This window comes from Kribbella sp. NPDC004536 (assembly GCF_042873835.1).
Taxonomy (GTDB): Bacteria; Actinomycetota; Actinomycetes; order Propionibacteriales; family Kribbellaceae; genus Kribbella.
In genome coordinates this window covers 1,345,202-1,398,673 of the sequence record NZ_JBIALY010000003.1, presented here as the reverse complement: position 1 = coordinate 1,398,673, position 53,472 = coordinate 1,345,202, and the positions used below count along the sequence as shown (strand labels likewise).

65 protein-coding genes and 1 tRNA gene (2 of these 66 only partly in view) are annotated in these 53,472 nt (G+C 68.3%); 32 read left to right on the top strand and 34 right to left on the bottom strand.

Going from position 1 to position 53,472, the window contains the following annotated elements:
• The 7 genes from ACFYRU_RS32145 to ACFYRU_RS32115 form a co-directional block, all read left to right on the top strand.
• A protein-coding gene (locus ACFYRU_RS32145) for a sulfite exporter TauE/SafE family protein (protein ID WP_387665526.1) crosses the window boundary here: on the top strand, positions 1-182 show its 3' end. Its footprint begins 553 nt before the window's first position; only the last 182 of its 735 coding nucleotides appear in the window; its start codon lies beyond the left edge, outside the window; its stop codon occupies positions 180-182.
• A 34-nt stretch (positions 183-216) separates the two neighbouring features.
• On the top strand, positions 217-768 hold the full coding sequence (locus ACFYRU_RS32140) for a TetR/AcrR family transcriptional regulator (protein WP_387665523.1): 552 nt from the start codon (positions 217-219) through the stop codon (positions 766-768).
• Complete coding sequence (locus tag ACFYRU_RS32135) at positions 765-2,261, top strand: MFS transporter (protein WP_387665521.1); 1,497 nt, start codon at positions 765-767, stop codon at positions 2,259-2,261. Before ACFYRU_RS32140 ends, ACFYRU_RS32135 begins: the two co-directional genes overlap by 4 nt.
• Before the next feature lie 209 nt (positions 2,262-2,470).
• Positions 2,471-2,782, top strand: a complete 312-nt coding sequence (locus ACFYRU_RS32130; RefSeq protein ID WP_387665519.1) for a hypothetical protein — start codon at positions 2,471-2,473, stop codon at positions 2,780-2,782.
• Between the two features lie 12 nt (positions 2,783-2,794).
• Positions 2,795-3,397 carry a cell wall protein gene (locus tag ACFYRU_RS32125; protein ID WP_387665517.1) on the top strand — a complete coding sequence of 201 codons (603 nt, stop codon included), beginning with the start codon at positions 2,795-2,797 and terminating at the stop codon, positions 3,395-3,397.
• A gap of 1 nt (position 3,398) precedes the next feature.
• Positions 3,399-4,205, top strand: a complete 807-nt coding sequence (locus ACFYRU_RS32120; RefSeq protein ID WP_387665515.1) for a MauE/DoxX family redox-associated membrane protein — start codon at positions 3,399-3,401, stop codon at positions 4,203-4,205.
• Between the two features lie 181 nt (positions 4,206-4,386).
• Positions 4,387-6,441 (top strand): PQQ-dependent sugar dehydrogenase, encoded by a 2,055-nt coding sequence (locus ACFYRU_RS32115; protein WP_387665512.1) that lies wholly within the window; start codon positions 4,387-4,389, stop codon positions 6,439-6,441.
• Here ACFYRU_RS32115 and ACFYRU_RS32110 read toward each other — a convergent pair.
• Positions 6,428-6,589, bottom strand: coding sequence for a hypothetical protein (locus tag ACFYRU_RS32110; protein ID WP_387665509.1), 162 nt, complete (start codon positions 6,587-6,589; stop codon positions 6,428-6,430). The genes ACFYRU_RS32115 and ACFYRU_RS32110 overlap by 14 nt on opposite strands.
• Before the next feature lie 45 nt (positions 6,590-6,634).
• Complete coding sequence (locus ACFYRU_RS32105) at positions 6,635-7,222, bottom strand: TetR/AcrR family transcriptional regulator (RefSeq protein WP_387665507.1); 588 nt, start codon at positions 7,220-7,222, stop codon at positions 6,635-6,637.
• Positions 7,223-7,305: 83 nt separating this feature from the next.
• On the opposite strand from ACFYRU_RS32105, the gene ACFYRU_RS32100 reads away from it, so the two are divergent.
• Together ACFYRU_RS32100 and ACFYRU_RS32095 are read left to right on the top strand one after the other, a co-directional pair.
• Entirely contained in the window at positions 7,306-7,521 is a 216-nt protein-coding gene (locus tag ACFYRU_RS32100; RefSeq protein ID WP_387665504.1) for a hypothetical protein, read from the top strand.
• A complete protein-coding gene (locus tag ACFYRU_RS32095) occupies positions 7,518-9,194 on the top strand; it encodes a carboxylesterase/lipase family protein (protein ID WP_387665501.1) in 1,677 nt (558 codons plus the stop codon). Before ACFYRU_RS32100 ends, ACFYRU_RS32095 begins: the two co-directional genes overlap by 4 nt.
• On the opposite strand, the gene ACFYRU_RS32090 is transcribed toward ACFYRU_RS32095, so the two are convergent.
• Genes ACFYRU_RS32090 through ACFYRU_RS32075 form a run of 4 tightly spaced genes read right to left on the bottom strand, consistent with a single transcriptional unit; the run spans position 9,167 to position 11,642 of the window.
• Positions 9,167-9,676: an NUDIX domain-containing protein gene (locus tag ACFYRU_RS32090; protein WP_387665499.1), complete on the bottom strand. Its 510-nt coding sequence runs from the start codon at positions 9,674-9,676 to the stop codon at positions 9,167-9,169. The genes ACFYRU_RS32095 and ACFYRU_RS32090 overlap by 28 nt on opposite strands.
• A gap of 27 nt (positions 9,677-9,703) precedes the next feature.
• A complete protein-coding gene (locus ACFYRU_RS32085; RefSeq protein ID WP_387665497.1) occupies positions 9,704-10,243 on the bottom strand; it encodes a GNAT family N-acetyltransferase in 540 nt (179 codons plus the stop codon).
• A gap of 5 nt (positions 10,244-10,248) precedes the next feature.
• Positions 10,249-11,112, bottom strand: coding sequence for an RNA polymerase sigma factor SigJ (gene sigJ / locus ACFYRU_RS32080; RefSeq protein ID WP_387665494.1), 864 nt, complete (start codon positions 11,110-11,112; stop codon positions 10,249-10,251).
• 14 nt (positions 11,113-11,126) lie between these two features.
• The gene (locus tag ACFYRU_RS32075; RefSeq protein WP_387665491.1) at positions 11,127-11,642 is read right to left on the bottom strand and encodes a cupin domain-containing protein; all 516 of its coding nucleotides are present in this window, start codon (positions 11,640-11,642) and stop codon (positions 11,127-11,129) included.
• A gap of 152 nt (positions 11,643-11,794) precedes the next feature.
• Here ACFYRU_RS32075 and ACFYRU_RS32070 point away from each other — a divergent pair, with 152 nt between their 5' ends.
• Genes ACFYRU_RS32070 through ACFYRU_RS32060 form a run of 3 tightly spaced genes read left to right on the top strand, consistent with a single transcriptional unit; the run spans position 11,795 to position 16,281 of the window.
• Entirely contained in the window at positions 11,795-12,217 is a 423-nt protein-coding gene (locus ACFYRU_RS32070) for an iron chaperone (protein WP_387665488.1), read from the top strand.
• 2 nt (positions 12,218-12,219) lie between these two features.
• Positions 12,220-13,047: an alpha/beta fold hydrolase gene (locus ACFYRU_RS32065; protein WP_387665485.1), complete on the top strand. Its 828-nt coding sequence runs from the start codon at positions 12,220-12,222 to the stop codon at positions 13,045-13,047.
• A 21-nt stretch (positions 13,048-13,068) separates the two neighbouring features.
• Entirely contained in the window at positions 13,069-16,281 is a 3,213-nt protein-coding gene (locus tag ACFYRU_RS32060) for a BTAD domain-containing putative transcriptional regulator (protein WP_387665483.1), read from the top strand.
• Here the strand turns inward: ACFYRU_RS32060 and ACFYRU_RS32055 are convergent.
• Together ACFYRU_RS32055 and ACFYRU_RS32050 are read right to left on the bottom strand one after the other, a co-directional pair.
• Positions 16,265-17,008: an ABC transporter permease gene (locus ACFYRU_RS32055; RefSeq protein ID WP_387665480.1), complete on the bottom strand. Its 744-nt coding sequence runs from the start codon at positions 17,006-17,008 to the stop codon at positions 16,265-16,267. The genes ACFYRU_RS32060 and ACFYRU_RS32055 overlap by 17 nt on opposite strands.
• Positions 17,005-17,940, bottom strand: coding sequence for an ATP-binding cassette domain-containing protein (locus ACFYRU_RS32050; RefSeq protein WP_387665478.1), 936 nt, complete (start codon positions 17,938-17,940; stop codon positions 17,005-17,007). The genes ACFYRU_RS32055 and ACFYRU_RS32050 overlap by 4 nt, the downstream gene beginning before the upstream one ends.
• A gap of 128 nt (positions 17,941-18,068) precedes the next feature.
• Here ACFYRU_RS32050 and ACFYRU_RS32045 point away from each other — a divergent pair, with 128 nt between their 5' ends.
• Positions 18,069-18,770, top strand: a complete 702-nt coding sequence (locus ACFYRU_RS32045) for a DUF4097 domain-containing protein (protein WP_387665475.1) — start codon at positions 18,069-18,071, stop codon at positions 18,768-18,770.
• Positions 18,771-18,818: 48 nt separating this feature from the next.
• Here ACFYRU_RS32045 and ACFYRU_RS32040 read toward each other — a convergent pair whose 3' ends face one another.
• Positions 18,819-19,685 carry a helix-turn-helix transcriptional regulator gene (locus ACFYRU_RS32040; protein ID WP_387665473.1) on the bottom strand — a complete coding sequence of 289 codons (867 nt, stop codon included), beginning with the start codon at positions 19,683-19,685 and terminating at the stop codon, positions 18,819-18,821.
• 125 nt (positions 19,686-19,810) lie between these two features.
• Between ACFYRU_RS32040 and ACFYRU_RS32035 the strand changes: the two genes are divergently transcribed.
• The gene (locus ACFYRU_RS32035; protein WP_387665471.1) at positions 19,811-21,016 is read left to right on the top strand and encodes a multidrug effflux MFS transporter; all 1,206 of its coding nucleotides are present in this window, start codon (positions 19,811-19,813) and stop codon (positions 21,014-21,016) included.
• Entirely contained in the window at positions 21,001-22,023 is a 1,023-nt protein-coding gene (locus tag ACFYRU_RS32030) for a zinc-dependent alcohol dehydrogenase family protein (RefSeq protein ID WP_387665468.1), read from the top strand. The genes ACFYRU_RS32035 and ACFYRU_RS32030 overlap by 16 nt, the downstream gene beginning before the upstream one ends.
• Before the next feature lie 32 nt (positions 22,024-22,055).
• Here the strand turns inward: ACFYRU_RS32030 and ACFYRU_RS32025 are convergent, their stop codons facing one another.
• Positions 22,056-22,199 (bottom strand): hypothetical protein, encoded by a 144-nt coding sequence (locus tag ACFYRU_RS32025; RefSeq protein WP_387665466.1) that lies wholly within the window; start codon positions 22,197-22,199, stop codon positions 22,056-22,058.
• 28 nt (positions 22,200-22,227) lie between these two features.
• On the bottom strand, positions 22,228-22,737 hold the full coding sequence (locus ACFYRU_RS32020; protein ID WP_387665463.1) for a PadR family transcriptional regulator: 510 nt from the start codon (positions 22,735-22,737) through the stop codon (positions 22,228-22,230).
• Positions 22,738-22,825: 88 nt separating this feature from the next.
• Between ACFYRU_RS32020 and ACFYRU_RS32015 the strand changes: the two genes are divergently transcribed.
• Both ACFYRU_RS32015 and ACFYRU_RS32010 read left to right on the top strand, forming a co-directional pair.
• The gene (locus ACFYRU_RS32015; RefSeq protein ID WP_387665460.1) at positions 22,826-23,407 is read left to right on the top strand and encodes a hypothetical protein; all 582 of its coding nucleotides are present in this window, start codon (positions 22,826-22,828) and stop codon (positions 23,405-23,407) included.
• 24 nt (positions 23,408-23,431) lie between these two features.
• Entirely contained in the window at positions 23,432-23,998 is a 567-nt protein-coding gene (locus ACFYRU_RS32010; protein ID WP_387665457.1) for a dihydrofolate reductase family protein, read from the top strand.
• Here ACFYRU_RS32010 and ACFYRU_RS32005 read toward each other — a convergent pair.
• On the bottom strand, positions 23,988-24,500 hold the full coding sequence (locus ACFYRU_RS32005; protein WP_387665454.1) for a TetR/AcrR family transcriptional regulator: 513 nt from the start codon (positions 24,498-24,500) through the stop codon (positions 23,988-23,990). The genes ACFYRU_RS32010 and ACFYRU_RS32005 overlap by 11 nt on opposite strands.
• 95 nt (positions 24,501-24,595) lie before the next feature.
• On the opposite strand from ACFYRU_RS32005, the gene ACFYRU_RS32000 reads away from it, so the two are divergent.
• Positions 24,596-25,615: an aldo/keto reductase gene (locus ACFYRU_RS32000; protein WP_387665451.1), complete on the top strand. Its 1,020-nt coding sequence runs from the start codon at positions 24,596-24,598 to the stop codon at positions 25,613-25,615.
• Here the strand turns inward: ACFYRU_RS32000 and ACFYRU_RS31995 are convergent.
• Positions 25,496-26,998 (bottom strand): MFS transporter, encoded by a 1,503-nt coding sequence (locus tag ACFYRU_RS31995; RefSeq protein WP_387665448.1) that lies wholly within the window; start codon positions 26,996-26,998, stop codon positions 25,496-25,498. The genes ACFYRU_RS32000 and ACFYRU_RS31995 overlap by 120 nt on opposite strands.
• A 122-nt stretch (positions 26,999-27,120) precedes the next feature.
• Here ACFYRU_RS31995 and ACFYRU_RS31990 point away from each other — a divergent pair, with 122 nt between their 5' ends.
• Both ACFYRU_RS31990 and ACFYRU_RS31985 read left to right on the top strand, forming a co-directional pair.
• Entirely contained in the window at positions 27,121-27,435 is a 315-nt protein-coding gene (locus ACFYRU_RS31990; RefSeq protein WP_387665445.1) for an ArsR/SmtB family transcription factor, read from the top strand.
• A 44-nt stretch (positions 27,436-27,479) separates the two neighbouring features.
• A complete protein-coding gene (locus ACFYRU_RS31985; protein WP_387665443.1) occupies positions 27,480-28,226 on the top strand; it encodes a phosphotransferase in 747 nt (248 codons plus the stop codon).
• Here ACFYRU_RS31985 and ACFYRU_RS31980 read toward each other — a convergent pair.
• Complete coding sequence (locus ACFYRU_RS31980) at positions 28,211-28,525, bottom strand: hypothetical protein (protein WP_387665441.1); 315 nt, start codon at positions 28,523-28,525, stop codon at positions 28,211-28,213. The two genes, ACFYRU_RS31985 and ACFYRU_RS31980, sit on opposite strands and share 16 nt — an antisense overlap.
• A gap of 64 nt (positions 28,526-28,589) precedes the next feature.
• A complete protein-coding gene (locus ACFYRU_RS31975; RefSeq protein ID WP_387665439.1) occupies positions 28,590-29,387 on the bottom strand; it encodes a maleylpyruvate isomerase family mycothiol-dependent enzyme in 798 nt (265 codons plus the stop codon).
• A gap of 122 nt (positions 29,388-29,509) precedes the next feature.
• Here ACFYRU_RS31975 and ACFYRU_RS31970 point away from each other — a divergent pair, with 122 nt between their 5' ends.
• Positions 29,510-30,469: a GlxA family transcriptional regulator gene (locus ACFYRU_RS31970; RefSeq protein ID WP_387665437.1), complete on the top strand. Its 960-nt coding sequence runs from the start codon at positions 29,510-29,512 to the stop codon at positions 30,467-30,469.
• On the opposite strand, the gene ACFYRU_RS31965 is transcribed toward ACFYRU_RS31970, so the two are convergent.
• Positions 30,449-30,856: a hypothetical protein gene (locus tag ACFYRU_RS31965; protein WP_387665434.1), complete on the bottom strand. Its 408-nt coding sequence runs from the start codon at positions 30,854-30,856 to the stop codon at positions 30,449-30,451. The two genes, ACFYRU_RS31970 and ACFYRU_RS31965, sit on opposite strands and share 21 nt — an antisense overlap.
• 44 nt (positions 30,857-30,900) lie before the next feature.
• Between ACFYRU_RS31965 and ACFYRU_RS31960 the strand changes: the two genes are divergently transcribed.
• Both ACFYRU_RS31960 and ACFYRU_RS31955 read left to right on the top strand, forming a co-directional pair.
• Entirely contained in the window at positions 30,901-31,482 is a 582-nt protein-coding gene (locus tag ACFYRU_RS31960; RefSeq protein ID WP_387665431.1) for a macro domain-containing protein, read from the top strand.
• Positions 31,483-31,718: 236 nt separating this feature from the next.
• On the top strand, positions 31,719-32,270 hold the full coding sequence (locus tag ACFYRU_RS31955) for an AAA family ATPase (protein WP_387665429.1): 552 nt from the start codon (positions 31,719-31,721) through the stop codon (positions 32,268-32,270).
• 63 nt (positions 32,271-32,333) lie between these two features.
• On the opposite strand, the gene ACFYRU_RS31950 is transcribed toward ACFYRU_RS31955, so the two are convergent.
• Positions 32,334-33,080, bottom strand: coding sequence for an alpha/beta fold hydrolase (locus ACFYRU_RS31950; protein WP_387665426.1), 747 nt, complete (start codon positions 33,078-33,080; stop codon positions 32,334-32,336).
• A complete protein-coding gene (locus tag ACFYRU_RS31945) occupies positions 33,077-33,622 on the bottom strand; it encodes a dihydrofolate reductase family protein (RefSeq protein WP_387665424.1) in 546 nt (181 codons plus the stop codon). The genes ACFYRU_RS31950 and ACFYRU_RS31945 overlap by 4 nt, the downstream gene beginning before the upstream one ends.
• A 179-nt stretch (positions 33,623-33,801) precedes the next feature.
• On the opposite strand from ACFYRU_RS31945, the gene ACFYRU_RS31940 reads away from it, so the two are divergent.
• Positions 33,802-34,803: a sigma-70 family RNA polymerase sigma factor gene (locus ACFYRU_RS31940; RefSeq protein ID WP_387665421.1), complete on the top strand. Its 1,002-nt coding sequence runs from the start codon at positions 33,802-33,804 to the stop codon at positions 34,801-34,803.
• Positions 34,804-35,098: 295 nt separating this feature from the next.
• On the opposite strand, the gene ACFYRU_RS31935 is transcribed toward ACFYRU_RS31940, so the two are convergent.
• Positions 35,099-35,437 carry a hypothetical protein gene (locus tag ACFYRU_RS31935; RefSeq protein ID WP_387665419.1) on the bottom strand — a complete coding sequence of 113 codons (339 nt, stop codon included), beginning with the start codon at positions 35,435-35,437 and terminating at the stop codon, positions 35,099-35,101.
• Between the two features lie 233 nt (positions 35,438-35,670).
• On the bottom strand, positions 35,671-36,426 hold the full coding sequence (locus ACFYRU_RS31930; RefSeq protein ID WP_387665416.1) for a GntR family transcriptional regulator: 756 nt from the start codon (positions 36,424-36,426) through the stop codon (positions 35,671-35,673).
• 142 nt (positions 36,427-36,568) lie between these two features.
• On the opposite strand from ACFYRU_RS31930, the gene amcB reads away from it, so the two are divergent.
• From amcB to ACFYRU_RS31910, 4 genes are all read left to right on the top strand, one after another.
• Entirely contained in the window at positions 36,569-37,729 is a 1,161-nt protein-coding gene (gene amcB / locus ACFYRU_RS31925) for a cyclophane-forming radical SAM peptide maturase AmcB (protein ID WP_387665414.1), read from the top strand.
• The gene (locus tag ACFYRU_RS31920) at positions 37,726-37,854 is read left to right on the top strand and encodes a hypothetical protein (protein ID WP_387665412.1); all 129 of its coding nucleotides are present in this window, start codon (positions 37,726-37,728) and stop codon (positions 37,852-37,854) included. The genes amcB and ACFYRU_RS31920 overlap by 4 nt, the downstream gene beginning before the upstream one ends.
• 91 nt (positions 37,855-37,945) lie before the next feature.
• Positions 37,946-38,617: a pentapeptide repeat-containing protein gene (locus ACFYRU_RS31915; protein ID WP_387665409.1), complete on the top strand. Its 672-nt coding sequence runs from the start codon at positions 37,946-37,948 to the stop codon at positions 38,615-38,617.
• Positions 38,614-39,432, top strand: coding sequence for a hypothetical protein (locus tag ACFYRU_RS31910; RefSeq protein WP_387665407.1), 819 nt, complete (start codon positions 38,614-38,616; stop codon positions 39,430-39,432). The genes ACFYRU_RS31915 and ACFYRU_RS31910 overlap by 4 nt, the downstream gene beginning before the upstream one ends.
• 54 nt (positions 39,433-39,486) lie before the next feature.
• On the opposite strand, the gene ACFYRU_RS31905 is transcribed toward ACFYRU_RS31910, so the two are convergent.
• The 6 genes from ACFYRU_RS31905 to ACFYRU_RS31880 all read right to left on the bottom strand — a co-directional run bounded on the left by ACFYRU_RS31905 (position 39,487) and on the right by ACFYRU_RS31880 (position 42,686).
• Positions 39,487-39,559: transfer RNA gene (locus ACFYRU_RS31905), tRNA-Ala, on the bottom strand.
• Positions 39,560-40,586: 1,027 nt separating this feature from the next.
• A complete protein-coding gene (locus tag ACFYRU_RS31900; protein WP_387665405.1) occupies positions 40,587-41,231 on the bottom strand; it encodes a histidine phosphatase family protein in 645 nt (214 codons plus the stop codon).
• Positions 41,228-41,656 carry a ribosome silencing factor gene (gene rsfS, locus ACFYRU_RS31895; RefSeq protein ID WP_387665403.1) on the bottom strand — a complete coding sequence of 143 codons (429 nt, stop codon included), beginning with the start codon at positions 41,654-41,656 and terminating at the stop codon, positions 41,228-41,230. Before rsfS ends, ACFYRU_RS31900 begins: the two co-directional genes overlap by 4 nt.
• Before the next feature lie 7 nt (positions 41,657-41,663).
• Complete coding sequence (nadD, locus tag ACFYRU_RS31890; protein ID WP_387665400.1) at positions 41,664-42,275, bottom strand: nicotinate-nucleotide adenylyltransferase; 612 nt, start codon at positions 42,273-42,275, stop codon at positions 41,664-41,666.
• A 36-nt stretch (positions 42,276-42,311) separates the two neighbouring features.
• Positions 42,312-42,470, bottom strand: coding sequence for a hypothetical protein (locus ACFYRU_RS31885; RefSeq protein WP_387665397.1), 159 nt, complete (start codon positions 42,468-42,470; stop codon positions 42,312-42,314).
• Between the two features lie 87 nt (positions 42,471-42,557).
• The gene (locus ACFYRU_RS31880; protein WP_387665396.1) at positions 42,558-42,686 is read right to left on the bottom strand and encodes a hypothetical protein; all 129 of its coding nucleotides are present in this window, start codon (positions 42,684-42,686) and stop codon (positions 42,558-42,560) included.
• 143 nt (positions 42,687-42,829) lie between these two features.
• On the opposite strand from ACFYRU_RS31880, the gene ACFYRU_RS31875 reads away from it, so the two are divergent.
• On the top strand, positions 42,830-43,279 hold the full coding sequence (locus ACFYRU_RS31875) for an Lrp/AsnC family transcriptional regulator (protein WP_387665393.1): 450 nt from the start codon (positions 42,830-42,832) through the stop codon (positions 43,277-43,279).
• Here ACFYRU_RS31875 and ACFYRU_RS31870 read toward each other — a convergent pair.
• Positions 43,212-44,411 (bottom strand): MFS transporter, encoded by a 1,200-nt coding sequence (locus ACFYRU_RS31870; RefSeq protein ID WP_387665391.1) that lies wholly within the window; start codon positions 44,409-44,411, stop codon positions 43,212-43,214. The two genes, ACFYRU_RS31875 and ACFYRU_RS31870, sit on opposite strands and share 68 nt — an antisense overlap.
• Positions 44,412-44,499: 88 nt before the next feature.
• Here ACFYRU_RS31870 and ACFYRU_RS31865 point away from each other — a divergent pair, with 88 nt between their 5' ends.
• On the top strand, positions 44,500-45,567 hold the full coding sequence (locus tag ACFYRU_RS31865) for a winged helix-turn-helix transcriptional regulator (RefSeq protein ID WP_387665389.1): 1,068 nt from the start codon (positions 44,500-44,502) through the stop codon (positions 45,565-45,567).
• Here ACFYRU_RS31865 and ACFYRU_RS31860 read toward each other — a convergent pair.
• Positions 45,560-46,441, bottom strand: coding sequence for an alpha/beta fold hydrolase (locus ACFYRU_RS31860; protein ID WP_387665387.1), 882 nt, complete (start codon positions 46,439-46,441; stop codon positions 45,560-45,562). The two genes, ACFYRU_RS31865 and ACFYRU_RS31860, sit on opposite strands and share 8 nt — an antisense overlap.
• Positions 46,442-46,507: 66 nt before the next feature.
• On the opposite strand from ACFYRU_RS31860, the gene ACFYRU_RS31855 reads away from it, so the two are divergent.
• Together ACFYRU_RS31855 and ACFYRU_RS31850 are read left to right on the top strand one after the other, a co-directional pair.
• A complete protein-coding gene (locus ACFYRU_RS31855; protein WP_387665385.1) occupies positions 46,508-47,086 on the top strand; it encodes a PadR family transcriptional regulator in 579 nt (192 codons plus the stop codon).
• Between the two features lie 137 nt (positions 47,087-47,223).
• Positions 47,224-47,727 carry a 4'-phosphopantetheinyl transferase family protein gene (locus ACFYRU_RS31850; RefSeq protein ID WP_387665383.1) on the top strand — a complete coding sequence of 168 codons (504 nt, stop codon included), beginning with the start codon at positions 47,224-47,226 and terminating at the stop codon, positions 47,725-47,727.
• On the opposite strand, the gene ACFYRU_RS31845 is transcribed toward ACFYRU_RS31850, so the two are convergent.
• From ACFYRU_RS31845 to ACFYRU_RS31820, 6 genes are all read right to left on the bottom strand, one after another.
• Positions 47,717-48,961 carry a glutamate-5-semialdehyde dehydrogenase gene (locus ACFYRU_RS31845; protein WP_387665381.1) on the bottom strand — a complete coding sequence of 415 codons (1,245 nt, stop codon included), beginning with the start codon at positions 48,959-48,961 and terminating at the stop codon, positions 47,717-47,719. The two genes, ACFYRU_RS31850 and ACFYRU_RS31845, sit on opposite strands and share 11 nt — an antisense overlap.
• Positions 48,962-49,143: 182 nt before the next feature.
• Positions 49,144-50,271, bottom strand: a complete 1,128-nt coding sequence (gene proB, locus ACFYRU_RS31840) for a glutamate 5-kinase (RefSeq protein WP_387665378.1) — start codon at positions 50,269-50,271, stop codon at positions 49,144-49,146.
• A gap of 4 nt (positions 50,272-50,275) precedes the next feature.
• A complete protein-coding gene (gene obgE / locus ACFYRU_RS31835) occupies positions 50,276-51,859 on the bottom strand; it encodes a GTPase ObgE (RefSeq protein ID WP_387665375.1) in 1,584 nt (527 codons plus the stop codon).
• Positions 51,860-51,968: 109 nt separating this feature from the next.
• Positions 51,969-52,229, bottom strand: coding sequence for a 50S ribosomal protein L27 (gene rpmA / locus ACFYRU_RS31830; RefSeq protein WP_130381076.1), 261 nt, complete (start codon positions 52,227-52,229; stop codon positions 51,969-51,971).
• Between the two features lie 11 nt (positions 52,230-52,240).
• Positions 52,241-52,555, bottom strand: a complete 315-nt coding sequence (gene rplU / locus ACFYRU_RS31825; RefSeq protein WP_387666069.1) for a 50S ribosomal protein L21 — start codon at positions 52,553-52,555, stop codon at positions 52,241-52,243.
• Positions 52,556-52,721: 166 nt separating this feature from the next.
• A protein-coding gene (locus ACFYRU_RS31820; protein WP_387665371.1) for an Rne/Rng family ribonuclease crosses the window boundary here: on the bottom strand, positions 52,722-53,472 show its 3' end. It continues 2,816 nt past the right edge of the window; the window shows 751 of its 3,567 coding nt (coding positions 2,817-3,567); the start codon falls outside the window, past its right edge — the gene reads right to left on this strand; it ends in the stop codon at positions 52,722-52,724.

Sequence of the window (53,472 nt, the reverse complement as noted above, 5' to 3'; positions counted from 1 at the left end):
ACGGGGTGGGCGACCTCCTGACCCGGCAGGTCCTGCTGTACGGCGTCGCGCTGACGCCGGCCACGCTGGCCGGGACCTGGGTCGGCAAGCGGATCGTCGGCCGGATCAGCGACCGCGTCTTCGTCGTCCTGGTCGAAATCGGGCTGCTCGCGGCGGGAGTGCTCTTCATCATCGGCTTGTGAGACATTGATGTCTCATATGAGGTAGACTCGTCTCATGGCTGTCGATCGAGAGCAAGTACTGCGCGCTGCCGCGACCCTGCTGATGCGCAAGTCCACCGCGACCATGGACGAGGTCGCGCGGGCCGCCGGGATCAGCCGGGCGACGCTGAACCGGCAGTTCGCCGGACGCGACGCGCTGGTGCGGGCGCTCGAGGAGCTCGGGATCGCCGAGTGCGAGGCCGCCGCGGCGCGGGCCGCCGTCGACGACGGTCCGGCCGCGGACGCCGTGCGCCGCCTGATCCGTGAGCTCGAGCCGGCGGCCGGGCTGATCGCGTTCCTGTACTCCGAGAACCAACTCTTCGAGGGCGACGAGCAGAACGAGGGCTGGGCCCGGCTCGACGCCCGGCTGGTCGCCCTGTTCCGGCGCGGTCAGGAAGCGGGCGAGTTCCGGATCGACCTCAGCCCGGCCTGGCTGACCGAGGCGCTGTACGGGCTGCTGGTCTCCGCGGCCTGGGCGATCTGCGAGGGCCGGGTGGCCCCCAAGGACTTCACCACGAACATCACCGAGCTGTTGCTCGGTGGCGCAATCCGGAGAGAACAGAAATGAAGCAGCAAGCAGAGCGCTCGGGGCGCTGGCTGGCACTCGGGGTGCTGGTGCTGGCGGTCCTGCTCGTCGCGGTCGACGCCACGGTGCTCGGGCTCGCGACCCCTTTCCTGTCCGAGGATCTCAAGCCGTCGGGCACGCAGTTGCTGTGGATCGGCGACGCGTACTCGTTCGTGCTCGCGGGTCTGCTCGTGTCGATGGGCAGTCTCGGCGACCGGATCGGCCGCAAGCGGATCCTGCTGATCGGCGCGACCGCGTTCGGCGCGATCTCGGTCCTGAACGCGTACGCGAACTCGGCCGAGCTGATGATCGTCGCGCGCGCCCTGCTCGGGGTCGCCGGCGCGACGCTGATGCCGGCCACGCTGGCCCTGATCCGGAACCTGTTCCACAACCCGCGTGAGCGCAGCCTCGCGATCGGGATCTGGGGCGCGGCCGCGTCGGCCGGGATGGCGGTCGGCCCGATCGTCGGCGGGGTGCTGCTGGAGAACTTCTGGTGGGGTTCGGTCTTCCTGATCAACCTGCCGGTGATGACGGTACTGGTCATCGTCGGCGCCCGGCTGCTGCCGGAATCGCGGAATCCGCAGCCGGGTCCGTGGGACCTGATCAGCGTGCTCTTGTCGATGGTCGGCATGATCGGGATCGTCTACGCGATCAAGGAGTTCGCGGCCCACGGTTTCGCGTGGGCTCCGGTCGCGTCGGGCGTCGTGGGTGTGCTCGCGCTCTACGGTTTCGTACGGCGCCAGCGGCGGCTGCCGATTCCGCTGCTGGACCTGTCGTTGTTCCGCAGCCGTGGCTTCAGCAGCGCCGTACTGGCCGATCTGCTGACGATCCTCGGGCTGTCGGGGTTGATCTTCTTCCTCTCGCAGTACCTGCAGCTCGTGCAGGACCGGCGGCCGATCGAGGCAGGGCTGGCGGAGTTGCCGGCCGCGATCGGGTCGATCGTCGCAGGTCTGCTCGCGGGTCAGGTGGCGCGGCGGTTCTCCGTACGTGCAGTGGTGGCGGGCGGGCTGGCGGCGATCGGGCTGGCGTTGGCGGCGCTCACCACGATCAGCCAGGACACCGGGTACCCGTTGCTCGGCGCGGCGTTGCTCGTCGTCGGTGCGGGTGCCGGGTTCTCCTTCACGGTGACGGCCGACGTGATTCTGGCCGCCGTACCGAAGGAGCAGGCGGGCGCAGCGAGCGCGGTGTCGGAGACGGCGTACGAGCTCGGCGCGGCGCTCGGGATCGCGTTCCTCGGGTCGATCGTGACCGGGGTGTACCGGAACTTCGAGGGTCCCACTGGTACGCCGGACGCTGCGCACGAGTCGCTGGGTGGTGCCGTCGAGGCGGCCGCACAGCTACCGCCGGCGGCTGCGGGCGAACTGCTCTCCGCGGCGCGAGACGCCTTCGCGCACGGCGTTTCCATCGCCGCCGGCGTCGGCGCCGTCGTACTGCTCGCGACTGCGGTCGCGGCGTGGTTCCTGCTCCGCGGACAGCGGCTCAGCACCGAACGCTAGGCAAAAAGTTTCCATTTCCTCGATTACCCCTGGGAGATTCCGCCGGATCGGAGTACAAAAGGTTCCAGTAGGTCTTACCGCCCCTAGACCTGGAGGAATTTCTCATGGCTGGAATCACTGCCGAAGCATCATGGTTCTGTTGCGGGAACGCGTGGGGACCCTGCGGGACCGCCGGGCACGGCGCCTGCGGCACCTGCAACTCGGGAAACATGCAGCACGCGTGGCCGAACACCTCGGACGGGTGCTACGCGATCACCCATCCCGACACCTGCGGAATCACCGGAATGTCCCGGCGTACCTGCGGTTTCAGGCACGCCACCACGAGTCTCTGCACCGGGAACCGGATCGTCACGTCGATCGCCGACTGCGGTCCGCAGACCGACCTGTTCTGTGGTGAACGTACCTGCTGCGGCGGGAACTGCGCCTCGAACCGGGTCATCGACTTCACGCCGGCCGCGTTCACCGCGCTCGCCGGCAGCCTGAACAGCGGTTTGACACCCGTCAACATCGACGTGGCCTGAGAGGAGACCGAGATGCCGACCACCATGGACCGCCGTTCGCTGCTCGGCCGCGCCGCGCTCGGTGCGACCGGACTGATCGCCGCCACCGCGATGGGGTCACTGGCCCCCGAGACCGCGTTCGGCGCCGCCGCGCAGTACCCGGACCCGGGCCAGCCGGACCCGAACTTCGCCGAAGGCCTGATCACAGGCCGGAACCAGGATCTCCTGCAGGTCAAGGGATCCGACGGCCGCCTGCACCGCATCCAGCTCACCACCGGTACGAGTGTCTGGAAGCTCCGCCCGACCACGATCGACCAGGCGAAGATCGGCGACGGCCTGTACGCGCGCGGCGTACTGCTGCCGGACGGGATCCTCGCCGCCGAGTCGGTGTGGGTGAACATCGTCAACCTGACCGTCGCGATCACCTCGATCAGCCGCAGCGGTGTGCAGTTCGACCACCACGGGCAGAAGGTCGTCGGCCACGTACAACCCGGTACGTCGGCCGCCGTCTACAACGGCACGCCCGCGGTGACGGACATGTCGATGCTCAAGGTCGGCCGGCACGCCCAGGTGATCGGCGCCTGGCGCCCCGGCACGAACGAGATCGACATCGCCACCATCTACACGTCGCACTGACATGACCGACCTCGCGGCTGCCCAGCCTCTCCTCATCGGCCTGATCCTCCTCTGGACGGCCTACACCAAACTCAAGTCCCCCGACCAAGCCGACCGCACCGCCCTCCCACGCCTGGTAGGAGAATCCCGCGCACTCCCCACCTACCGAGCCGTAGCCGTGCTGGAAATCCTGACAGCCGTTCTGCTATTGGCTTCCCGGGCAATCGGAGCACTGGCGGCTGTCGCATTATCCGTAAGCTTCGTCTCCTTCCTGATCTACTCAAAGGTCGTGGTACCCGAAGCCTCCTGCGGCTGCGCAGGAAAGTCCGCACGACCGGTCGGCACCCGAGCGATCGCCCGCGCATTGTTGCTACTAGCAACTTCCACGACAGCGATCTTCGCAACCACCGCCTGGTGGTCGGCCGGCCCCGCCCTGCTGCTATTGGTTGCAGAGGCAGTGTTGTTCGCCATGCTGTCGACCGAACTCGACCGCTACTGGCTCCTCCCGATCCGGCGGTTCAAGCTCCGGCTCAGTCATCCGTACGCCGGCACCGCCTCCGACCACATCCCACTCGTCGCAACCCAGCGACGCGTGCTGCTCAGCCCGGCGTACCGCGCGGTCGACGGGTTGCTGCGTTCCGACATCCACGACTACTGGGACGAGGACGGCTGGCGGTTCGTCAGCTACGCCGCCCGGTACGACGGCCACCGCGCGACCGCGGTGTTCGCCGTACCGCACCAGGACTCCGCGCCGGAGTCCGTCCGGGTCGCCCTCGTCGACGACGACGGCCTGACCGTGTACCGCCCGACCGTCCTCGCGACCGCATAGGCGGACCGCCAGGCCACCACAATCGCAACCGCGCCGCTCCCGTCACGCTGACCGTGGCGGGAGCGGCGCCATTGTGATGGCCTGGCGGTCCGTGCTGTTGACAGACAGGATTATCGTTAGGAAGTTTTCCTAATAGTTAGTCCCCTGCACCTCCTCCGCCCCGGAAATCCAGGAGACCCGCATGAAATCCCGTCTGTTCGCGGCAGCGCTCGCGCTCGCCGCCGGCGCGCTCACGCTGACCGCGCTCCCGTCCGCCATCCCGTCCGCCGCAGCCGCGTCCACCGACTACCAGGCCGAGGACGCCACCATCTCCCAAGGCGTGGTCGAGTCCAACCACACCGGCTACACCGGCAGCGGTTTCGTCAACTACGACAACCTGGCCGGCAGTTACGTCGAATGGACCGTGACGGCCCCGGCCGGCCCGGCCGACGTCACGCTCCGGTACGCGAACGGTACGGCGGCCACCCGGCCGATGGACTTCACCGTCAACGGCCAGCCCGGTGCGGTCGGCATCACGTTCCCGGGTACCGGCGCGTGGACGACCTGGCAGACGAAGACCGTCCGCCTCCAGCTCACGGCCGGTACGAACAAGATCCGCGCCCGCGCGACCAGCGCCGACGGCGGCCCGAACGCGGACAAGCTCACCGTCACCCCGACCACCGACGACAGCACTCCCCCGTCGGCGCCCGCCAACCTGACCGTCAGCGACATCAAATCGAACGCCGCGACGTTCAAGTGGACCGCTGCAACCGACAACGTGGGCGTCGTCCGGTACGAGATCAACCGTGGCGGCAATGTCCTGAAGGTTGTCGACGGCAACACCTTGTCCGCGACCGTGGACACGTTGACCGCGAACACCTCGTACGACATCTCGGTCGGCGCGTTCGATGCCGCGGGCAACGCTTCGCAGCAGAGCAACGTGGTCACCTTCACGACTCCGGGCAGTGGCGACACGCAACCACCGACCGTCCCGGGGAACCTGCACTCGACGGGTGTCACCGCGAGCAGCGTTTCGCTCACCTGGAACGCGTCCACCGACAACAGCGGCAGCATCGCCGGGTACGACGTGTACCAGGCTTCGACCAAGGTGGCGACGACCGATTCACTGACGGCGACGGCGACCGGGCTGACCGCGAACACGGAGTACACCTTCACGGTCAAGGCACGTGATCCCGACGGCAATGCGTCGGCCGCGAGCAACGCGGTGACGGTGAAGACGTCGGCGACCGGCACCGGCGGGATCCCCTCGTACGACAAGGACATCGCGAAGGTCGATCTCGGCTGGAGCGTGGCGTTCCTGCCGGACGGATCCGCGCTCGTCACCGAGCGGGACCGGTTCGAGGTACTGCGGGTGACGCCGAGCGGCCAGAAGACGACGCTCGGGAAGGTGCCTGGGGTGGTCACGACCAGCGGTGAAGGCGGTCTGCTCGGGGTAGCGCTGTCCCCGAACTTCGACAGCGACCACTGGGTGTACTTCTACCACACGGCCTCCGGCGACAACCGGATCGTGCGGATGAAGTACGAGAACGGGAAGCTCGCCACGACGTCCTCCCCGGTACTCACGGGACTCGCGAAGAACCGGTACCACAACGGCGGGCGGATCGCGTTCGGTCCGGACGGGAAGCTGTACGCGACCGTTGGTGACGCCAAGAATTCCGGCAACGCGCAGAACAAGAACTCGCTGAACGGCAAGATCCTGCGGATGAACCCCGACGGTACGCCGCCGGGGGACAACCCGTTCTACAGCAGCGGCGGCAACGCGCGGTACGTTTGGAGCTGGGGACACCGAAACCCGCAGGGACTGGCGTGGGACTCGCGCGGGCAACTGTGGGCGTCGGAGTTCGGCGAGAACAGCCAGGACGAACTGAACCTGATCCAGAAGGGTGGCAACTACGGCTGGCCGTCCTGCGAGGGCACGATCGGCGACTGTGGCGGGTACATCGCGCCGAAGCGGACGTGGTCGACCTCCCAGGCCGGGCCGAGCGGGATCGCGATCGTCAACGACTGGATCTACATCGCCGGCGTGACCGGCGAGCAGTTGTGGGTCACCAAGATCAACTCGGCCGGCACCGGCGTCGGCACTCCGCAGGCGCTGTTCTCTGGTCGTTGGGGCCGCCTACGAAGTGTCACCCACAGCCCGGACGGCGGCCTGTGGCTGACGTCGACCAACGACGACAAGAACGGCGGTACGCCGAGCACGATCGACAACGTCATCGTCCGCCTCAAGTTCTCGTGACCAGGAGCGCCTTCCCGCGCGTCCGGCGGTCCTCGATCGCCGTATGCGCGTCGGTTGCCGCTGACAACGGCTGACCGACGGCGGGAGTCAACCTGCCATGCGCCAGTTCGCCGAGCGCCCGGCGGGTGAGCTCCCGCCACTCGCGCACGTCGCACCTCCGCGCTCAGTGGCAACGAGTTGCGACGCTAGGACCTCAACCACCCAGGATGCGGTCGAGGATCCGGTCGAGCAGGCGGAGGGCGTGCGGCTCGTCGAGCTGCTCGAGCAGCATCTGCGCCTGCAGGCCGAACGCGAACGCGATCAGCAGCTCCGCGTCCGCGAAGGCGTCGTCGGAGGCGGTGGCCGGGTCCGCGCTCAGGATCGACGCGAGGAGCGACTCCAGCGCGGGGTCCGCCGTCCGGGCGATCTCCTGCAGTTGCGGGTCGGTGAGGAAGCGGACGAAGTACGCCGACTGGACGACGTACCGGCGGCGGCGGTCCTCGTCGAGGGGCAGCAGCTCCATCAGGATCGCCCGTACCAGCTGCCGGGTGGAGATGTCGTTGCCCAGGGCCCCGATGCGTTGCTGGGCGGTGGTCTCGGCGTCCTCGTTGAGGATCTCCAGCGCGGCGAGCAGGAGTGCCGTGCGGTTGCCGAAGTAGTACTGCACAAGACGCATGGAGACGCCCGCTTCGTCGGCGACCTGCCGCAGGGTGACCGCCTCGAGCCCCTCGCGCCCGGCGAGCCGCCACACCGCTTCGGCGATCTGCCGTCGCCGGCGGGCCTTGCTCTCGTCGCTCGCCATGCACGCCTCCAGTTTCTTGATGCGATCGTACCAAAATGTGCTATGGTGCGATCGCATCAAGGACCTCGGAGAGGAGTACCGGCATGTGGACCGGCGTACTGGTGGCAGCGATGGTCGTCGTCGCGATCGGCGGTCAGGGCGCGATCCGCCTGCTGATCAACCACAACAACCGCGGCCTGATGGGCTGGTTCCCGGGAGGCTTCACCGGCGCCCTCCTCGCCGACCTCGCCCTGGTAGCCATCGGCGTCACCCTCGCCGCGGTAGCCGACGCCCGCCGCCCCAAAACCCCCACCGAATGACCCCCCGCCGCCCCCTGCGCCTGCTCGCCGCAACCACCACCGCAGCAGCCGCCCTAGCCGCCGCCGCTCCAACCTCCACCGCGGCCCCAACCCCCGCCGTGGCCCCACCCTCCGCAGCTCTCCCCGCGGGGACGGCGGCGACCGTAGATCCAGGGCTGTCCTCCGGTGAGGGCCGCGCTTGGGGGCAGCCGCTGGTGCGGGTTGCGGAAGGGGTGTTGCGAGGTGTCGCGGATGCGACGAGTGTGCGCTTTCTTGGCGTGCCGTTCGCGCAAGCTGGTCGCTGGAGCCCGCCCGCCGGTGTCGCGTACTGGAGGGGTGTACGCGCGGCTGCTACCCCAGGTCGGGTGTGCGAGCAGGATCCCAAGACGCTCGAGCCGGGTGCGACCGCCGCCGAGGACTGTCTGTACCTGAACGTGACCGCGCCCCGCCGCCCGACGGCCCACGCCCGGCCGGTGATCGTGTACCTCCATGGCGGCGGCTTCGTGCAGGCCAGCGGTTCGTACCTCGACGCGCGGCGGATGGCAGTACTCGGTGACGTCGTCGTGGTGACGCCCAACTACCGCCTCGGCATCTTCGGCAACCTCGCGCTCCCAGGCATGCCGGAGGTCAACCTCGGCCTGCGCGACCAGCTCGCCGCGCTCCGCTGGGTCCAGCGGAACATCCGCGCGTTCGGCGGCGACCCCACGAACGTGACGCTGTCCGGCGAGTCGGCCGGTGGGATCAGCACGTGCACCCAGCTCGCGTCCCCCGCGGCCGCGGGCCTGTTCGCGAAGGCGATCATCTCGAGCGGCTCGTGTACGACGTCGTACGCCCCGTACTCCATCGACCGCCAGGTCCCCGTCGAGGTCAGCACGTGGAACGACCGTACGACGACCGACGCGATGGGGATCGCCGCCGCGAAGTCGCTGGGCTGCGCCGATTTACGTACCGCCCTCGCCTGCCTGCGCCGGCTCCCGGCGGATCGGCTGGTGCCGTTGACGAACCAGTTCGGGCTGCTCTCGATCGGTACGCCGACCGTCCCGCAGGCGCCGCGTACCCGGCTCCGCGCTCCATGGGCCCGCCACATCCCAGTGTTCGCGGGCAACACCGCCGACGAACACCTCAGCTGGATCCTCCCGGCGTACCCCGGTGCGACCGACGCGACGTACCGGCAGCTGGTCCGCTCGAGCTTCGGCGTCCACGCGGCGGCTGTCGAACGCGAGTACCCGCTGAACCGCTACCCGTCGCCGATCGTTGCCCTAGGCCACATCTACTCGGACCGCAACTGGATCTGCCCGACCGTCGACGCCCAACTGGTCTACGCCCGGAGCTCGCCGACCTGGACCTACCTGTTCGCCGATCCGCAGGCTCCGTCGATCGACGGCTTCGAAGTACCCCGCCCGTCGACGCCACACGGCTCAGACGTCGCCTACACGTTCCCCGACCCCGCCATCCCCCTCACCCGCACCCAACGCGCACTAGCCGACCGCTTCATCCGCGCCTGGACAACCTTCGCCCACTCAGCCAAACCGTCCACAACCTGGCCCACCACCCAAGCCCACCAGTTCGCCCCCCAAGACACCCGAATCAACCTGAACAAAACCCACCACTGCACCTTCTGGCAAACCCTGCACCAGCCGCTCAGCAGCCCGGTGGTGGGAGGGGCTCATCGGGGGTGGCCGAAGTCGGCGTAGGTGGGGTGGTGGGTGGTTAGGGCTTGTTGGGCGAGGGTTAGGCGGCGGGTCATTGAGGGGCGGAGGTGGGGGGTGGCTTCTTCCAGAGTCAGGAAGTGGTTGGCTCGGGACTCGGTGGGGTCGAGGGTGAGGGTGGGGTTGTCGAGGATGCCGCCGTCGAAGACGAAGGCGAGGGCGTCGGACCACGGGCCTTGGGCGGGGACCCAGTCGACGACCAGTAGGCGGCCGATCTCCAGGTCGAGCCCGATCTCCTCCTGGACCTCGCGGCAGCAGGCCTCGTACGGCGACTCGTCGTACTCGACGATGCCGCCGGGAATGTCCAGCGTCGGCTTGTAGGTCGGTTCGAGGAAGAGGATCCGGCCGGCCCGGTCCCGGATCAGCGCCCCGCCGGCAGCGGTCTTCCGCGGCAGGCGGGCGGCGATGCCGGCGTTGAACTCCCGCTCCGGCTCCCCCTCGGCAACAAGGTCGTCCTGTCGGTTCACCCACCTAGTGTCGACCAGGAAGGAGGTTTACTCGAACGGCTGAGTGAGGGTGCGGGTCATCCAGATCGAGTTGCCTCGGTCGGGGTTTTGGTCGACTCGGCCGCTGTTTTCGAAGCCTAGTTTTTCCAGGACGCGGAACGACGGGGTGTTCCATTCGCGGACGGTTGCCCAGAGGCGCCGGCGGCCGGTGCGTGCGGCCGCTTCGACGACGGCGCGGGCGGCTTCGGTGGCGTAGCCGTGGCCGTGGGTTCGCTGGGCCAGCTCGTAGGCGATTTCCGGTTCGTCGTACGTCGCCTGCCCGACGGTGAGGCCGCAGTACCCGAGGAACTCGCCGGTCGCGCGCAGCTCGATCGGGAGCAGGCCGAGTCCGGGGTCGGCCGCGAGCGGGTTGTCGATGAGCCAGCCGCGCATTTCTTCGACAGTCGGGTGGCCGTTCGCGTCGATCCGGCGGGCGGCGCGGTGGTCGCGTTCGGTCCAGAGCATGCGGTAGTTCTCCGCGTCGGACGGTCGCCAGCGGCGCAGGTGCAGGCGTTCGGTGGTCAGTTCGGCGGGAAAGTCGGCGTACACGGTTCTCAACCTAGCTGGCTGCGAAGGTACGCGAGTTTGTCCGGGTTCAGGATCGCCCGGATCGTGGTGATGGTGGTGCCGCGGAGCTCGGGGACGAGTACGGCGGTGAGCTCGCCGAATTCGTGCACGAGTACGGCGGGAGCGTTGTTGACCTCGGCAACGGACAGCCGAGCCGTCGAAGCACGCGGACCAGCGGCCAGGCCGGCCAGGTAGTGCGCGGCGTTGGCACGGCCGAAGATGGGCTCGCGGGCGGCGATCGCCTTGCCGCCGCCGTCGGCCCAGATCGCTGCGTCCTCGGTCAGGATCGCTTCGAGGCCCTTCACGTCTCCGTCGACCGTCGCCGCGATGAAGCCCTCGACCAGCTTCGTACCGTCCGCCGGCCGCGCCTCGAACCGGCGGCGCGCGTTGCCGATCCGGGCGAGCGCGCGATGGTACAACTGCCGCGCGTGCGCCTCGTCGACCCCGAGGACGTCGGCGCTGTCGCGGTGCGTGTAGCCGAACGCCTCCCGCAGTACGAAGACTGCCCGCTCCGGCGGGGTCAGTTTCTCCAGCAGTACGAGGAACCCGAGCGACACCGTGTCCTTCAGCTCCACGGCCTCCTGCGGATCGTTGCCTGTGGCAACCGGCTCCGGCAGCCACGGGCCGACGTACCGCTCGCGGCGGACGCGCGCCGAAGTGAGCCGGTTGATGCACAGGTTGGTGACGACTGTGGTCAACCAGGCCGCCGGCGTCTCGACCGCCGCCCGGCCGGACCAGCGCAGGTACGCGTCCTGCAGTACGTCCTCGGCCTCGGACGCCTCGCCGAGCATCCGGTACGCGATCGCGAACAGCCTCGGACGCTGCTGCACGAACTCGGCGACATCGTCCACAATCCGATTGTCGACTATCGGACCGGGAACGGGACGACGTGCTCCCGCTCCCCCTCCCGGCCGGCGAGTTCCTGCCGCCACGTCGGATTGTCGACAAAATGGTTGTCGTACAGGTCGGCGGTCGCGAGCACCTCGGCCGGCGACGCCTCGCCGCGGCGGATCCGGTCGCCGAGCCGGAAGTACCCGAAGCGGTTGTTGCCGGGGGCCTTCACGATCAGTACGTCGGCACCGGTGCCCGTCGGCGTACCCCAGGCGTGGTGCATCAGCGGCGGCACCAGCAGGTAGTCGCCCTTCGCCACGGTCAGCACCTCATCGCCGGCCAGGATCCGGAGCGCGCCGTCGAGCAGGTAGAACATCTCCGGTGATTCCTTGTGGAAGTGCGGCGGCGGGCCGTCGACGCCGGGGCCGAGCGTCGTACGGACGACGTTCATGATCCCGTCGGTGTGTTCGGCGTCGGCGATGAGCCAGGTCTGGTTGGGCGCCGTACCCAGTAGTTCGGCATCGGTACCGCGGGTCAGGACTGCTTTCATGACTGCCTCCTCGTTGTCTGCACTCCTGACCGGACAGCGCGGGCGGTTCGTGACGTGACGGTGGTCACTTTCTGGTCGGTCAGGAATCGAGAAGCGGTGGGAGGTGCGCGGCTCCTAATGTTTGGAGCACCGACGAGGAGAAAGGCAGTCCGATGGCTACCACGAAGAAGAAGTCGTACGACGGGTTCACCGCGGCCGAGCGGGACGCGATGAAGGAGCACGCGAAGGACCTGAAGAGCAAGGAGGACCCGGCGGAGGCGCAGACGGCGAAGATCGCGGCGATGGCCGACGGCGACCGGGAGATCGCGGAGCGGCTGAACGAGCTGATCCTGCAGGCGGTGCCGGAGCTGACGCCGAAGCTCTGGTACGGCATGCCGGGCTGGGCCAAGGACGGCAAGCTGATCTGCTTCTTCCAGGACGCCGCGAAGTTCAAGTACCGCTACGCGACCCTCGGCTTCAGCGACAAGGCCCAGATCGACGAGGGCGACATGTGGGCCACGTCGTACGCCCTCACCAAGCTCACCCCGGCCCTCGAGAAGCAGATCGTCACCCTGGTCAAGAAGGCAGTCGGCTGACCGTGACCGACCCGGTGGCCGAGGCGTTCGGCGGCAGTGCGGCGCGGCAGGAGCTGGACCGCGGCGGACGCATGCTGCGCTGGGTCGAGGCTGGATCGGGTACGACGGTGGTGCTCGAGGCCGGCGCGACGTCGCCCGTGGTGACGTACGCGGAGGTGTTCCGGGACCTGGCGACTGACCACCGGGTGCTCGCCGACGACCGCGCCGGCTACGGGATGAGCGACCCCGCTCCACTGAGCGTCGAACTGCAGGTCGGCGATCTGGTTGCGGTTCTGCAGGAGGTCGGGCCGGCGGTTGTGGTCGGCCACAGCTGGGGTGAGCTGTTGGCTCAGCTCGCGACCTGGGAGCGACCCGACCTGGTGAGTGCGCTGGTCCTGCTGGATCCCGCACACGAGACTTTCTGGCAGGACGCCGAGCCGATGCCACGTGCCGACAGGACCCGCCCGCCCGCAGAAGACCCCCGCTACCAAGATCTCCTGACCTCGATGGAAGAACTGGCCGAGGACATCGGCAGTGGTTCAGGGTGCGTTCGGGCTTACGTGCGTACGGATGAGCAGTTGTTCACCTTGCTGGACGAGTTGCCGATGATTCTTGGGCACGTTGGGGAGTTGGCGGCCCGGCGGGCGGCCGGAGTTTGGCGGGACGTACCGGTGGTGGTGTTGACGGCTACCAAGGGGCGGCCGGTGGAGTTCACGCCTTGGGTGGTTGCGGTGCAGGATCGGCTGGCGACCGAGTGTGGTGGGCGGCATCTGGTGGTTCCTGATTCCGGGCATTACCTGCAGCTCGATCGGCCGGACCTGGTGGTTGGTTGTGTGCGGGGGACGATCTAGCGGCGTGGCAAAATCTGGCGGGTGCAGATTGGGATGCTGGGTTCGTTCGAGGTGCGGTCCGACGGTGGAGGGCTCGTCGACGTACCGGGGGCCCGGCTGCGGGGGTTGCTGGTTGCGCTCGCGCTGGATGCGGGGCGGGTGGTTCCGAAGGGGACGCTCGTGGACTGGATCTGGGGTGAGCAGCCGCCGGCCGACGCGGCGAACGCGTTGCAGCGGCTCGTCTCCCGGCTCCGGAAGGTGCTGCCGGTCGAGGGGCACCCGGACGGGTACCGGCTGCAGATCGACCCCGACGACGTCGACGCCGTACGGTTCGAACGCCTGCTGACCCGCGCGCGAACCAATCAGGACGTCCGGTTGCTGCGCGAGGCGCTCGAGTTGTGGCGCGGGCCTGCGATGCAGGACATCGGGCTCACCGAGAGTGGCGCCTTCGACGCCGCCGGCACGCGGCTCGACGGACTGCGGCTGGCCGCGATGGAGGACCGGTACGACGCGGAGATCACGCTCGGCAATGGCGCCGAACTTGTCACCGAGCTGACCGATCTGGTCGCCGCGCACCCGGTCCGCGAACGCCTGGTCGCCGCGCTGATGCGCGCGCTGGTCGCCTCCGGCCGCGACACCGAGGCGCTCCGGGTGTACGAACGTACCCGCGAAACCCTCGCCGACGAACTCGGCGTCGATCCCTCGCCCGAGCTGTCCGCCCTGCACGTCGCCCTGCTCAGGGGTGAGCTCGTACGCCGGGACGAGAAGCGCAGTACGAACCTGCGCGAGGAGCTGACGACCTATGTCGGCAAGGACGCGGACGTCAGCGCGGTCCGCGACCTGATCACCGAGCACCGCCTCACGACCCTGATCGGCCCCGGCGGATCCGGCAAAACCCGCCTCGCCACCGAAACCGCCCGCACCATGCTGAGCACCCCGCACGACCGCGCCCCGCACGACCGCGCCCCGCACGACCGCGGCCCGCGCGACGGCGGCTCGCGCGACGGCACCCAGCCCGAGCGCGGCGTCCGCGAAAGTGATTTGTCCGACGGTGTGTGGATGGTTGAGCTTGCGGCGATTGGTGCGGACGGGGATGTGGCGCAGGCGACGCTCGGGGCGTTGGCGCTGCGGGATGCGTTGCTCGGGGACGTGCCGGAGACCGACCCGACGGATCGCGCGATCGCTGCCCTCCGGGAGCGGGCGATGCTGCTGATCCTGGACAACTGCGAGCACGTGATCGAGTCGGCCGCCCGGTTCGCGCACCGGGTCCTGGGCGAATGCCCGCGGCTGCGGATCCTCGCCACCAGCCGCGAACCGCTCGGCATCACCGGTGAGGCGCTCTGGCCGGTCGCACCGTTGGTACTCCCAACGGAAGCCGCGGACCCCGCCGAGATCGGCAACTCCCCCGCGGTCCGGCTCCTGCAGGACCGCGCGAGCGCTGTCCGCGCGGATCTCGCCCCGGATCCCGCGACGATGGCCCGGATCTGCCGCGCTCTCGACGGTATGCCGCTGGCGATCGAACTCGCCGCGGCCCGGCTGCGCACCATGTCGCTCGAACAGCTCGCGAACCGCCTCGACGACCGCTTCCGGCTGCTGACCGGTGGCAGCCGTACGGCGCTCCCCCGGCACCGCACGCTCCGCGCGGTCGTCGACTGGAGCTGGGAACTCCTCTCCGACGCCGAACGTGCCGTACTGCGCCGGCTGTCCGTGTTCGCCGGCGGCGCGAGCCTGGAATCCGCCGAGCACGTCTGCGCAGGAGGAGACGTCGAGTCGTACGAGGTCCTCGACCTCCTGACAGCGCTGACCGAGAAGTCGCTGGTGGTGACGAAGGACGATCAGCGGTACCGGCTGCTCGGCACGATCAAGGAGTACGCCCAGCAGCGGCTCGAGGAAGCGGCCGAGACCGACCCGACCCGCCGTACCCACCTCGCCTACTTCACCGAGCTGGCCGAGACCGCGGACCCGCATCTGCGCCGCGCCGAGCAGCTCGAGTGGCTGACCGTTGTCGAGGCCGAGCACGACAACGTCGCCGCCGCGATGCGCGCGGCACTGGCGGCGCGCGATGCGGAAGGTTCGATGCGGCTCGCCGCGGCCGCCGGGTGGTACTGGTGGTTCGCCGGGCACAAGGTCGAGGGCAGCGAGTTCCTGATGGCGGCGCCGGAGGTGCCGGGCGAAGCGTCCGACGAGAGCCGTGCGGTGGTGTACGCGTTCGTCGCCAACTTCATGACGTCGGGGCGGGGCCGCGACCAGTTCGACGCGGCAGACTGGATCCGCAAGACCGCCGAGATGAGCCGGCGCGTGCAGAGCTCGCATCCCGCGGTGACCCTGTCGACCGCGCTGGAGGGTCTGCTCCAGGGACCCGGCTCGTTCGTCTCCACGTTCGAACCGTTGCTCACCGCCGACGATCCGTGGGTACGGGCGTTGGCGCGGCTGCAGACCGGCAAGATGCGGATCATGCTCGGCGACGGCGGCCTCGACGCCGACGTCGCGCTGGAGACCGCGCTGGCGGAGTTCCGCGCCATCGGCGAACGCTGGGGCATGTCGTTCGCGTTGACCGAGCTGGCCGACCGGCTCGCCGTCCGTGGGCAGTTCGCGGAGGCGAGCGAGTACTACGAGCAGGCGATCGCAGTCGCCGCGGAGGTCGGCGCGACCGAGGACGTCGTACGGATGCGGTCGCGGCAGGCGCAGCTGTACTGGCTGGCCGACGACCGGAAGGCGAGCGCCGCGGCGATGGACGAGGCGCAGCAGAAGGCCGAGCGCGTCGCGTGGCCGGAGGCCCTGATCGAACTCGCGCTGTCCAAGGCGGAGCTCGCGCGCTGGGACGGTGACGTCGAGGAGGCGCGCAGGCAACTCGCCCGCGCGACGAAGCTGCTCGGTCACGAGGCCGAAAGCCCGAACCTGCGGGCGACGATCGAGGACCAACTCGGCTATCTGACGGCGGATCTCGACGAGGCCTGGCAGCACCGGAGCGCATCGTTCCAGGCCGCCGCCGAGGGCGGGCACCTACCGGGCATCGCGCAGATGCTGGTCGGGATCGCGGATCTCGCGCTGCGTACCGACCAGGACGAGCAGGCCGCGCGGCTGCTCGCCGCGAGTGCCGCCGTACGCGGGCTGCCCGATCGCTCGAACCCGGACGTGGCCCGCGGCGAAGACGAAACGCGGCGTCGCCTCGGTGACACGAAGTTCACCGAGGCGACGGAAGAGGGCCGGCAGGCGAGCTGGCGAGAGCTCGTCGAGGTCACGCTCGCTTCTTGAACGTCGAGGTCGCCCAGACGTACCCGACGACCGCGATCCCGAGGCACCAGGCGAACGCCGCGATCAGGTCGCCGGTGTGCGGGGCGCCGTTCAGCAGGCCGCGCAGCGACTCGATGATCGGCGTGAACGGCTGGTACTGCGCGAACTGTTTCACGCCCGGCCCCATCTTGTCGGCCGGCACGATCGCGCTGCTGAAGAACGGCAGCATCACGAGCGGGACCGAGGCGAGCCCCGCGGTCTCCGGGCTCTTCGCGAACAACCCGAGCGCGACGGTCAGCCACGCGGTCGCGATGCCGAGCAGTACGACGAGACCGATCACGCCCAGCCACTGCATGAAGCTGGCCGACGGGTTGAAGCCGAGCGCGAACGCGACCCCGATGATCGCGGCGATCGCGATCAGGTTGGTCAGCACGCTGGCGATCACGTGCCCGGTGAGAACCGCGCCGCGCGGCACGTCCATCACCTTGAAGCGGTTGATGATGCCCTTGGTCATGTCGGAGTTCACCGCGGTCGCGACGGCGCCGAGACCGTAGCAGACCGCCAGCAGGAGCATGCCGGGCGTCGCGTAGTCGACGTACGGTACGCCGACGCTGAACGCGTCGCCGAGCATGTAGACGAACATCAGCATCACCACGACCGGCATCAGTACGGCGTTGAAGACGGACGTCGGGTTGCGGGCGATGTGCTTGAGGTTGCGGCGCAGCATCACCATCGAGGGGTTCTTCATTTCGCGACTACCTCCGCGGTGTCGTGGCCGGTCAGGGCCAGGAATACGTCATCGAGATCAGGGGTGTTGACCGAGAACTCGTCGGCGTTCAGCGAGTACTCGTCGAGCCGGTCGAGCAGGGTACGGACGGACTGCGTACCGCCGTCGCTGGGGACCCGGAGCGCGAGCGCGTCGTCGTCGCGGGTCGCGTCGGGGAAGATCCGGGCGGCGGTGTCGAGGTCCTCGATCGAGCCGAACCGGAACCGGACGTGGGTGCCGGGCAGCTGCCGCTTGAGTTCCTCAGGGGTGCCCTGGGCAACCAATCGGCCCTTGTCCAGGACCGCGATCCGGTCGGCCAGCTGGTCGGCCTCGTCGAGGTACTGGGTGGTGAGGAAGATCGTCACGCCGCCGGCCAGCAGTTCGCGGATGATCGTCCACATGGTCCGCCGGCTGCGCGGGTCGAGGCCCGTCGTCGGCTCGTCGAGGAAGATGATCTGCGGGTCGCCGACCAGCGTCATCGCCAGGTCGAGCTTGCGGCGCATACCGCCGGAGTACGTCGACGCGGGCTTGTCGGCGGACTCGACCAGGTCGAAGCGCTCCAGCAGGTTGTCGACCGCGCCGTTGGTCGCGCCGGCGGTCAGGTCCACCATCAACTGGAGGTTCTCCCGGCCGGTGAGCAGTTCGTCCACGGCCGCGAACTGGCCGGTGACGCCGATCGCGGACCGGACCGCCTTGGCCGCGGACGCGACGTCGTGGCCGGCCACCCGGACCGTACCGCCGTCCGCCTTCGTCAGCGTGGTGAGCACGTTGACCGTTGTCGTCTTGCCGGCCCCGTTCGGGCCGAGCAGCGAGAAGACGGTGCCCGCGGGGACCTCGAAGTCGATGCCGTCGAGCACGGTCTTGTCGCCGAATGCCTTGCGCAGTCCTGTGACCGCGATCGCCGAAGTTGTCATGGAACCACAGTCGGCGGCACCCCTGACACGCTCCTGACACGCCGCCTACACCGTGTCAGCGCTCTGCGGAGCGCCCTGTCAGGAGGACTGGCCACAGTTAGGGACATCCCGAAACAAGGAGCAGTCACATGTGGACGTTCAGCACCCCCGCACCGATCGCCGCCGCGATCGACATCATCTTCGGCACCATCACCGTCCGCGCGAGCGACCGGACCGACACCGTCGTCGAGGTCCGTCCGGCCGACCCGTCGTGGGACCTAGATGTGAAGGCCGCCGAGCAGGTCCTGGTCGAGTACGCCGACGGGAAACTGCAGGTCAGGCACCCGAAGCTGCGCTCGATCTTCAGCAAGCGGTACGGCGCCGTCGAGGTCGTGATCGAACTACCCGCCGGCTCCGACCTGCAGGGCTACACCGCGAAGGGCGACTACATCGTCGAGGGCCGGGTCGGTGCCTGCGAACTGAAGACCGCGAATGGCGACATCCACGTCGCTGCAGCCACCGGCAACCTGCGCGCCAAGTCGGCCACCGGCAACATCACCGTCGGCGAGGCAGCCGCCGAGGTCCACGTTCGCACCGCCGCCGGCAACATCCACGTCGGCACCCACGGCATCGGCCCGGTCGACCTCTACACCGCCACCGGCGAGGTCGAGGTCACCGTCCCCGACGGCACCGCCGCCGCCCTGGACGCCCGTACGTCGATCGGCCGCGTCTTCAACAACCTGGACAACGGCCCGGCCACCCGCACCATCCCCGTCCGCGCCCGCACCCACGGCGGCAACATCACCGTGAACGCGGTACCGACCGACAGGAGGTATCCGGCAGCCGGCTAGTGCACCTGAGCGTGGACACGGCCACGCGTACACCGTCTCGCAGGTGCACTACCTGTTGCTCGGTACGCTCTTGGCCAGCGAGCCGAGCAGCTGGAGCTTCTCCGCGGAGGAGGAGCCGGGTTCGGCGGTGTAGAGCATCAGGATCAGGCCCGGCTCGGCGGTGACCGCGAGTTCTTCGTAGGCGAGCGTGAGGTCCCCGACGTCGGGATGGTGGAACCGTTTCGTGCCGGTGCCGTGGGTCCGGACGTCGTGCGAGCCCCAGAGCCGGCGGAACGTCTCGCTCTGGGTGGACAGTTCGCCGACCAGGTCCTGCAGCGCGCGGTCGTGCGGGTCGCGGCCGGCCTCGGCACGCATGATCGCGACGCACATGTGCGCGAACAGGTCCCAGTCGGGGTAGAACTCCCGCGACGCCGGGTCGAGGAACTGGAACCGGGCCAGGTTCGGTGTCCGGCCGCCCTCCCCGATCACCGGTGAGTAGAACACCCGCCCGAGCGCGTTCGTCGCCAGCAGGTCCTGCGCGGGGTTGCGGACGAACGCGACCCCGTCGGTGATCGCCTCCAGCGCCCACTGCAGGCTCGCCCGGGATGTGGTCTGCGAGGTCGGGCGACGGCGGCGCCGCCCGGAGGTCGGGATGCCGTCGGCGGCCCGGGCGAGGTCGAGCAGGTGGGCGCGTTCGGTGTCGTCGAGCCGGAGCGCCTGCGCGATCGCCTCGAGGACCGCGGACGAGGCTCCGGCGATCGCCCCGCGTTCGAGCTTGGCGTAGTACTCGATGCTGACGCCGGCGAGCATCGCGACCTCGTTCCGGCGCAGTCCCGGCACCCGCCGGCGGCCCACGTCCGGCAGCCCGACCTCCGACGGCGTCAGCTTGGCCCGCCGGGAAGTCAGGAACTCCCGTACCTCGGCCTTGTTGTCCACCTGATCGACAGTACCGGCGGCAGACCGGGTGAGGGATGTACTGCTGGTACACCTCTCGAGCGGGTCTTCTTCGCGACGGTTCCCGGCGCTTGCATGGAGGCGCAAGTGATGCCGAGAGGAACCAGATGACCCTGACCACCGGGCGCGCAACCGCCGGACCAGCGCTTACGACGACCGTTCTGGGGACGGTCGTACTGATCACCGCGATCGCGCCGCTGGCCACCGACATGTACGTCCCCGCGTTCCCGCTGGTCGCCCATGACCTCGATGCGAGTGCCACCGAGGTACAACTCACGCTGACGACGTTCTTCGTCGGCATGGCGCTGGGTCAGTTGGTCGGCGGCCCGTTCTCGGACCGGGTCGGCCGTCGGCGTCCGCTCCTGGTCTCGTTGCTGGTCCTGACCACCGCCTCGGCGGTGTGCGCGTTCAGTCCGTCGATCGGCGTGATGATGTTCGCCCGGTTGGTCCAGGGTTTCAGCGGCGGCTGGGCGATGGTCATCGCGCGATCGGTCGTCGTCGACCTGACCTCGGGAACCCGGCTGGTCCGGACGATGAACCTGGTCTCCGGGATCGCGGGCGTCGCGCCGATCGTCGGCCCACTGATCGGGGCGGCAATTCTGCAACTGTCGCACTGGCGGGTTTCCTTCTGGGTGGTCGCCTCGCTGGCCGCCGTCATGCTGGTGACGGTCGCGATCGGCGTACCGGAAACCCTCCGCCATCGCAGCGCTCCGGCCCAGATGTCCATCGCGGTACTGCGGAATCGTGGGTTCATCGGCTACCTGGTCGTGTTCGCGTTTTCGATGGGCACGATCTTCGCGTACGTCGCCACGTCGGCGTTCGTACTGCAGTCGATGAACGGTCTGTCGCCGATGCTGTACTCAGTCGACTTCGCGTTCAACGCGGTCGGCCTGACCATCGCCACGCTCGTCGCCGCGCGGCTCGCCGATCGGGTCCGGACCCGGGCGGTCGTCGCCGCGGGTCTGACCGCGACCGCACTGGCCGGCGGAGCGCTGCTCGTCGGCGCCGTCTGGTTCGGCATGCCACTCCCGGTCGCAGTTGCAGGGTTCTTCGTACTGATGACCGCGCAGGGCCTGATCGGCCCGAACGCCGGGGCGCTGGCGTCGGCGCAGGTCCCCGACCAGGCCGGTACCGGCTCGGCTGTGCTGGGTTTCCTCCAGTGGTGCATGGCCGGAGTCATCGCCCCACTCGCGGGGCTCGGCGGCGAACGTACGGCCGTACCGATGGCAGCCATCGTGCTCGCCCTGACCGCCCTTTCCCTACTCGCACTGATCACCAACCAGAGAGGTTCCCTCCCATGCGTGGAGTCATGATGTACGGACCCGGCGACGTCCGGGTCGAGGACCGGCCCGATCCGGCCGTGCAGTTGCCGACCGATGCGGTCATCCGGCTGAGTGCGACCTGCGTCTGCGGGTCCGACCTGTGGCCGTACCGCGGTCAGGACCGGCTCGACGGGCCGACCCCGATGGGCCACGAGTACGTGGGCGTGGTTGAGGAGATCGGGTCCGCGGTGACCACCGTGCGGCCCGGTGACTTCGTGATCGGCTCGTTCTTCGCCTCCGACAACACGTGTGAGATCTGCCGGGCCGGCTACCAGTCCCGGTGCATCCATGCCGAGCTGATGGGTGCCATCGGCACCCAATCCGAGCTGGCCCGGGTACCGCTCGCGGACGGCACGCTGGTCGCCGTACCGGGGACGCCCGACGCCGACCTGATCCCCTCGTTCCTGGCCGCGTCGGACGTGCTCGGCACCGGCTGGTTCGGCGCTCTCGCCGCCGAGGCCGGGCCGGGCAAGACCGTCGCGGTCGTCGGTGACGGAGCGGTCGGGCTGCTCGGCGTACTCGCCGCGAAGCAGCTCGGCGCCGAACGGATCATCGCGATGAGCCGGCACGAACCGCGCCAACAGTTGGCGCTGGCGTACGGCGCGACCGACATCGTCACCGAACGCGGGGACGAGGGCGTTGCCCGGATCAAGGAACTCACCAACGGGTACGGCGCGCACAGCGTCATCGAGGCCGTCGGTACGCAGGAGTCCATGCTGCAGGCGATCCGCTCGACCCGAGCCGGCGGACATGTCGGATACGTTGGTGTGGCCCACGATGTCAGCCTGCCCGGCGACGAGCTGTTCTTCTCCGGCGTGCACCTGCACGGTGGACCCGCGCCGGTCCGGCAGTACCTGCCGACGCTGATCGACCTGATCTCCCGGCGCGAGATCGACCCGGGCAAGGTCTTCGACCTCACCCTTCCGCTCGACGACGCAGCCAAGGCCTACGACGCGATGGACCAGCGCCAGGCGATCAAGGCATTGCTGCAGCCCTAACGCGTCACCATCTGGAACCACCTCTGCATCGGTCACGGTACGGACTGCAGGTGCTCAGGCGTCAACTCCTGCGTACGGTCGAACGCGCCGCCGTCGAAGTCCACCATCGCGACATGCCCGTCCGCGTGCATGACCAGGTACATGCCGGCCGGCGTCAGGTTGAACCCCGGCCGCAACCGCTCGCCGTCCGCGAGTGCCGTACCGTCAGGGCAGCTGGGTCTTGGCCCAGTGGGCCCATTCGCGGTGCATCGCGGCGTATCGCATGCCCCATTCGAGCGCGATCCGGCCGTACACGGACAGGTCGTTGTCGCCCCAGTCCGTGTTCTGCTCGACCGTCCGCAGCTGTTCCTCGAGTTCGTCCATCTGCTTGACGCCACGTTCCATGAAGCCGCGCGCCTCCTCCGGCGTCACCGTGCCGAGGAAGAACACCCGCAGCAGCAGGTCGTCGCGGCGCCGTCTGGGTCGCTCCTCGAGCAGCCAGCGGTGCAGCTCCGCGCGTCCGGCGTCGGTGATCGCGTACTCCTTGCGGCCGCGCGGGCCCTCCGCGTTCACCGTCACCTGCTCGTCCGCGGCCAGCTTGGCGAGTTCGCCGTACAGCTGGCTCTGGGTGGCGGGCCAGACGTTCGCCAGCGACTGCTCGAACTGACGCATCAGGTCGTACCCACTGGCGGGGTGCTCGACGAGCAGCCCGAGCACCGCGTGTCGAAGGCTCATGGCAGGATCATGACATTCCACTGTTGACATGTCTAGTACTGACTGTCTACCTTCTACCTGTCACTACTGGAATGTCAGGGGAGTCGGGATGAACTACCTCCGCAGTTTCGCGCCGTGGATCGTCTACGCGATCGCCACCACCCAGCTGGACTGGCGGCTGTGCGCGCTGATCGGCCTGGTCATCGCGGTCGCCCTGGTCGCCTGGGAACTGTCCACCGGCAAGGGGCTCGAGTCGATGGTGATCGAGGTCAGCGCCGCCGCGTTCTTCGCGCTGGTCAGCCTGGTCGCCTTCACCCTCCCCGACGCGCCCTTGCACGAGAACCTGCTCGCGCTCTCGTCGGCCTGGCTGGCGCTGACCGCGTGGGGTTCGCTGGCCATCCGGCAGCCGTTCACGCTGGGCATCGCGCGGACGATGGTCCCGCAGGAGATCTGGGACAACCCGGTGTTCCGCCGTACGAACGTGATCATCACCATGGTCTGGGCGATCAGCTTCACGGTCGAGGGCATCGCCGCCGCCGTGATCACCGCGGCCGCACCGCACGTCGTCACACCGATCGTCCTGCTGCGGATCGCGTCGTTCGTGGTGCCCGCCGTCTTCACGGTCCGCTACTCGAAATACGTCCGGGCCCGCGCTGTCGGATCGGCCGGCGAGCGTTCGTTGGAGAGGTAAAGCCAACCCGGAAGGACGATCACCATGTACACCTTCGACATCTTCAGCAGCCTGGACGGATTCGGCTCGCACAGCGGTGACTGGGGCGGGTACTGGGGCAAACAGGGACCGGAGTTCCTGGCCCGTCGCCTCGACCTGTACAGCACCGACCAGCGCCTGGTCCTGGGCGCCGACACCCAGCGGATCAACATGATGCTGCTGAGCGGCGGCGACGAGGAGTTCGACCCGTGGGTACGGAGGATGCGCGAACTCCCCACCACCGTCATCTCGTCCACGTTGCAGAACCCGCTCGACTGGCCTGACGCCACCGTCGTCTCGGGCGATGCCGTCGAGGTGGTCCGCCGGCTCAAGGCGGAGTCCGAGGTACCGCTGCGGTCGCACGGCAGCCTGTCGCTGAACCGGGCACTGCTCGCGGCGGGACTGGTGGATCGGATTCAGGTGACGGTTTTCCCTGTGGTCACGGGGCAGACCGGGTCCGACCCGATCTTCGGCGGCGGCCCCGACCTCGACCTCGAACTACTCGAATCGCGCACTCTCGACGGCAACACGCAGGAGCTGATCTACCGCCCTACGCTGCACGTCACGCAGTAAGGCCGGCCAGGAAGAGCGCGACCATGCGGCGGGCGTCGTACCGTTCATCGGTCCCGCCGATGCACAAGTTGCCGATGGCATGCATGAACTCCAGCGCCTGCACGTCCTTGATCCCCGCCGCGGTGAGGAGCTCGTCGCACACCGGCAGGAGTTGGTCCAGGAAGTACTTGTGCAGCGCTTCACCACTGGGCAACCCGTGCTTGGTGACCAGGAAGTCGACGAATCCGTCGACCCAGCGGCGCAGGGCGGCGTACGGCGTGGGCTCGGACTCGAGGTACTCCGGTCCCCGCCGCGCGAGCTCCTCCACCTGATGGCGGTAGACCGCGACCACGAGGTCGGCGCGAGTCGGGAAGTGCCGGTACACGGTCCCGACCCCGACGCCCGCCCGCGCGGCGATGTCCCGCACCGGCGCGTCGACCCCCGCCGCCACGAACGCCGCGGCCGCCGCGTCGAGCAGTGCCTTCTCGTTCCGCCGTACGTCAGCGCGCCGTCGCTCGGCCACGAATCCTCCCTTGCAAAACGGAACGCCGTTCCGTATTGTCGAATGCGGAGCAGCGTTCCGCTTTGCTCCCATCATGACACCCCTTCGGAGGAGATATGCAGTACCGCACGCTCGGACGGACCGGCGTCCAGGTCAGCACGCTCGCGCTCGGCGCGATGAACTTCGGCGCCATCGGCCGCACCGGCCAGGACGAGGCGACCGCGATGATCGACCGCGCGCTGGAGGCCGGCATCAACCTGATCGACACCGCCGACATGTATTCGAACGGCCAGTCCGAGGAACTCGTCGGAGCCGCGATCGCCGGCCGTCGCGACGACGTCGTACTCGCCACCAAAGGTGGCCTGCCGATGGGCGACGACCGCAACCACCGCGGCGCGTCCCGTCGCTGGCTGACCACTGCCCTGGAGAACAGCCTCCGACGGCTGAACGTCGAGTACGTCGACCTGTACCAGGTGCACCGCTGGGACCCGGCCACGAGCGACGAGGAAACCCTGTCAGCGTTGACGGATCTCCAACGCGCCGGCAAGATCCGGCACTTCGGAACCTCCGAGTATCCGGCGTACCGCCTGGTCGAAGCCCAGTGGTCCGCCGACCGCCACCACCTCAGCCGCTTCACCACCGAACAACTGAGCTACTCACTCCTCCAACGAGGCGCCGAAACCGAGACGCTGCCGGTCGCCGAGCAGTACGGCCTGGGTGTCCTCGCTTGGAGCCCGCTCGCCTCGGGCTGGCTCTCGGGTGCCGTCCGCGCCGGCCGGCCGATGACGACCAGCCGCTCCACCTTCATGCCCGACCGTTTCGACGCGACACTCCCGGCCAACGCCGCCAAACTCGAGGCGGTCGAACAACTGGCCAAACTGGCCGAGCAGTCCGGTCTCACGCTGATCCAACTGGCCCTGGGCTTCGTCACCACGCACCCGGGAGTGACCAGCGCGCTGATCGGCCCGCGCACGCTGGACCATCTCAACTCCCAGTTGGCCGCCGCGGACACCGTCCTACCTCCGGACCTCCTCGACGCGATCGACACTATCGTTGCTCCCGGCACCGACCTCGCCGCGGCCGAGAAGCACGCGGTCACGCCCGCCCTCACCGACCCCGCGCTGCGGCGCAGATGATCCGCGGCGGAGCAGCAGCGCCGTGACGCCGGCCATCACCAGGACCAGCGCGACGCTGACCCAGACGACGATCTCGGCCGCCGCCGCGTAGTCGCGCGCACCGGCGGGATGGTTGCCGAGAGCACCGAAGAAGACGGTACCGAGCACCGCCAGACCGGCGGACCCGGCGAACTGCTGGGTGGTGTTGAGCGTCCCGGAAGCGACGCCCGCCTGCTCGGGCCGTACGTCGGTCAGCGCGACGCCGATCAGCGCCGGCAGGATCAGCGTGTTCCCCAGCCCCAGCAGGGCGAGCGTGGCCGCGAGCCACACGACTCCTGCCTGACGGTGCAGGGCGACTGCGAGTGCGACGGTACCGAGCAGGTCGATGGCGCAGCCGACGAGGATCACGCGCGCGGCGCCGTACGCCACGATCCACCGCCGCCCTGCCAGCGGGGCAACGATTCCGGCCAGCGCCATCGGCGCGAAGGCCAGTCCTGCTTGCAGCGGGGACAGACCGAGCCCGTTCTGCAGCAGCAGGCTGATGACGAAGATGCTGCTGGAGAAGTACGCCATGAACGCGATGCTGACGACGAGACCGGCGCGGAACGTGCCGACAGCGAACAGTCGTACGTCGAGTAGTGGCGCACCGCCGGCAGCCAGGAGCCGCCGTTCGTACGCCACCGTCAGTACCGCGGCGGGAACTGCGGTGACCAGCAGCACCCAGCACCAGACCGGCCAACCCTGCGCACGCCCCAGCACTAGCGGCACGAGCGCGAGTCCGAGTGCGCCGGACACGCCCACCACGCCAACGGGATCCAGCGACACCTCGCGGCGCGGCTGGGTCTGCAGGACCCGCGCGGCGACGGCCAGTACGACGATGCCGACCGGCAGGTTGAGGAGGAAGATGACGCGCCAGCCCAGACCGAGTACGTCGGCGTTCAGCAGCAGGCCGCCGAGAACCTGGCCGAACACCCCGCTCACCGCGGCCGTCACCCCGAACCAGGCCAGCGCTTTCGGCCGGGCGGCCGGTGCGTAGCCGCTGACGATCAACGCCAGGATCTGCGGCACCATCATTGCCGCGGCCAGGCCCTGCAGCAGGCGAGCCGCAACCAGCTGTACGGGCGATCCGGCCAGCCCGCAGAGCACCGACGCGGCGGTGAACGCGGCCATCCCGAGCAGGAACATCCGGCGATGCCCGAACAGGTCGCCGAGCCGGCCACCGGTCACCAGGCCGGCGGCGTAGCTGAACGCGTACCCGCCGACGATCAGCTCGAGCGCGGCCTGACCGGCGTGCAGGTCGCGTTGCAGGGAGGGGATCGCGACGTTGACCACGTTGAGGTCGAACCCGTACATGAACAGCGCTGCGAGGACGACGGGAAGCAGTGCGCGCCGAACCGATGACATGAGCGTCTCCTGGTTGGTCGATAGTTGGTCGATGGTTGTTCGATGATCTTCGACGGCGTCGAACTTTATCGAACACTTCGAGAAACGTCGACATGTTCTCGGAACTGACCTACGATGAACGGGTGACCGCAGACGGCATGCACCCCGAGGTGTCCGAACTCGAACTCACCAAGGTCCTGGCCGCCCTCGGCGACCAGGGCCGCCTGCTCACGGTCCAGGCCCTGGACCGCCTGGGCGAGTCCGACTGCACCCGCCTGCAGGCCGACGCCGGCCTCACCATGAGCCGCTCGACGTTCTCCCACCACCAGAAGGTGCTCCGCGAAGCCGGCATCCTGCACGCCCGCATCCAAGGCTCCCAACGAATCCTCAGCCTCCGCCGGGCCGACCTCGACACCCGCTTCCCCGGCCTCCTCGATGCGGTTCTGAATCCACGCTGATAAACCGGGTGACGACGATCGCGCGCCTCGCGAGAATGGCGGGTGTGGACGAGGTTCGGGTTGTTGTCGCGCACAGCGAGCGGACGACGTTGCGGGTCGGGGACACGTTCCTGAAGATCGACTCCGACGACGCGAACCTCGAGGTCGAGGTCGAGGCGATACGGCTGGCGCCGGTGCCGACGCCGGAGGTGCTCTGGCGGAAACCGAACGTCCTCGCGTTGGCCGCCGTACGAGGGACCGCGCTGGGTGTACTGGGTGCGCCGTCGCCCGCGTCGCCGGACGCCTGGGCCGCGGCCGGTGCCGCCGTACGGAAGTTGCACGAGGCACCTTTACCGCCGTGGTCGGCTCCGACCAGCGAGGACATCGCCGCGAAGCTCGACGGGGAATGCGAGTGGCTGATCGCGAACGGCGTACTCCCCGCCGACCTGGTCACCCGCAACCGGGAGCTCGCCGAGCTCGCCTTCCGGCCGTGGACGCCGGTCTTCGCGCACGGCGATCTGCAGATCACCCACATCTTCACCCACGGCGACGAGGTCACCGGGATCATCGACTGGTCCGAGGCGAGCCAGGGCGACCCGCTGAACGACCTGGCCGTCCTGACGCTCGGGCACGAGGAATGCCTCGACGACCTGCTCGCCGGCTACGGCACCGACGTCGACGTCGAGGTGATCCGGGCGTGGTGGTCGCTACGCAGCCTCCGCGCGTCCCGCTGGCTGATGGAACACGGCTTCGACCCGAACACCCCCGGCGGCGAGTTCGACGTACTCCGGGCGGCCTACGAGCGGTCGTAGTGTGACGGCGGGAACGGGTGCCGCTCGGTGAGCGGGTAGATCTCGCCCTCGGACTCCTCGCGCTGGAGTTCGGCCTCGGCGTCCTGGTACTCGGCGCTCTGGGTCACGTCGGTCGGTACCGGTTCGTCGGTCGCCGGCGGTACGTCGTCCGGGTCGTACGCGTCGAGACCCGCCTCGACCCGCTCCTCCTCGGTACGGCGGGCCAGCTCGTCGTCGTCCGGCCGCAACGCCGAGGCACCACCGTGCTCCCGCCGGTCCCGGTGCGCGTTCTCGGACGTGTCGAACGGTTCCTCGGTCATCGTTCCTCCCTAGGCGCGACTCTCAGCCCACGGTACGCCTCGGCATGCCGGTGGGCGGTTCGGGTCAGCGGCTGACGTGCGCGGTGCTGTCGAGCCAGTGCTGGGCGAGGTCCGCGTCACCGTCGACGACGACTTCGGTCAGCGGAAGCCGTCGGGTCAACGTCAGCAGCAACGAGCGCGCGGGCCCGGTGATCGTCACGTCGGCCTGCTGCGTTCCGGAGTGCCAGGTCGCGCCGTCGGGCCGCCGTACGACGAACCACGCGCCGGCGTCCGTGGCCTGCCACTGCAGGACCTGCCCCTCACCCCGGATCGCGTGCGCCGACTCGGGCCGCTGCACCTCCCACGTCGGAGAGGTGAGCATCGCCAGGTGATTGCTGATCAGCGCGGCTGCGACATCTGCGTCGACATCTGCGTCGACATCGGTGTCGACTTCGACTTCGACAGACCGACCGGCCGCCGTGGCCGCGTCGAAGCCGTGGACGACCGCCTCGTTGAGCTGCCCGGTCAACCAGAACTGCCCTCCGGTCCGCCCGTCCGCAGCCGCGTTGAACACCGGCGCTTCGAGCGCGTCGTCCTCGAGTGCGTCCACGAGTCGCTGCGCGGACTCCGCCAGCCAGGCGGGCCACTCGCCGGAATCGGCCGGCAGCGCGACCACTTCGGTAGGCAGCTGCGTGGGATCGGTAATGCGGCGCTCGATGATCTCCGCGACCCAGTTCTGGGTCTGGCCGACGTGCTCGACCAGGTTGGTGACAGTCCACTCGGGAGCCGTCGGCACCGGAGCATCCGGTCCGGCCGCGGCGGCTGATTCCGCCAACCGCCGGGTGTGCTCGACGATCGCACGCCGCGCCTGCTCGGGGGTCATTCGCCTGTCCTTTCCGACAACGGAGAACCGTTCGCGGCCCACCGTACGTGCGACCAGGGGCATGTCCGGATTCCTGGGACACGTGTCCCGCGGGCCGCGCGGAGAGCCAGTACCGTGAGCTGATGCACCGGGTCGCGGTCGTCGGGTACGAGAACGCGGAGCTGGTCGACATCGCCTGCGTCACGACCGCGCTCGCGTTGGCGAACCGGCTCGGCGCCAACCCGTCGTACCAGGTGGTGCTTGCGACCGTCGGCGGCAGGGCGATCCGCTGCGAGACCGGGCTGACCTTGCAGGCACAGGCCCGGCTCGAAACGATCCGTCGCGTCGACACCTTGATCGTGTCGGGAGGCGCCGGCCATCAGGCGGCAGCAGGCGACCCCGCACTCGTACGGCACGTACGACGCCTGGCCGCCTGCGCCGGGCGGGTTGCCTCGGTCTGTACCGGCGCGACCGTGCTCGCCGCGGCACATCTGCTCGACGGGAAACGCGCGACCACACATTGGCTGTACGCGGCTGAGCTCGAACGGTCCTACCCGGAGGTCCACGTCGACCCGTCGCCGATCTTCGTACGTGACGGCACCGTCGCGACCTCGGGCGGCGTCACCGCGTCGCTCGACCTGACGCTGGCGTTCATCGAGGACGACCACGGCGCCGAGCTCGCGCGGTGGGTCGCGATGGGGATGGTCACGTACCTCCAACGGCCGGGCAACCAGGCGCAGATGAGTATGTTCACCGCCGCACCACGGCCGGACCACGCCGGCGTACGGATGGTGTGCGATTACGTACTCACACACCCCGACGCCGATCTGAGCGTCGCTGCCCTCGCCGCCCGAGCCGGCGTCAGCGCCCGGCAGCTGACCAGGCTGTTCCGCGAGCACACCGGCGAATCACCCGCCACCGCCGTACGTCGGATGCGGCTCGAGATCGCGGCTCGCCTGGCTACGACCACTGACCTGCAACTGTCGCAGATCGCGCGCCGCTGCGGGTTCAGCTCGGCGGAGACGCTGCGGCAGGCGTTCGCGGCCAGGTTCGGGGTCAGCCCGCGAACGTTCCGGCAGACCTCAAGCGCGCACCCGACGTGACACGGCGACGGCGAACGCTGTCGTGAACGCCAGATGCACGACCAGGAACACCTTCGCGAGGTCACGCGCATCACCGGTGGCCACCCCAACGATATCGTTGCCCGCGACAACGCCGAACCCCACGAGATTCGCCAACAGCACAGGCCGGATCACCACTGCGCGCGTCATCCAGTCCAGCACAGCGATCCCGAGGAACGGCCCACCGAGCAACCGCATCAGCGCCAACAACTCAGGCGAGGCATCGTCCGGCACCGCACCGACCCCGAACTGCGCCGGCACGAGCAACAACGCAAGACCGACTGCACCAAGGTAAACAGCCGCGGCGGTAAGGACGTACTTGACCATCCCCACATGCTGCCGCTCCAGATCGAGCCGCGAACGGCACACGTCCGGAATCCTGGGCTACCTGTCCGTGTCGTACCGTCTGTCCCATGACCCGCCTACTCCTGGTAGACCTCGACGCCGACCTAGTCTCCGCCTGGCGCCAGGCCTTCGCGACCCCGATCGCCGAGGGCCTGGTCGAAGTACGCCACGGCTCGCTGCTCGACGTACTCCCCGAAGTAGACGCCGTATTCACCGCCGGCAACAGCTACGGCCAGATGGACGGCGGCATCGACCGCGCCCTCGCCGACCACTGGCCCGGCATCCAACGCGCCGTCTGGGCCGCCATCGCCGACGACCACCACGGCTACCAACCAGTCGGCACCGCAAGCGTCGTCCCGACCGGCGACACACGGTGTCGCCGGCTTGTCTACGCCCCCACCATGCGCGTCCCGATGCGTCTGACCGGCGGCCTGGAACTCGCCGTACACGACGCGTTCTGGTCAGCCCTAGTTGCCATCAGCAACCACCAGGTCGAGGCGATAGCCACCCCCGGCTTCGGCACCGGCTTCGGGCACGTCTCCCCCACCAAAGCCGCCCACCTGATGTCCACCGCCCACACCCTGTGGCGCCTCCCACCCACCACCCCCATCTCCCACCGCGAACGACTACTCCACGACGCCTCGCACTGAACGGAGTGAGGGTATGGCTGCCTGCTCGCCCCGCTGGGGAGGTTGCTGACGCACGGCGCCTCACGCGCCGAGTTCAGTGAGTTCCTCTGGTACGAACTCGAGGACCACTTCGGGCTGGATCCCGAGCGCTGCGAAGTCGATCGATTCGCTGACCAACTCGCCGCGCTGCACAGCCGCTAAGGTTGCTCGCCATACGAGCGTGGGTGCAAAACCCGACGGATGGAGGTCTGGACGCGATGTTCCTGCTTCAGATGTCGGGCGTCCCCGGGTCGGGGAAGTCCACCGTCGCGGCGCACGTCGTCGCCGCGCATCGTGCGGTTGCCGTCGACTACGACGTGGTCAAGTCCGCGATCCTCGACGCCGGCTTCGACCTCACCGCCAGCACCAAGGCGGCGTACGAAGTCATGTACGCGCAGGCGCGCCACGTCCTGGCCCAAGGCCACTCGGTGATCATGGACAGCCCCTGCTTCTGGCCGAGAATCCTCAGCGAGGGAATGGAAATCGCCAAGCAGCACGATGCAGCGTACAAGTACATCGAATGCCAACTCGACGACCTGCACCTCCTCGACGAGCGACTCGCGCACCGACCGCGGCTACGCACCCACCGACGCGGCGTCAACCACCCACCACCAGACGTCGGCGACACCCTGGAAGACGGTGCGGCCTTCTTCCGCGACGCCACCACCCGAGTCCATCGCCCTCCGGCCAACTACCTCCAACTAGACATGCACCGCCCCCTGACCGACGTACTACCCGAGGTCGACCGCTACCTGAAACAGCCGACCTGACGATGGTTCCGCGACCAGATCCGAACAACCGTCACAGGCCACACATAACAGCCCAACACGAGTTCAATCTCGGCCGGCGTGGACGAGGGTTTCGGCGAGTTCGGTGGGGTGGGTGGTCATCGCGTAATGAGCGCCCGGCGTCTGCAGTATCCGGCACAGCGGGCCGAGCCGTTGTGCCCTCTTCTCCCAACCGTATTCGCCTGGCGGAAAGGCGATGTCGTTCACGGGGTTGATGTAGCTGGTCTTGATCTTTCCCGAGCCGATCAGGTAGTAGAAGACTCGTAGGTCGAGTTGATCGGTGAAATAGCCGACCGGTACGGGTGTCATCGCGGCGTAGATCGTTTCGGCGTCGGCCCTGGTCATGTTGTTGCAGGCGCGTTCCCGGATCAGGTCGAACGGCAGCAGGACCCCTTGGGCGGGGTCGAGCGTACCGAAGATCGCGGTTTGCTCGGGCGGGAACTCGTCGGCCAGTGCGTGTCCGTCCGCGACCACGAGAGAACTGACGAACACCAGCCGGGTGATCGAGTCGGGGACCTGTTCGGCGGCTTTGGCGATGAAGCTGCCCGCGATCGAATGTCCGACCAGCACGACATTGGAGAGGTCGTGTTCGCGGAGGTACGCCACCAGCGAGCCGACCGCGTCAGCATGATTCAGATCGAGCGACGCTCCAGGACCGTGCCCGGCGAGGGTTGGTGTGTGCACCGAATGCCCCTGGCCGCGGAGCTCGGCCGCGACGCGATCCCAGGTGGCGCCGGTCTGGAACGCTCCGTGCACCAGCACGAAAGTCGATTGGTTCGTTTCGTCGATCATTTCTCCACCTCGTAGGTCAGCTTGACGACCTTCGAGAAGGTCTTGACGGCAGCGAGTCTCAAGTTCGCGGACTGGCCGGCACGGAAATAGAACTGGTCTCCGCTGCCCATCAGCAGCGGGTAGATGGTGAGGTCGATCGCGTCGACCAGTCCTTCCCGCAGGAGCGTCTCCCCCAGCCGACCGTGCCCCAGAATCAGCAGCGGTCCGCCGTCTTGCTCCTTCAACCGTGTCACCTCGGAGACCACGTCGCCCCGAACAATGGTCGGGTTGCCCCACTCGGCGTTGTCGAGCATCGAACTGAACACGTACTTCGGCATTTCGGTAAGCCGTTCGCTCCACATCGGCTTGTGCGCGCCACTGCCGTAGAGAGCGGCGAATTCCTCGTAGACGTGCCGACCGAACAGCAGCGCGTCGCACGCCTCCAGCAGACCCAGGCCGTCTCGGAGGTAGGCGTCGTCCTGGTGTTTTCCCACTCCCATGCCCACAGGGTCAGACGTGACGCCGTCCGTCGAGGCCAGAACGTACTCGATGATCTTCCGCACGGCGTTACTCGGGCGTCCGGTAGGTGAAGACAAGTGTTGCCACGATAGGTGCTCCTTGTTGTGGAGGTTTCGGGTACAGACACCGACTTGCGCTGAGACTGGTCGCGGGGGACGGCGACCAGTTCACGCTGAGGCCGGTGTCTATAGACCGAATCACTGCCGATGATCTAGGAGGGACAGTGGCGAACGCCGATGTGATGGCGCGGGCGCGGGCCGGCGACAGTGACGCCTTCCGAGAGCTGACCGAGCCGTATCGGCGAGAACTGCAGGTGCACTGCTATCGGATGCTCGGATCGTTGCAGGACGCCGAGGACGTGTTGCAGGAGACTCTGTTGGCCGCATGGCAGGGCTTGGCCGGATATAGCGCACGTGCCTCGATCCGTACGTGGCTGTACCGGATCGCCACCAATCGATGTCTCAACGCACGGCGCTCCGCAAGCCGACGCCCGGTCAAGCAGTGGGATGTGCCGAACGTCGAACCACCGAAACCGAGCCGACTCGGCGAAGTTGTGTGGCTGCAACCGTTCCCCGACGTGACGCCCTTGGCCGATATTCCACTGGGGCCACAGGCCCGGGTCGAACAGAGCGAGTCGATCTCGCTCGCGTTCGTGACAGCGCTTCAGGAGCTGCCACCGCGCCAGGTCGCCGTACTCGTACTGCGCGATGTTCTCGGGTTCCGCGCGAACGAGGTCGCGGACATGATGGAGACGTCCGTGGATGCGATCAACGGCGCACTGAAACGGGCGCGCGCGGGTCTGCGACACCGCCGCCCGCTCGACGACGATCGGGAGCCCGCACCACCGCCCGGTTCCGCTGCAGAAGAGGCCGTCACCGCCCAATTCGTCCACGCGTTCCAGAACAACGACATCGACGCACTGGTGGCGCTGCTCACCGACGACGTCTTCACCTCAATGCCGCCGCTACCTCTCGAGTACGAGGGCCGCGAGGCCGTTGCCGCGTTCTGGTCCACACTCTTCGCCGCCGGCCGCCGAATCCACCTGATCCCGACCCGCGCAAACGGCCAACCAGCCTTCGGCACCTACCTCCAAGCCCCAGACGGCACCCACCACGGCACCGGCCTCATCGCCCTCACCCTCCAAGGCAACCAAATCAACGCCATAACCCGCTTCGAAAACACCGCCCTCCCCTGGTTCGGCCTACCCCGTTCCCTCCAAACCTGATCCAACGCCGCCGACAGTCATCAGCTAACGCCCGCACGCGCTCTAACACAGGGCAACGCCGGTTCCGCGTCGGACTCAGTCAGACATTCAGGTCATACGAAAGCCGGTCTCCCGAACGGGAACCGGCCGGACGACGCTAACTTCCTTGCATACAAGGCGTTTCGCCTATCTGGTTGATGCGCGCTGGACTCGCTTCACCACGGTTGTTACGTGTGGTTCGCTCCCACCCCCCACGGCGTCACGCGGTCCGGTGGACGCGCCAAACCCTTCTCCTCGCGATGCGCGTTGTGACTACTCAGTCGTCCGGCACCCACTCAGAGATGATCCATGGGCGTCTAGGCGACTCGCGCTCCGCGATATGACCTGGTGGCATTGATGCGAGTTCTCTTATCGAGGAGTTGTGGTCGATGGCGTGCCAGATGTGGGTTGCAACGCAAGCTCCTGGGCCGTTGGGGTCGTCGCCATCCCCGATCGCCCAGGCGCCGTCGGGAAAGTGCGCAACGTGCAACGCCGGCCTACTGCCGTCGAGGACCGTAGTCATCACAACAGCCCCGAGCTGTTGAGGGAACTCGCCATGCGGGAACGGCCACGGCATGTACTGAAGCATCTCTCGCCGGTCCTGGTGATCACCCACACCTCAATTATGTGTGCCGGCCATCTGGAACCTGATCGGTACCGGCTGCCCGCGCGTGGTCGCCGTCCGCTCGGTTCGCGGCACTCGAACCGCGGATCGGGCCGCGCCGCACCATGCCGACAGTCCGACCGGCGACGGCGCTTCAGTATGCCGATCTCAAACGCGAACACCACCGTCGCGGCGGGTTCCGGCTGGCCAAGTTTGCGCTCATCGCACTCACACAAGCAACTGGATCATGCGTCGAAGTCGTAGCGGAGAACATGGGCGGAAGCGTCGAGCGTCATCTCGTTCAGCTCCACCGGAGTTCCCTCTGCGGTGTACGCCGTACGCGCGATCGTGATCACTGGCGTACCTGCATCGAGCCCGAGCATGGAAGTCTCGGTCTCGGTCGGCATGCGTGACCTCAGGTCTTCTCGGAAGCGGCTCGGTGCGAGCCCGAGTTCGGCCAGCCGCGCATACACGCCACCCGGCCCGGTGTCTTTGTCTGCGATCGCCGTCCCACGCGCGATCGAAGCTGGCAATGACGAGCTCGCAATCAGCACAGCGCGCCCGTCCAGAAGATAGCGCCGGTTTCGCGTGATCACGGTCTCGCCCTCCTCGAGGCCCAACGCCTCCGCGATGTATCCGCTGGCTTTGGTCTCGCGCACCTTGACCTTGTCCACGGTCAGCGCACGCCTGTCCTCATCGCTGTCCCAGACACCGCGACCAGTCCCCCACCCATCCCGCGAAAGCCGCGAGATCCCCTGCCGCACGATCGGCCGGAAGTCCCGGACAAATACGCCCGCACCCTTACGGGTGCTTGTGAGCCCCTCGTTCTGCAGAACACTCAGCGCCTGCCGCGCAGTCATCCGAGCGACGCCATACCGCTCCATCAAGGCGTTCTCACCAGGAAGTCGCTCGCCCGGCGCATAGCTTCCCGAGTTGATGGCATCCCGCAGGTCACCCGCAATCAAACGGTACTTCGCCCGGCCGCCAACATCTCTAGACACATGTTCACCGTACTAGCGAGCGGGCGGCCGTCGAAGTCGGCCCACCGAACAGCTTGACCTCTCTAGAGAGGTCAAGGAAGATAGAGACATCTCTAGAGAAGTCCTCGATGGCTACAGGTGGTGACTGTCAAAGGAGTGAGCCATGACCACAGGGCGTGGGACGGCTGGAGTGACGAACATGACGAACAGCGAAGGCACATGGCTGGCGCCGGAGCCGACCACGCTTGTTCTCGAGCCAACATCGCTGTGCAATCTCGACTGCACGTACTGCTACCTTCCAGCAAGGAAGCTCAAGCGCGATATGTCTCCGAATGTTGCGCAGGCGATCGCGGACGGTATCCCTCCGGGCTGGCCGTCGTCGGGAACACTGGAAGTGGTCTGGCACGGCGGAGAGCCCTTGGCTACTGGAGTGTCCGCAATGCGCGAGCTTCTCGCACCGTTCGAGGAGTTGCGTCGGGCAGATCGAATCACGCACGTGATTCAGACCAACGCGACCTTGATCAGCGACCAGTGGTGCAACCTGTTCAGTGCGTACGACATGTCGATCGGAGTCAGCATCGACGGTCCACCCGAACTGACGAGCAACCGCGTGGATTGGCGCGGCCACCCGGCTTTCGATCGCATCGTGGCCGGCATCTCCAAGCTCAGGGAGCGGAACATCCATTTCAGCGTCATTGCGGTCGTCGACCAGGCGAGTGCAGGCCGAGCAGGTGAGCTCCTCGACTTCGTTGCCGCCACGGGGTGTCGGTACATCGGGATCAACTTGGAGGAGAAGGAGGGAGCAAATCAACACGGCGGTACGCCAACCATCGAGCAGGCGCGGCGCTTCTGGCATGACGTATTCCTATGGAGCAACGCGAACCCCGATATGAAGATCCGGGAAGTTGAGCATCTGCTCGAATACCTGGCTCTGTCGCCAAGATCTCGTGCGGCAACCGTGCTGCACGACCCAATCCCGACGATCGGCTGGAACGGCGACACGGTTCTTCTATCACCGGAACTACTCGGCACTCACAGCTCCGCATTCCATGATTTTGTTGCAGGCAACGTCCTGACCGACTCGCTGCAGGAGATCATCGATCGCGGCGCGGAACTCGCCTACGTCCAGGAATTTCGCGGCGGCGTCGAGGCCTGCAAGGCAGCGTGCGAGTTCTTCGGTCACTGCCAGGGCGCCCACGCCGGCAACCGATTCTTCGAGCATGGGAGCTTCCTCGCAACCGAGACTGAGCACTGCCGAACCTCCACACAAGCAGTTGTACTCGCACTCCATGACATTCAATGCGAAAGGGGCCCCGCAAGATGACGATCCTCGAGCAGTTGGCGAACGTGGACACCGGCTGTGTTGCTGAGATGATCCAAGCCCGGCGACACGACGCGCCCGATCGAACGACGGACGGCTGGAACAACAAGTCGAGTTGGGACAACTGAGCACAAAGGCCCAAGCCGTTCAAGAAGAAGACCATCTACTTCCGCAACCGGTAAGTTCTGTCTCAGTAGCTTCTCTTCTGAGCGGGTGTCGATGGAGATCGTTGAGTACGGCTTGGCGAAGGTGTTGTTGCCTCACATCGAGGAAGGCGAACTGCGCACAGTCGACGACCTCGGCGGCCCCTCCACGACCGATTTCAGGTATGCCGACCGGTCCGTCCGGCACCTTGCCGTGGCAGACGCGGCCTTGTCCGGCGGCACGCTGACTCGGATCGAGGCACGGCGGGCAACCTTCGACCAGGCAATGATCCAGTCGGTCGTCTTCGATCAGTGTGTGGTGCTGTCGAGCGACTGGATCGACTGCACGCTCGCGCGAGTGAAGTTCCGCGACTGCAAGATCCTCGGCGGCAACTTCGTCGACAACAACTGGAGCAACGTCGTCTTCGAGCGATGCCGGCTCGAGTACCTGACGTTCGATTCGATCCGTACGAACGCACCCGTCGTCTTCGTCGACAGTCGGCTCAAAGAGGTCATCTTCCGCCGAACAGACCTCGCGGGTGGCCACATGTCCGCCTGCGCTCTGGACGACGTCGAGTTCGACGGCGGCAGCTATACCAATTTCGACGTCAGAGGCAACGATTTGTCGACGGTGCGAGGAGCGAGCAATCTGAACGGTGTGATCATCGACCCCATCCAACGCCAGGAACTCGGCGAGGCTCTGGTCTCCGAACTCGACCTGCGTTACCTCGACCCGGACAACACATGAACGACGTCCGTCGCCGCGCCTGGATGGAAGGTCATCTGGAATGGGCAGCTGGAGAGTTCGGGGTTCGACGGACCGGTGCGCCGGTACACACCTCGCGGCTGCATTCGGTCGGCTGCCGCGTCCTCGATGCCGGCCAGGACGCCTGGCTACGGGTGGTTTACGCAGACCCGGAGTGGGGCCAGGGCAGCTATCTCGGCTCCAACGTGGCCGCCAACGAGATCCTCGGGGTACCCAAGCCGATAGTTGAGCGATGGCGTGAGTGGGACGACAACGGCCGCAGGATGCGCGGCGAACTCAGCACCTTCGTCGCGGATCGCAGCGTCTCAGCCGGCATGGCGCCCAGCACCGAGCCGCATCTCTCAGATCAATGGATCGCGGATCTCAACCACGCGCTCCACGCCCTCGCAACCCATCCTCTTCCCAAGCACGGTATGGACCCGAACCACCTCAACGACGGCATCAGAGCCTTCTTCGGCGTCGAGGTCGACATCGCCGACGTCCCGTGGACCACTGCGCACTGTGATCTGCATTGGGCCAACCTCACCGCCCCACACCTGACCATTCTCGACTGGGAAACCTGGGGCAAGGCGCCTGTCGGCTACGACGCCGCATCACTCCTCTGCGCGACGCTCGCCTACCCGGCTCTCGCTGACAGACTCCGGACCGGCCTCGGCGACTTCCTGGGGCCTCCGACCGCTCACATCGCAATCCTGACCGCCGCCACCCGCTACCTCCGCTTCGCCGACGGCGGCGAACTAACCGAACTGGCACTCCCAATCCGCCGCCTCGCACTGGAGACCATCGACCAACTCTGAGCCACCACGACAATCGAAAGGGCCGGTCACAGAAGCGACCGGCCCTTCATCCTGTGGAGCTTAGGGGATTCGAACCCCTGACCTCTTCCATGCCATGGAAGCGCGCTACCAACTGCGCCAAAGCCCCGCGGTGTCTTGCGACTCCGAAAGCTTAGCGGATGAGTGCCTGCAAAGAAAAATCGGTTCCCTCGTGGGGCTGATGTGGTCCAGGACACCTCTGAGTTGCTGTCTCTGCGGGCTCGCTGATCACAGTACGTCGCCTTGTCGCACGGGCCGTACTGGCAGCTGAAACTGCCTGACATGGTGAGGTTTTGGTCGTTCGGCGTCCGCTGTGGCGCGTCTGAGTCGGGCGGCTGGCGGGTTGTTGCACGACTGGCGTGCTACAACCTGCCAGCCGCGAAACAAGACGCCAGGCTACGTGGGCTGCGCCGGTTCGAATCGGGGTCGGTCAGCCGCCGTCCGCCGGGATATGCAGGTCGTCCACCGCACCGTGCAGGTCCAGCGTCGGCACATGCAGGTCGGGCGCCACCCGGCGCACGCGGAGTCTTGCGTGGCCGGAGCTCTGCAACAGCGGATGGCTCCGTGTGGGCCAGGGGCGGACCCATGCAGCTAGCGCGACGCGGCGGCCTTGGCCGTGTTCATCACCTGCGGTACGGCGGAACGCCGCGACCACGCCGATGGATGCCGACCGCGCTCGGACGCCCGGCGGGACCGACTCTCGGAGAGCCCGTCATCTCGCCAGTACCCGCCCGCGGTAGTACGTGTTCGCGCGCCGCCGAAGGCGGCCAACAAGACAGCCGCCGCGAAGCGGTGTCCTTTCAGCGCTCCGCCAGGCGGGAGCCGTCACTTCGCCAGGACCCGCACGCAGTAGTACCTGATCGCGCGCCGCCGGAGGCGGCCAACAAGACATCCGCCGCGAAGCGGTGACCTTTCAGCGGTCTGCCAGGTGAGAGTCGCCAGTTCGCCAGTACCCGCGCGCGGTAGTGCGTGTTCGCGCGCCGCCGGAGGCGGCCGGCAAGACAGGCGCCGCGAAGCGGTGTCCTTTCAGCGGTCTGCCAGGTGGGAGTCGCCAGCTCGACAGGGCCCGCACGCGGTAGTACCTGTGCGCGCCGCCGGAGGCGGGCGGCAAGGCGGGCGCCGCGGAGCGGGGGCCTTCAGCGTTGGGGGTCGTCGCTCATGACCGGTTCGGGGAGGGAGCCGGCGTTCCATTCTTCGATTCGCCAGCCGTGGCGGCCGGGGAGGAGGGAGACCCAGTTGCAGTTGGAGAGGCCTCCGAAGGCGGGCCAGTTCGCTTGCGGGATGCCGAGGTACAGGCAGATGCCGACCCGGGCGGCGAGGCCGTGGGTGGCGATGACGATGGTGTCTTCGGAGGTGCCTTCGGCGGAGATGCGCGTCAGGGCGTCGGCGAAGCGGGTGGCTACTTCTTCGACGGTTTCGCCGTTCGAGCCGCGGCGCTGGGGTTCGCCGGCGCGGATGCGGGCGGCGGCTTCGGGGTTGATGGCGGCCAGTTCGGTCATGGTGAGGCCGGCCCAGTCGTCGACGTCGATCTCGCGGAGCGCTTCGTCGTACTCGATTTTGAGGCCGGTCAGCGCGGCGAGTTCACCGGCTGTCGAGGCGGCGCGCTGCAGGTCGCTGGCGAACAGGCGGGTGGGCGCGAGCGACGCGAGGCGGGCGGCGGCCGCGCGGGCCTGTCCTACGCCGACCTCGTCGAGCGGGATGTCCGCCTGGCCCTGGATCTTGTCCTGCAGGTTCCACTCGGTCCGGCCGTGGCGCCAGACGATGAGCCGTCCCGCGGTCATTCAGCGGACGCCGAGGCAGAGCCAGACGCACCAGCACCGGCGCCAGGAGTGGGGACCGAGCCGTCGGCAGCAGGCAGCGGGATGACCGGGCAGTCGCGCCACAGCCGCTCCAGCGAGTAGAAGGCGCGCTCCTCGTCGTGCTGGACGTGGATCACGATCTCCAGGTAGTCGAGCAGCACCCAGCGTCCCTCCCGCGCGCCTTCGCGGCGTACGGGCTTGGCGTCGAAGTCGACGCGGAGCTTCTCCTCGATCGCGTCGACGATCGCGCGCACCTGGCGGTCGTTCGAGGCGGACGCGACCAGGAACGCGTCGGTGATCGCGAGCTGCTCGGAGACGTCGAAGGCGAGTACGTTGTCGGCCTTCTTGTCGTGGGCCGCTTCCGCGGCCGCGGTCAGCAGCTCGATGGCGCGTTCACTGGCAGGCATTAAGGTCCTAACGGTTGGTGTAGAGCTCACGCTTGGCGATGTACTGGACGATGCCGTCGGGTACGAGGTACCAGGTCGGGTTGCCCTTGGCGACCCGGGCGCGGCACTCGGTGGACGAGATCGCCAGCGCCGGCACCTCGAGCAGGGTGATCCGGTCCATCGGCAGCTGGTCGAGCGGCAGTTCGAGCTGTTCGGTACCGGGCCGGGTACAGCCGACGAACTGGGCGAGTTTGAACATCTCGTCCACGTCCCGCCAGGTGAGGATCTGGGCGAGCGCGTCGGCGCCGGTGATGAAGAACAGTTCGGCGTCCGGGTACAGCCGGGACAGGTCGCGCAGGGTGTCGATCGTGTACGTCGGTCCGGGCCGGTCGATGTCGACACGGCTGACCGAGAACCGCGGGTTGGACGCGGTCGCGATCACGGTCATCAGGTACCGGTCCTCGGCGGGCGAGACCTTCCGGTCCGACTTCTGCCAGGGCTGGCCGGTCGGTACGAAGATCACCTCGTCGAGGTCGAAGTACGACTGCACCTCGCTGGCAGCGACCAGGTGCCCGTGATGGATCGGGTCGAACGTGCCACCCATCACGCCGATTCGTCGGATCCGCTCCACAGCAGCCACGTCAGCCCTTCATGCAATGTGCGGCACGACAGCGTGTCAGCTGTGCGGCCGGCCCTTGCCCATGATGACGGTGACGGCCAGCAGCAACAGGAACACGACCATCGCGAACCCGCCGAACCACCACTTCGAGATGTGCGAGGCGTCGACCGCGGCCTCTTGAGCGACCGCGATCAGCGGCACCAGGTACGAAAGCATGAGGCAGAGCCTATCTCGTACCGACCGGGACGACAGCGACCGGTGGCACCGGAACACTCACGGGGCACACCGGTCGCGGAAGATCGGTCAGCGGTTGCGGGCGGTACGGGTCAGCAGCCGGCGCCAGGTGGACGGCACGGCGTGCGCACGGCGGGCCTGTGCGGCCAGCCGCTGCCGCTCGTCGATACGGGCGCGGGCAACATCGGGGGTGATCATGGTTCCTTCACTGGGTTGTACGGCGGAACTGGGGTGGACTGTCCCCGGTACCTCAAATTATACGTTAAGCACTACGCTCTCACAAACGAATTAAAGGCACAGAGCATTCCCAGCCTTAGAATCTGCGGTGAACAGGAGGCATCATGGACGCGATCGACCGGCAGCTGATCGAGGCGCTGCGGCTGAACGGGCGCTCCAGCTGGGCCGAGCTCGGCCGCGAGGTCGGCCTGTCCGGCCCGAGCGTCCAGGAGCGGGTCCGGCGCCTCGAGGAGCGCGGCGTACTCCTGGGGTACCGCGCCGTCGTCGCCCCGGCCCAGGTCGGCCTCGGCACCAGCGCGCTGATCGGCCTGTTCCAGCGCGACGACGTGGAGACCGACGACGTCGTCGAGCAGGTCCGGGAGATCCCCGCGGTCGAGGACTGCTGGTTCGTGGCCGGCGACCAGGAGCTCGTCGTCAAGGTCCGGGTCGCCGACGTGACCCAACTGGAGGCGGTCGTCGGCTCGCTACGTCGCGTGAACGGCGTGGTCAGGACGCGGACGACGGTTGTGTTGTCGACTCGCTGGGAAGGACGTCCCGCGCCACTGCCCGAGTGACGAGCAGTACGGCGGCGGCCGCCAGCGCGAGACCGGCCGCCACCGGGTAGAGCAGCCGCGGCGCGTGCTGGTACGTCGTACCGCCGATCGCCGGCGCGAGGAACATCCCGCTGATCGACGCCGCCGCGTACAGGCTCGAGTACCGCCCGACCATTCCTTCAGGGGCCGCGTCGGCAACGTGTGCCGTGGCTGTCGGTTTGTAGAGCATCTCCCCCGCGGTCATCACCGCGATCGCGACGGCCGCGCCCGCGAGGACCGGCCAGACGCCGATGACCGCCAGGCCGACTCCGATGCACGCGAAGCCGGCCGCGATCACGCGGGTCGCGGTATGACCGCGCAGCCGTACGGCGAGCGGCGCCTCGAAGAGGACGATCACCACGGAGCTCGCGCCGAGGAGCACGCCGTACGCGACCGCCGGTGTGCCCGCGTCGCGCAGCAGGAGCGGCATCGTCGCGAAGATCTGCCGGTAGACGGTGTCCACGACCACGATCGTCGCCAGTACGACCAGGACCGCGCGATCACGCAGTACGGTCGTCCACAATCCGGTTGTCGACAATCCGACGACGCGTCTGGCGTTCGGGACCCAGCGCCAGACGATCGCGGCCATGATCAGGCTGGTGACGGCGTCGACGACGAAGACCAACGTGAAGTCGTACGTCGCGAGCAGGCCGCCGAGCGGCGGGCCGATCGTGAAGCCCGCGTTGGTGGCGGTGCGGGACAGGGCGATGCCTTCGCGGCGGCGTTCCGGTGGGAGCGAGATCGCGACCAGCGCGCTGAGGTTCGGGCGGCCGGCTCCGCCGAAGAGGCCGGCCAGTGCGGCGACGACGGCGAGAGCGGGACTGGGCGTGAAGGGCATGGCGACACAGCTGACAGCCCAGAGCAGTTGGCTCGCGAGGGCCGCCGTACGGAGGCCGAAGCGGTCACCGAACCAGCCGCCGCCGAGGTTGCCGCCGACCAGGCCGACGCCGTACGCCGCCGCGGCGAAGCCGGCCTGTTGCGCCGACATCCCGCGGTCCTCGACCAGGTAGAGCGTCAGGTAGACCCACGCCAGCGCGCCGGCGCCGTTGACGAGCTGGCCGACCATGACCGCCTTCAGCCAGGTGGGAAGTTCCGCGATCCGCCGCCAGTACACGTGCGCCCCCTTGCAGTAGAGTGAGTTCCTGTTGGGAACTTACTCGGCCGCGCGGGCGGGTGGCAACCGGAATCGGAGGGGTACGGAGATGCGGCGGAGCAGCTTCTCGCCGGAACCGGACTGTGCGATCGCGCAGTCCCTCGGCGTCATCGGAGACGGCTGGGAACTGCTGATCGTCCGCGATCTGGCTCGCGGGCTCGCCCGGTTCGACGAGCTCGCCGAGTCGCTGCACATCTCCCGGAAGGTGCTGACCGAGCGGCTGAACGGGCTTGTCGACAGTCGGATTGTTGACAAAACGGCGTATCAGGACCGGCCGACGCGGTACGCGTACGAGCTGACGCCGCGCGGGCGGGCCCTGCTGCCGGTGCTGGTCGCGTTGCAGGACTGGGGCGATCGGTGGCTGCTCGGCGACGGGTCGCTCACCGGGACGAACACGGCCGACGAGCCGCCGGCCCAACGACTGCACGAACTCGTGGGGCAGCGCGTGCCGCACGTCCGATTGCGAGCGACTGGTGGCCCGATTGCCGACAACCGGATTGTCGACGCCGGCACGACGGTCGACGCGCGGACGGCGGTCGACGCGGGGACGGCGGTCGACGCGGGGACGGCGGTCGACGCCGGCACGACGGTCGACGCCGGCACGACGGTCGACGCGGGGACGGCGGTCGACGCGGGGACGGCGGTCGACGTGGGGACGGCGGTTGACGTGGGGACGGCGGTTGACGTGGTCGATGAGGATGCGCGGGCGACGGTTTTGTTCGGGTATCCGGCGACCGGGCGGCCGACGCCGTTGCCGGACGGGTGGGAGGACATCGCCGGTACGACGGGGTGCACCTTGGAGAACCGGCTGTTCGCCGGGCGGTACGGCGAGTTCGTGGACCAGCGGATCGCCGTCCGCGGCGTCAGTACGCAACGGCCCGACGAGCAGCAGGCGTTTGCTCAGGCGGAGGACATCCCACACCTACTGCTGTCCGACCTCGACCTGGAACTGGCGGCGGCGTTGCGATTGCCGACCTTCCGCGCAGGTGGATACGAACGGTTGAAGCGAGTCGTACTCGTCGTCGGCGCCGACCGCGTCGTGCAGGCGGTGCGGTATCCGGTGACCGACATCGCGGACGCGGTCGACTGGGCGTTCACGACAGCTTCGTTCACTTGAAGAACGTCTTGACGTCCGCGGCGATCCGGCGGACGGCCTCGGGCTTGCCGGTCGGGTTGACGCCACCCGGGTCCGACGACGAGCCGTGGTCGTAGCCGTCGTACTCGATCCGGCGAACCCGCGGGAGCACCTTCTCCAGCGTCGCGCGACCCGGCTCGAGACCGGGCAGACCCTTGGTGCCACCCATGAGCAGTACGTCGGCCGCGACGGCGTGGAACTTCTCGAACGTGCCACCGAGCTCGGCGACGATCGTGCCCTCGGCGTGGATCGTCGGCGCCAGTTGGCGCATGGTGATCGTGCCAGGCGCGGCCTGGCGTTCCTCCTTCGCCATCATCTTCTCGGTCATCCAGCGGAGCAGGCCGCGCGGCATCACCTTGAGGAACGCGGGCGCCATCTCGAAGCCGAACATGCTCGTCACCATCGCGCCGGCCAGATCGCCGCGGGCGACCTCCTGGTCGAACCGGACGAGCCACTCGCGGTGCGGTGCGCCGTCGGCCACGATCGCCGGCTCGTACAGCGCGACCCGCTTCAGCGACGGGAGCGTACGCGCAGCCTCGAGGACGACCGCTCCCCCGGCGCTGACGCCGAACACACGCTCAGCTCCGGCCGCGGAAACAACGGCGTCCAGATCCTCGACCTCGGTACGGATGCCGTGGTCCCTGCGGTGCGGACCGGACAGACCACGGCCGCGACGATCCGGGAGGTACACCGTGAACTCGTCGGCCAGCGCCTCCGCGAACAAAGTGTGGCTGCGCGCGGACTCCATGCTGCCGTGCAGCACGACGGCGGCCGGGCCTTGGCCGGTCTTGTAGTAGCCGATCTCGGTGCCGTCCCGCGAGGTGACGCTGCCTTGGGTCAGTTCTGCTGTTCTCATGGGATCGATAGTTACATGTGATCTAGTTGCATTGCAACTAGTTTCTTTGCCGCTTAGAGTGAGGGGGTGACTTTTCGACGCTCAACGCTGGCGATGGCGATCCTCGGGCTGCTGGAGAACGGGCCGATGCATCCGTACGGGCTGCAGCGGCTGATCAAGCAGTGGGGCAAGGACCAGGTGGTCAACGTCGGGCAGCGCACCAGCCTGTACCGGATGATCGTGCGACTGGAAGAGGCCGGGTTGATCACGGCCGGCGCGACCGAGCGGGACGAGCGGTATCCGGAGCGGACGGTGTACCACCTGACCGACGAGGGGCGGGAGGTGTGCCGGACGTGGTTGTCGGAGATCCTCACGACGCCACGGAACGAGTTCCCGGAGTTTCCGGCGGGGTTGTCATTCGTGATGCTGTTGCCGCCGGAGGCTGCGGGTGAGTTGCTCGGTCAGCGGCGGGAACTGCTGACGAAGCGGATCGCCGAACTGCAGCTCGAGCTCGGGTCGACGGTCGACGGCAAGCCGATCCCCCGGTTCGCGCTGCTGGAGACGGAGTACCAGGTCGCCGTCACAGTCGCCGAGGCCGAGTGGATCGACGGTGTCCTCCACGACCTGAACTCCGGCAAGCTCACCTGGACCCCGGGCCCGGTCTGATGGGGCCGGTAGTGGAGGTTTGGTGGGGGCGGGTCGGGATGGCTCGGGATGAGTTCGGCGGGGATTTGGACGGGGTGGAGCGGGGGCGGCTGGCGGCTTACGTTCGGGAGGTCGACCGGGCTCGGTTCCTGGTGGGGGTGACGATTGTGCGGCGGGTGCTTGCTGCGCGGCTTTTGTTGCCGGCAGCAAATGTTTTGCTCGACCGGACGTGTACTGAGTGCGGGAAGCCGCACGGGAAGGTGCGGGCCGCGGGCGTCGAGTTGTCGGTGACGCACTCCGGCGAGCTGGTCGGAGTTGCGGTTGCCGACGTGCCGGTGGGGATCGACGTGGAAACGATCGACCCCGAGGTTGATGTCGACGGAGTGGCCGGGGTTGCGTTAGCCGACGAGGAAATACGGCAGCTGAAGCGGCTTCGTGGAATCGAGAAGGTACGGGCGTTCACCGAGTACTGGACGCGAAAGGAAGCCGTACTGAAGGCGACCGGGGAAGGGCTGCGGGGCGACCTCAAGGCCGCCGCGCCCGAGGGGATTCAGGTGGTGCGGCTCGACGTCGGCCCGGACCATCGGGCGGCTCTGGCGATCACCAGCGCCGAGCCGCCCGTTGTGCGGGTGCGGGATGCGGGTGAGTTCCTCAGGTCCTGATTTGGCCTTCGCCGATGACGATGTACTTCGTCGACGTCATCTCCGGGAGACCCATCGGGCCGCGGGCGTGCAGCTTCTGGGTGGAGATCCCGATCTCGGCGCCGAAGCCGAACTCGCCGCCGTCAGTGAAGCGGGTACTCGCGTTGACGACGACCGCCGCAGAGTCGACGGCCTGCGTGAAGCGGCGGGCCGCGGACTGAGAACGGGTGATGATCGCCTCGGTGTGACCGGAGCTGTAGCGGCGGATGTGCTGTACCGCGGCCTCCAGCGAGTCGACGACAGCCGCGGACAGGTCGAGCGAGTTGTACTCCGTCCCGTAGTCCTCCTCGGTCGCCGCCACAACATCCTTGCCCGCAGCAACAACAGCTGGGTCCCCGTGGACCGTTACGCCGGCTGATGTCAGGGCGGGCAGGGCGCGGGCCAGGAACTCGTCGGCGACGGAGGCGTGGACGAGCAGGGATTCGGCGGCGTTGCAGACGCTCGGCCGTTGGGTCTTGGCGTTCAGGAGGATGTCCAGCGCGAGGTCGAGGTCGGCGTCCGCATCGACATAAACGTGGCAGTTCCCGACACCGGTCTCAATAACAGGTACCGAAGACTCCCCGACGACGGTCTGGATCAGGCCGGCGCCGCCGCGCGGGATCAGTACGTCGACCAGCCCGCGCGCCTGCATCAGCTCCTTCACCGCGGCCCGATCGGTCGGTACGCCCTGTACGACGTCTGCCGGTAGGCCTGCCGACTCCGCGGCGTCCCGCAGGACCGCGATGATCGCCTCGTTGGACGACTTCGCAGAGGAGGAACCGCGGAGCAATACGGCGTTGCCGGACTTGAGGCAGATGCCCGCGGCGTCGGCGGTGACGTTCGGCCGGGCCTCGTAGATGATCCCGACGACGCCGAACGGGACCCGTACCTGCCGGAGCTCGAGACCGTTCGGCAGCGTGTACCCGCGGACCACCTCGCCGACCGGATCGGTCAGCCCCGCCAGCTGCTCCAGCCCGGCGGCCATCCCGTCGACGCGCGCCGGGTCGAGCGCCAGCCGGTCGACGGTGGACTCCGGCGTACCGGCCTCCCGCGCCGCGGCGACGTCGACAGCGTTGGCCGCGACGATCGCCTCCGTTTTCGCCCGCAGCGCCGCCGCCATCGCGTGCAGCGCCGCGTCCTTGGTCGCCCGGGAAGCCTCCGCCAGCGCGTACGACGCATCCCGCGCCCGCCGCGCCAGCTCGATGATCTCGCTCACCCCTTCATCGTATTGCCCAACCCGCAAGCGGGCGGACGCAGATCTCACCAGGCGGCTCGCAAGGCAGGCGGACCTGCACCACTCAGTATCACGCGGATCGGCGGCGCGCCCAGGCGTGAACCGCACTCGCACGACGCCTCCGGCGGAGGTTGTGAGTGCTGGACGTCCGCCAGCTCCCTGGCTCAGAGCAGCACGAGGTCGTCGCGATGCACGACCTCGCGCTCGTACGCGGCACCGAGTTCGCGGGCGAGGTCTCGGGTCGAGCGGCCAAGGAGCTCGGGCAGCTCGGAGGCGTCGTAGTTGACCAGGCCGCGGGCGATGGTGACGCCGGAGGGTGACACCAGGTCGACGGGGTCGCCCGCGGCGAAGGTCCCTTCCACCGCGGAGATCCCGGCCGGCAGCAGCGACGCCCGCCGCTGCGTCAATGCCCGTACGGCGCCCTCGTCCAACCGCAGGATGCCCTGCCCGGACGTCGCGTGCGCGAGCCACAGCAGGCGCGTCTTCCGCCGCCGGCCGGTCGGGTGGAACAGCGTGCCGACCGGTACGCCGCGGAGCGCCTCGCCGACCCGCGCGGCCGAGGTCAGGATCACCGGAATCCCTGCCTCCGTGGCGATTGCGGCCGCCTCCACCTTCGTGTGCATGCCGCCCGTACCGACGCCGGACGCCCCGGTCTTGCCGATCGCCAGCGGTTCGAGATCGGCGGCGCCGCGGATCTCGGTCACCATCGCCGTACCGGGTTTGCGCGGATCCCCGTCGTACAAGCCGTCGACGTCGGACAGCAGCAGCAGGAGATCCGCGTGTACGAGGTGGCTCGTCAGCGCCGCGAGCCGGTCGTTGTCGCCGAAGCGGATCTCGGTGGTCGCGACGGTGTCGTTCTCGTTCACGATCGGTACGACGCCGAGCTCGAGCAGCCGCGCGAACGTCCGGTACGCGTTGCGGTAGTGCGACCGTCGGGTCACGTCGTCGACTGTCAGCAGTACCTGGCCGACCCGCAATCCGTGGGCGGCAAAGGCGTCGCTGTACCGCGCCATCAACAGCCCCTGGCCGACCGACGCCGCCGCCTGCTGCGTCGCCAGATCACGCGGTCGCGAACGCAGGCCCATCGGCGACAGCCCGGCGGCGATCGCGCCGGACGAGACCAGTACGACCTCGGTACCCTCGACCCGGCGCGCCGCGATCGCGTCGACGAGCAACCGCAGGCGTTCCAGGTCGATCTTGCCGCGCTGGGTCAGCGACGACGAGCCGACCTTCACCACGATCCGCGTGGCGTTGGTCGCCTCCGCGCGCCGTGTCCTGGAATGCACCGTCATGAAATCAACCGTTCTGGTCGAGATCCTCCGCCGCGGCAAGCTCGCGCGCTTCTTTACGCGCCTGCTTCGCCGCCGCCTGTGCCGCCCGCTTCGCCTCGGCCGGGGACAGGTCGACCTCGTCGCTGTCCCAGTTCTGGCCGTACTCCGACCAGTCCTCGGCCCGCTCCCCCTCGCGGAAGGCGTGGTACTCCGAGTCCTTCTTCTGCCGCCGCTGCGCCGCCGGACGGGCCTCCTCGAGCCGGTGGTCCTCGCCGCGCCGGGCGAGGATCTCCGCACCGGCCTGGACGTCGGGGGCGAAGTCGAACACGATCGCGTTCGGCCCGTCGCCGATCACGATCGCATCGCCCGGCTGCGCGCCGAGCTTGGCCAGCTCCTCCTCGACACCGAGCCGGTTCAGCCGGTCCGCGAGGTAGCCGGTCGCCTCCGCGTTGGCGAAGTCGGTCTGCTTCACCCAGCGCTCGGGCTTCTGGCCCTGCACCAGCCAGCCGCCCTCGTCCGGCAGCTGCTTCACCTTGAACTCGGGCCCGCCCTGCACCTGCGGCCGGATCACGATCCGCGTGGTGTCGGGCTTGTCCTGCTCCGCGCGACGCCGGACGACGATGTCGGCCATCGCGAACTTGAGCGCCTCCAGACCCTCGTGCGACGCGGTCGAGATCGGGAACACGCGGTACCCGCGCTGCTCCAGCTCGGCCTGCACCATCTCCGCGATCTCCCGGGCGTCCGGTACGTCGATCTTGTTCAGGGCAACGAGTCGCGGCCGGTCCTCGAGCCCGCCGTGCGCGGCCAGCTCCGCCTCGATCGTGTCGAGGTCGCTGACCGGATCGCGGCCCGGCTCGTACGTCGCGCAGTCGATCACGTGCACCAGCGCCGCACAACGCTCCACGTGGCGGAGGAAGTCGTGGCCGAGCCCGCGGCCCTCGCTGGCGCCCTCGATCAGGCCTGGTACGTCGGCCACCGTGAACGTGGTGTCACCGGCGACGACGACGCCGAGGTTCGGAACGAGGGTGGTGAACGGGTAGTCGGCGATCTTCGGGCGGGCGCGGCTGATCGCGGCGACCAGCGACGACTTGCCCGCGCTCGGGAAGCCGACCAGGCCGACGTCCGCGACGACCTTCAGCTCCAGGACGAGCGTACGTTCCTCGCCGTCCTCACCGAGCAGCGCGAACCCGGGCGCCCGGCGCGTACTGCTCGCCAGCGCCGCGTTGCCGAGACCGCCCTTGCCGCCCTGTGCCGCGACGAACTCCGCGCCGGGGCCGACGAGATCGGCGAGTACTTCGCCGTTCGCCGTGCTGATCACGGTGCCGTCCGGGACGCCGAGGACCACGTCGCCGCCGTTGCTGCCGGACTGGTGGTCACCCTTGCCCTGGGCACCGTTCGTCGCGGTGCGGTGGCTGGAACGGTGGTAGTCGACGAGCGTGGTGACATCGGGGTCGACGCGCAGGATCACGCTGCCGCCGTCACCGCCGTTACCGCCGTCGGGGCCGCCGAGCGGCTTGAACTTCTCGCGGTGCACCGAGGCGCACCCGTTCCCGCCGCGGCCCGCGGCGACGTGCACCGTCACACGGTCGACGAAACTGGGGATAGCCATCGGTGTTGCCTACTTCCTGTTGGTTCCAACCACATACACAGCACAAAGGGCGGATCGCGGTATTCCGCGACCCGCCCTTCGACAGAGCTTGTTGTACCGGGTGGCGGTGTTACTCCGCCGGGGCCGGGACGATGTTGACGACGCGGCGACCGCGCCGGGTGCCGAACTCCACGTGGCCCTCGGCCAGCGCGAACAGCGTGTCGTCGCCGCCACGACCGACCAGGTTGCCCGGGTGGAAGTGCGTGCCGCGCTGCCGGACGATGATCTCGCCGGCGTTGACCAGCTGACCGCCGTACCGCTTCACGCCGAGGCGCTGGGCGTTGGAGTCACGACCGTTGCGGGTCGAGGCCGCTCCCTTTTTGTGTGCCATTGGTAATCAGCTCACTTCTTCGCGTCGATCGCGGTGACCTTGACCTGGGTGTAGTGCTGACGGTGCCCCTGGCGCTTGCGGTAACCGGTCTTGTTCTTGTACTTGAGGATGGTGATCTTCGGGCCCTTGGTGCGGCCGAGGACCTCGGCCGACACGGCCACGTTGGCCAGCGCCGCAGCGTCGGCCGTCACGGTGTCGCCATCGACGACGAGGACCGCGGGCAGCGACACAGTGTCGCCGACCTTGTCGGTCAGGCTGTCGATCTCGATGACATCGCCGACGGCGACCTTCTGCTGGGTGCCGCCACTGCGCACGATCGCGTACACCGTGGATCTCACTCTCTGCTGGATCGGAAAACTTACAGGCGTGCAAGTGTGAGTGAAACGGAAGAAACCTCGTCTCCCACACTTTCACACCGAGCACAGGTTCGGTGCGCTCGGAGCGCACCGAACCACAAGCGTACAGCCCGAGGCTGGCAAACTCGAAATCGGTTCAGCTGCCGGTGGTGACGAGCTCCGAAGGCTCGGTGCTGTCACTCTCGGTAGCGGTCTTGCTCCGGCTGCGGCTGCTCCGCCGCCGCCGGGTCGTCTTCGGTGCACCGTCCTGCGCCGCATCCGCCTCGGCCGCGGTTTCGGCGGCTCCGGTTTGGGCGGCTGATGCCTCCGCGGTCGGGAACCCGGTGGCTTCCGGGCTCACGTGCTGGTCGGTCTCGGCGGTGACCGGATAGCCGGTCGGTTCCGGCGTCGCGACCGTACCCTCCACACCGTCCTTCTTCACCGACGCGGCGGCGATCTGCGCGAGCCGCTGCGCCGCGTCACCGTTGTGCGAGGCCTCGGCCTCGGCGACCTGCGGCTCGTCGTCGCCGCGGCCGCGGCCGCGGCGGCGGCGCGAGCTCTTCCGGCTGCTGTCGTCCGCCTGGGCGGCGGGCTTGGCGTGGTCGTGACCGTTCTGCTGGCCGTTCCCGCTCTGCTGGCCGGTGCGGCCGTTGCGGCGGGACTCCTTCGGCTCGTCGTGCAGGATCAGCCCACGCCCACCGCAGTGGTCGCAGTTCTCGCTGAACGCCTCGAGCAGACCGGTACCGATCCGCTTCCGGGTCATCTGGACCAGGCCCAGCGACGTCACCTCGGCGACCTGGTGCTTGGTCCGGTCCCGGCCCAGGCACTCGACCAGCCGGCGCAGCACCAGGTCCCGGTTGGACTCCAGCACCATGTCGATGAAGTCGATCACGATGATGCCGCCGATG

What these genes read in the sequence shown, in the direction of transcription:
- ACFYRU_RS31860 (WP_387665387.1), bottom strand. Translation starts at nt 46,441, where the DNA reads ATGAGAACAGCAGAACTGACCCAAGGCAGCGTCACCTCGCGGGACGGC.
- ACFYRU_RS32055 (WP_387665480.1), bottom strand. Translation starts at nt 17,008, where the DNA reads ATGAAGAACCCCTCGATGGTGATGCTGCGCCGCAACCTCAAGCACATC.
- ACFYRU_RS31970 (WP_387665437.1), top strand. Translation starts at nt 29,510, where the DNA reads ATGCACCGGGTCGCGGTCGTCGGGTACGAGAACGCGGAGCTGGTCGAC.
- ACFYRU_RS32010 (WP_387665457.1), top strand. Translation starts at nt 23,432, where the DNA reads ATGTACACCTTCGACATCTTCAGCAGCCTGGACGGATTCGGCTCGCAC.
- ACFYRU_RS32035 (WP_387665471.1), top strand. Translation starts at nt 19,811, where the DNA reads ATGACCCTGACCACCGGGCGCGCAACCGCCGGACCAGCGCTTACGACG.
- ACFYRU_RS32015 (WP_387665460.1), top strand. Translation starts at nt 22,826, where the DNA reads ATGAACTACCTCCGCAGTTTCGCGCCGTGGATCGTCTACGCGATCGCC.
- rpmA (WP_130381076.1), bottom strand. Translation starts at nt 52,229, where the DNA reads ATGGCACACAAAAAGGGAGCGGCCTCGACCCGCAACGGTCGTGACTCC.
- ACFYRU_RS32075 (WP_387665491.1), bottom strand. Translation starts at nt 11,642, where the DNA reads ATGAAAGCAGTCCTGACCCGCGGTACCGATGCCGAACTACTGGGTACG.
- ACFYRU_RS31910 (WP_387665407.1), top strand. Translation starts at nt 38,614, where the DNA reads ATGAACGACGTCCGTCGCCGCGCCTGGATGGAAGGTCATCTGGAATGG.
- ACFYRU_RS32045 (WP_387665475.1), top strand. Translation starts at nt 18,069, where the DNA reads ATGTGGACGTTCAGCACCCCCGCACCGATCGCCGCCGCGATCGACATC.
- rsfS (WP_387665403.1), bottom strand. Translation starts at nt 41,656, where the DNA reads ATGCCTGCCAGTGAACGCGCCATCGAGCTGCTGACCGCGGCCGCGGAA.
- ACFYRU_RS32120 (WP_387665515.1), top strand. Translation starts at nt 3,399, where the DNA reads ATGACCGACCTCGCGGCTGCCCAGCCTCTCCTCATCGGCCTGATCCTC.
- ACFYRU_RS31975 (WP_387665439.1), bottom strand. Translation starts at nt 29,387, where the DNA reads ATGACCCCCGAGCAGGCGCGGCGTGCGATCGTCGAGCACACCCGGCGG.
- amcB (WP_387665414.1), top strand. Translation starts at nt 36,569, where the DNA reads ATGACCACAGGGCGTGGGACGGCTGGAGTGACGAACATGACGAACAGC.
- ACFYRU_RS32135 (WP_387665521.1), top strand. Translation starts at nt 765, where the DNA reads ATGAAGCAGCAAGCAGAGCGCTCGGGGCGCTGGCTGGCACTCGGGGTG.
- ACFYRU_RS32030 (WP_387665468.1), top strand. Translation starts at nt 21,001, where the DNA reads ATGCGTGGAGTCATGATGTACGGACCCGGCGACGTCCGGGTCGAGGAC.
- ACFYRU_RS32100 (WP_387665504.1), top strand. Translation starts at nt 7,306, where the DNA reads ATGTGGACCGGCGTACTGGTGGCAGCGATGGTCGTCGTCGCGATCGGC.
- ACFYRU_RS32020 (WP_387665463.1), bottom strand. Translation starts at nt 22,737, where the DNA reads ATGAGCCTTCGACACGCGGTGCTCGGGCTGCTCGTCGAGCACCCCGCC.
- ACFYRU_RS31900 (WP_387665405.1), bottom strand. Translation starts at nt 41,231, where the DNA reads ATGACCGCGGGACGGCTCATCGTCTGGCGCCACGGCCGGACCGAGTGG.
- ACFYRU_RS31865 (WP_387665389.1), top strand. Translation starts at nt 44,500, where the DNA reads ATGCGGCGGAGCAGCTTCTCGCCGGAACCGGACTGTGCGATCGCGCAG.
- ACFYRU_RS31995 (WP_387665448.1), bottom strand. Translation starts at nt 26,998, where the DNA reads ATGTCATCGGTTCGGCGCGCACTGCTTCCCGTCGTCCTCGCAGCGCTG.
- ACFYRU_RS32140 (WP_387665523.1), top strand. Translation starts at nt 217, where the DNA reads ATGGCTGTCGATCGAGAGCAAGTACTGCGCGCTGCCGCGACCCTGCTG.
- obgE (WP_387665375.1), bottom strand. Translation starts at nt 51,859, where the DNA reads ATGGCTATCCCCAGTTTCGTCGACCGTGTGACGGTGCACGTCGCCGCG.
- ACFYRU_RS31875 (WP_387665393.1), top strand. Translation starts at nt 42,830, where the DNA reads ATGGACGCGATCGACCGGCAGCTGATCGAGGCGCTGCGGCTGAACGGG.
- ACFYRU_RS31880 (WP_387665396.1), bottom strand. Translation starts at nt 42,686, where the DNA reads ATGATCACCCCCGATGTTGCCCGCGCCCGTATCGACGAGCGGCAGCGG.
- ACFYRU_RS31960 (WP_387665431.1), top strand. Translation starts at nt 30,901, where the DNA reads ATGACCCGCCTACTCCTGGTAGACCTCGACGCCGACCTAGTCTCCGCC.
- ACFYRU_RS32095 (WP_387665501.1), top strand. Translation starts at nt 7,518, where the DNA reads ATGACCCCCCGCCGCCCCCTGCGCCTGCTCGCCGCAACCACCACCGCA.
- ACFYRU_RS32125 (WP_387665517.1), top strand. Translation starts at nt 2,795, where the DNA reads ATGCCGACCACCATGGACCGCCGTTCGCTGCTCGGCCGCGCCGCGCTC.
- ACFYRU_RS32070 (WP_387665488.1), top strand. Translation starts at nt 11,795, where the DNA reads ATGGCTACCACGAAGAAGAAGTCGTACGACGGGTTCACCGCGGCCGAG.
- ACFYRU_RS31950 (WP_387665426.1), bottom strand. Translation starts at nt 33,080, where the DNA reads ATGATCGACGAAACGAACCAATCGACTTTCGTGCTGGTGCACGGAGCG.
- ACFYRU_RS31980 (WP_387665441.1), bottom strand. Translation starts at nt 28,525, where the DNA reads ATGACCGAGGAACCGTTCGACACGTCCGAGAACGCGCACCGGGACCGG.
- ACFYRU_RS31885 (WP_387665397.1), bottom strand. Translation starts at nt 42,470, where the DNA reads ATGCTTTCGTACCTGGTGCCGCTGATCGCGGTCGCTCAAGAGGCCGCG.
- ACFYRU_RS32000 (WP_387665451.1), top strand. Translation starts at nt 24,596, where the DNA reads ATGCAGTACCGCACGCTCGGACGGACCGGCGTCCAGGTCAGCACGCTC.
- ACFYRU_RS31915 (WP_387665409.1), top strand. Translation starts at nt 37,946, where the DNA reads ATGGAGATCGTTGAGTACGGCTTGGCGAAGGTGTTGTTGCCTCACATC.
- ACFYRU_RS32115 (WP_387665512.1), top strand. Translation starts at nt 4,387, where the DNA reads ATGAAATCCCGTCTGTTCGCGGCAGCGCTCGCGCTCGCCGCCGGCGCG.
- ACFYRU_RS32130 (WP_387665519.1), top strand. Translation starts at nt 2,471, where the DNA reads ATGCAGCACGCGTGGCCGAACACCTCGGACGGGTGCTACGCGATCACC.
- ACFYRU_RS32105 (WP_387665507.1), bottom strand. Translation starts at nt 7,222, where the DNA reads ATGGCGAGCGACGAGAGCAAGGCCCGCCGGCGACGGCAGATCGCCGAA.
- proB (WP_387665378.1), bottom strand. Translation starts at nt 50,271, where the DNA reads ATGACGGTGCATTCCAGGACACGGCGCGCGGAGGCGACCAACGCCACG.
- ACFYRU_RS31955 (WP_387665429.1), top strand. Translation starts at nt 31,719, where the DNA reads ATGTTCCTGCTTCAGATGTCGGGCGTCCCCGGGTCGGGGAAGTCCACC.
- ACFYRU_RS31920 (WP_387665412.1), top strand. Translation starts at nt 37,726, where the DNA reads ATGACGATCCTCGAGCAGTTGGCGAACGTGGACACCGGCTGTGTTGCT.
- ACFYRU_RS32050 (WP_387665478.1), bottom strand. Translation starts at nt 17,940, where the DNA reads ATGACAACTTCGGCGATCGCGGTCACAGGACTGCGCAAGGCATTCGGC.